The sequence below is a fragment of the Janthinobacterium sp. SUN206 genome, assembly GCF_030587305.1.
Lineage (GTDB): Bacteria > Pseudomonadota > Gammaproteobacteria > Burkholderiales > Burkholderiaceae_D > Janthinobacterium > Janthinobacterium kumbetense.
The window spans coordinates 229,166-286,836 of sequence record NZ_JAPWIB010000001.1 but is presented as its reverse complement, the minus strand read 5'-3'; the positions used below and the strand labels follow the sequence as shown (position 1 = coordinate 286,836).

Sequence of the window (57,671 nt, the reverse complement as noted above, 5' to 3'; positions counted from 1 at the left end):
TTCGTCCATGCCGATGCCCGTATCGCCCACTTCGACCTGCACCTGCCGTACCCCGGCCTGGCCCGGCCCGGCGATGCAGGCCGTGCGCACGGTCAGGGTGCCGCCTTCCGGCATGGCGTCGACGGCGTTGAAGACCAGGTTCGTCAGCGCTTCGCGGATTTCGCCCACGCTGCCGGGCAGCATGGGCAACCCGTCCGCCAGCTCCATGCGCAGGGCGATGACGATGCCGCGCTGCTGCGGCATGTCGCTCCAGCGCGCGCGCGTCAAGTCCAGCACCTGCTGCACCACCAGGTTGACATTGATGGGCGACAGCGCCAGTTGCGGTTCGCGCTGGCGGTAAAATTCGCGCATGCGCGCCACCGTGGCGGCCACGTCGTCGATGGCCCGTTCGATGACTTCCAGGCAATGCCGGCCCTGCGGACTGAGATTGGTTTCCGTCTCCAGCAAGGACTCGGTGTACAGGGCCACGGGGGAAATGGCGTTATTGATATCGTGTGCGATGCCGCTGGCCATCTGCCCCAGCGCGCGCAGGCGCTCCTGCTGCATTACCGACTGCTGGGTCTGGCGCAAATCGTCATACGCGCGCTGCAGCGCGCCATAGAGCTGCGCCTGGTTGGCGGCCAGCGCCACATGCTCGCTCAGCTGGCTGAGGAATTCGCATTCGCCGCTGGTGAAACTGTGCGCGGCACGGCGCGCCACGATCAGGATGCCGAAGACCGTGTTTTCAGCCAGCAGCGGCGCCATGACGAGGGCGCGCAGCCCCCCTTGCGCCAGCCGCTGCGGAAACGGAAACGCCACATCGGCGATGTCGGCTTCATACACGAGCTTGCCGCGCACGCAGCTCGACAGGCCATTTTCATCGATGGGAATGTGCGCGTGTTCGCTCATCATGAAGGACTGCGCCAGCGCCTCGCTGCGCACGCCCACGCACGTCACCTGCAGCGCGTGCTGCGACGGCTCATACAGGCAGATGCAGCTGAAATCGATGGGCAGCTGCTCTTCCAGGCTGCGCACCACCACCTGGAAGATGCTGCGCAAGTCCTGCCGCTCGCCGATCGAGCGCGTGATCTGCTGCAGCAGGTTCAGGCGCTCGAGCTGTTCATGCACCTTACGCTCGGCCAGCTGGCGTTCGGCGATCTGCGTTTCCAGGGCTGCATTCGTGTGCGCCAGCTCGTCGCGCGAGACGGTGGTGCGGCGCAGCTTTTCCGTCATGCCGTCGAAGGCGCGCGCCAGGTCGCCGATTTCATTCTTGGTGTGCACGCCGAGCGCAAAATCGAGCTTACCGGCGCCGACGATCAGGGTACCCTGGCGCAGCTTTTCCAGCGGTCCCGTGACGCTGGTCATGGTGAAGTAGATCAAGCCGGCCACCAGCGCGATGATCATGCCGCCAAACAGCATCACGGCCACGTTGGCTTGCTGCTGCGCCTCCAGCACGCCTTGCCGGCTCAATTCGGACAGCCGCATCGCATCCGAAATCATGCCCTGCACCTTGCCCATGATCTGGCCCGACAGCCGCGCTTCCAGCTCGCCCAGCACCTCGCGCCGCTGCGGGTCCTGCCCCAGCTCGCGGTGATTCGCGACAAACAGCTCGAACAGGCCGCCCACGCCGGCCAGGTCGCCCTGCAATTCGCGCAGCAGCTTGCGCTCTTCGTCGCCGTTGAAGGCGGGCGTGGCCAGCAGCCCCGTGGACAGCGACTCGCTGCGCAGCTGCCACTGGGCGCGCGTGCGCGCACCGTGGTGCAGCGCATACTCGATCGACAGGTAGCGCAGCGACGTGACGGCTTGCAGGATATCGGCCGCCGCCTTGTTCTTCGCCAGTTCGCGCTGCATCGCCATGGTGGTGGAGAACAGCACGGCGACGATGATGGCCACCAGCACCACGCAAAACAATTGGGCCAGCTTGAAGCGCGTGACGATTTTCACGGTGGCCCTCTTAATGAATGACCGTCACGGCCGATGGCGCCACAGCTTCCAGGCCATCCAGGTAGACGGCGTCGAGGAAATTCGGCATGTCGCCGCGCTCGCCCAGGCGGTTCTTGATGGCCCAGCGCGCCTCGTCTTCCAGCGCCAGCAGCAAGCCCTGGTCGAGCACGACGCCAAACTGATAACCGTGCCAGGCCGCCTGCAGGCGTGCCGCCTCGCCGGCCGATGCCCTGGCAAACAGGGCGCGCGCGGCGTCGGGCTCGTCCTGGCAAAAGCGCGCGCCGGCGATCAGCGCGCGCAACACCTTGCGCATCGTCGCCGGGTGCGCACGCACGTAATCGCCCGCGCCGGCCACGTTGAACAGGCCCGCATACACGTCCTCGCCATAGAAGATGGCCGCCTTGCCCGCGATGGCATGCGTCATGGCCGTCAGGAACGGTTCCCAGCCGGCCGCCGCATCGACCTCGCCGCGGGCCAGCGCAGCGGCCAGCTGGTCCGGCGCGTAGTTGTGCAGGGTGACTTCGCCGGGCAGCAGCTTCTGGCGGTTCAGGAAGGCGTCCAGCGCGAACTGGCCGGAGGTGCCCAGGGTCACGCCGATGCGCTTGCCCTTCAGGCTGGCGGGCGTGGACACGCCGCGGTCCAGGCGCCCCACGATGCCGTGGTCGCGTTCGGCCTCGAAGATGCTGGCGATGATGACGACGGACTGATTCTTCAGGCTCGCCAGCACCACGGGAATATCGGACACGGTGCCCAGGTCGGCCTGGCCCTGCAACACGGCTTCCAGCGACGCCTTGCCCGACGAGTAGGATTGCAGCCGCGCGTGGATGCCTTCGCGCGTGAAATAGCCCTGCCCGTGCGCGGCCAGCACGGGGCAGCTGCCCACGTATTCCGCGTTCACGGCCAGGCGCAGCTCTTCCACGGGGCCGGGCGGCGGCGCGGCACGGGCAAACAGCCGCCACAAGGCGATGGCGGCCAGCACCGCCAGCAGCAGTGCGGCCGCCAGCCAGACCGTCCGCCGCGCTGGCGTCGGGCCGCTCATGCGCTGCACTGCGCCGTGGCCAACTCCAGCGCGCTGTTGACGGCCTCGGAAAACGCCACCACGTCGACCGGCTTGGTGAGGTAGCGGTAAAAGCCGGCCGCCAGCCCCTGGCGGACATCGCCGGGCCCCGCCACGGCCGTCAGGGCGATGACGGGAATATGCGCCGTGCGGGCATCGGCGCGCAGCAGCTGCATGACTTGCGTGCCGCTGATGTCGGGCAGGTCGATATCCATCAGTATCAGCTGCGGCAGGTGGCGGCGCGCCATCTCCAGGCCCGTTTGCCCATCGCCGGCCGACAGCAGGTCGAGATCGGGGCGAAAATGGATCAGGCCCGCCACCAGGGTCACGTTCAGGGGATTATCTTCCACATACAGCAGCGTCTTGCGCTCCGGCAACGCTATCGGCTCGGCGGGCCGGGCGATGGCGGGCAGGCGCGGGCTTTCCTGCAGCGGCTGGCGCGCCGGGCAACTGGCGATGTCGAGCCAGAAGGTGCTGCCGCGCCCTGGCGTGCTGGCCACGCCGAGCCTGGCCTGCATGGCTTCGGCCAGGCGCTTGCTGACCACCAGCCCCAGGCCCGTGCCCTCCTCGTCGCGCGCATCGCGTCCAAGGCGGTTGAAGGGCTGGAACAGCGCCTCGAGCTGCGCGGCGCTCAGCCCGGCGCCCGTGTCGCGCACGGACAGGCGCAGCCGCTGTGCATCGACGGGCTGGCAATCGACGTGGATCTCGCCCTGTTCGCGGTTGTACTTGACGGCGTTCGACAGCAGGTTGATCAGCACCTGCTTGAGGCGCGTGCGGTCGGCCAGCACATGCAGGCCGACCGCTTCCACGAACGTCAGGGTGATGCCGCGCTTGTGCGCCAGCGGTTCCATCATTTGCCAGCATTCGTGGTAGATGCCGGCCAGGTCCACGGGCTCCATCGACAGCGACATATTGCCCGACTCGATCCTGGCGATGTCGAGGATATCGTTGATCAAGGTCAACAAATGCCGGCCGGCGCCGAAGATGTGCGAGGCAAAGGTTTTCCTTTCCTGCGCCGTCGAGGGGATGGAATCGGATGTCAGCATCTGCGAAAAGCCCAGGATGGCGTTGAGCGGCGTGCGCAACTCGTGGCTCATGCTGGACAGGAAATTGGTCTTTTCCTGGTTCGCCCGCTCGGCCACTTCGCGGGCCAGCTGCAAATCCTTGTTCATGGCGTCGAGTTCGGCCGTGTGCTGGCGCAGCAGCAGTTCCAGGCGCGCATTGGCGATGCGCAACTGGCGCGTTTCCAGCGCCCGCGCCAGTATCAGCAGGATGCCCGACACCTTGAACGGTTTGACGACGTAATCGAGCGCACCCGCCTGCATGGCCTGCACGGCCGAAGCAATCGTGCCTTCGCCCGTCATGATGATGCAGGCCAGGTCGGGATCGATCTGCCGCGCCGCTTCCACCACGGCGATGCCGTTCATGCCCGGCATCATCAGGTCGACCAGCAGCAGGTCGAACGATTCGACGGCCAGCAGCGACAGCGCCGCCTCGCCCGAGGCGAGCCCCGTCGTGTCGTAGGCCTGGCCGCGCAAGGTGTCGCACAGCGCGCGCACATGCGCCAGCTCGTCATCGACGATCAGTATCCGCGGCGGCATTGGTGAGCTGTTCATGCATTCTCCTGGCGGCATGGCCTTGCGGACCTGAAACCTGCCCCGCAAGATGCGTTCCGAGCATAGCACTTGAAAATTACCAAAAATACACGCTTTGTCACGCGCGCGGCGACGCCAGGACGCCAGACCCCTAGGCCGGCACGGGCAGCCCCCGCAGCAGCTTGTCGAGGGTCAGCGGATAGTCGCGCACGCGTACCCCCGTCGCGTTGTAGACGGCATTCGCGATCGCGGCCGCCACGCCGCAGATGCCCAGTTCGCCCACGCCCTTGGCTTTCATGGGCGAGGACATGGGATCCGTTTCATCGAGGAAGATGACGTCCTGGTGCGGGATGTCGGCGTGCACGGGCACTTCGTAGCCGGCCAGGTCGTGGTTGACGAAGTAGCCGCGCCGCTGGTCGACCACCAGTTCCTCCATCAGGGCCGCGCCCACGCCCATGGTCATGGCGCCGATCACCTGGCTGCGCGCCGCCTTCGGGTTCAAAATGCGGCCGGCCGCGCACACGGCCAGCATGCGGCGCACGCGTACTTCGCCCGTGTCGCTGTCCACGCCCACTTCGACGAAATGCGCGCCGAACGTGGATTGCTGGAATTTTTTATCGAGGTCGCCGTATTCCATGCGGTCTTCCGCGACGACGTCGCCATGGTAGGCGGCGGCAGCGAGCGGCACGCTGCGCTCGCCCTGGCTCACCTGGCCGTCGGAAAAGCGCGCCTCTTTTTCATCGAAACCCAGCTTGGCGGCGATGGCCTGGCGCAGGCGCACGCAGGCCGCGTACACGCCGGCCGTGGAACTGTTGCCGCCCCACTGCCCGCCCGAACCGGCCGAGACGGGGAAATCCGAGTCGCCCAGGCGCACGACGACCCGCGTCAAGGTCACGCCCAGCATTTCCGCCGCCGTCTGCGCGATGATGGTGTAGCTGCCCGTGCCGATGTCCGTCATGTCCGTTTCCACCGTGATCATGCCATTGCCATCGAGGCGCACGCGGGCGGCGGACGGCATGACGAGGTTGTTGCGGAAGGCGGACGCCACGCCCATGCCCACGCGCCAGCGGCCATCGCGCCGCATGCCCGGCTGCGTCGACCTCTCCTTCCAGCCGAATTCCACGGCGCCCGTGCGCAGGCAATCGATCAGGCGGCGCTGGGAAAACGGCCTGCCCGGCTTTTCCGGGTCCACTTTCGTGTCGTTCAGGATGCGAAAGACGATGGGGTCCATTTTCAATTTATCGGCCATCTCGTCCATGGCGACTTCCAGCGCCATCAGCCCCGGCGCCTCGCCCGGCGCGCGCATGGCGTTGCCTTCCGGCAAATCGAGCACGGCCAGGCGCATGGCCGTCATGCGGTTCGGCCCCGCGTACAGCAGCCGCGTCTGCATCACGGCCGTTTCCGGCTGGCCCCCTTTCAAGTCGCCCGACCACGATTCATGGCCGATGGCCGTGATCTTGCCATCGCGCGTGGCGCCGAGGCGCAGGCGCTGGATGGTGGCGGGCCGGTGCGTCGTGTTGTTGAACATCAAGGGCCGCGTCAGGGCCACCTTGACGGGACGCTGCGCCGCGCGCGCCCCCAGGGCTGCCAGCAAGGCTTCCGCGCGCACGAACAGCTTGCCGCCGAAACCGCCGCCGATGTAGGGCGAGACGATGCGTACCTTGTCTTTCGGCACACCCAGGGTGCGGGCCAGGTCGCCACGGCCCCAGTCCACCATCTGGTTCGCCGTCCACACCGTCAATTTATCCCCTTCCCAGGCGGCAATCGAAGCGTGCGGCTCCATCATGGCGTGCGACTGGTCGGGCGTCGTATAAGTGGCGTCCAGGCGCACGGGGGCCTGGGCATAGGCGCCGGCGAAGTTGCCCGTCTTGCTGTCGGGCTGGCCATCCTTCGGCTTGGTGGCCGTATTCTTCGCCTTGGCCAGGTCGAAAACACCCGGCTGTTCGACATATTTAACGTCAAGCAACTGCGCGGCCGAGCGGGCTTGTTCGAAGGTTTCCGCCACCACCAGGGCGATGGCCTGGTGGTAATGTTCGACCTCGGGGCCGCCCAGCAGCCTGGCCGTGTTCATCTTGCCTTTGCCCAATTTCCCAGCCGATTCCGCCGTCACCACGGCCAGCACGCCGGGCGCGCGCCGCGCCGCGCTGCTGTCGATGGAGGCGATGCGGCCCCTGGCGATGGCCGCGCCTACGACATGGCCGTAGGCGGCGTGCGGCGCGGCCTTGTTCTGCTCATACGCGTACGGCGCCGTGCCCGTGGTTTTCAGGGGGCCGTCGATGCGGTCCGTGGGGCGGCCCACGACTTTCAACTGGTCGATGGGATTGGTGGTCGCCGGTGTCGTAAATTTCATGGCCCTAGCCTTTCTGTGCGGATGCGTGCGCCATCACGGCGGCGATCGTGCGCTGCGCCAGGGTCACCTTGAAGGCGTTGTCGGCCGTCGGTGCGGCGCCGGCCAGCAGGCGTTCGCTCACGGCGGCGGCGCCTTGCGGCATCGATTGCTCCGCCGCGGCAATTCTCCACGGCTGCGGCGCGACGCCGCCCAGGGCCAGCCTGCCCGTACCATCGGGCAAGATAATCGCCGCCACGGACACCAGCGCGAACGCATACGAGGCGCGGTCGCGCACCTTGCGGTAGACGTGCATGCCGGCTACGGGCCGGGGCAAGGTGACGCTGGTGATCAGTTCGCCCGGCTGCAGCACGGTTTCCAGCTGCGGCGTGCTGCCCGGCAAGCGGTAAAAGTCGGCGATGGGGATGGTGCGCACGGCGCCGTCTGCCCGCACCGTGTCGATGGAAGCGTCAAGCACGCGCATGGCCACGGCCATGTCGCTGGGATGCGTGGCGATGCAGGCTTCGCTGCCGCCCAAAATCGCCAGCGGCCGGCTGAAGCCGGCGATGGCCGAACAGCCGCTGCCCGGCACGCGCTTGTTGCACGCCTGGTTCGTGTCATAGAAGTACGGGCAGCGCGTGCGCTGCAGCAAGTTGCCGGCCGTCGTCGCCTTGTTGCGCAATTGCGCCGAAGCGCCGGCCAGCAAGGCGCGCGACAGCACGGCATAATCGCGCCGCACCGTGGCATGCGCCGCCAGCGCCGTGTTGCGCACGAGGGCGCCGATGCGCAAGCCGCCGTCCTTTGTAGTTTCCACCTTGTCCAGGGCGAGGCCATTGACGTCGATCAAATGCGCGGGCGTTTCGATGTCCAGTTTCATCAGGTCGAGCAGATTCGTGCCGCCGGCGATGAACCTGGCGCCCGGCGTGTTCACGGCGGCGGCCGCCGCTTCGGCCGGCGTGGCGGGCTTCTGGTAGCTGAACACTCTCATGCGGGCCTCCCCGCCACTTCCGTGATGGCTTCGATGATGTTGGAATACGCGCCGCAGCGGCAGAGATTGCCGCTCATGCGCTCGCGCAATTCTTCCGGCGTCGCCTGCGGCGCCGCATTCAAGTCGGTGCTGACGTGGCTGGGGATGCCCTGGCGGATCTCGCCCAGCGCGGCCACGGCCGAACATATCTGCCCCGGGGTGCAATAGCCGCATTGATAACCGTCATGCGCGATGAAAGCCGCCTGCATCGGGTGCAGCTTGTCGGGCGTGCCCAGCCCCTCGATGGTGGTGACCTTCGCGCCGTCATGCATCACGGCCAGGGTCAGGCAGGCATTGATGCGCTGGCCGTCGAGCAGGACGGTGCAGGCGCCGCATTGCCCGTGGTCGCAGCCCTTCTTGGTGCCCGTCAGGTGCAGATGTTCGCGCAAGGCGTCGAGCAAGGTGGTGCGCGTGTCGAGTTCCAGGCTGTGGCGCTGGCCGTTGACGTCCAGGCTGACTTGCATCAGGACGGGCGGCGCCTGGCCGGACGTGCTCACCGCTTGCGCCGCTCCCGCTACGCCGGGCACGGCCACCGCCGTGGCCGACAGCGCGCCGGCGATCAGCACGCCGCGCCTGCCGGCATTGATGTGATTACACTCGGTCATGTCGCGCTTCCTCCTGGCAGTGGGCTGGGTGGGCGCATGCAGGCCCGGAGTTCCAGTCTGTCAGCGGAATTTCTGCGCGTCTGTACGCGAACGAACGTAAAACAGGGGGGAGCGCCTATCCTTGGCGCAAGCGCAGGCCGCGCCGGGTCGTGCCGACGCCCCCCTGCGCCGCGTAACCCGTGTGGCGCGCGCAATGGTCGAGCGCCTGGCGCAAGGCCGTATCGACGTTGCGCAGCGACATGTCATGCCGTTCGGCCACTTCCTGGCGGGTCAGCTCATCCACGCGCAGCGCTTCGAGCACTTGCCGGTGGCGCCGCGGCAGCAAGTCGACGGCCTGCGCCAGGCGCCGCACGTCCGCCTGCAGCTCGGCCAGGCGTTCCGGCCCGGCCGCCGTATCGGCCAGGAAATCGACCAGGCCGGCGGCGCCATCGTCACCGCCCTCGTCCGCATACAGCCAGGCGCGGTTGCGGCGCAGGCTGTCCATGGCCGCATTGCACGCCACGCGGAAGACATAGGCGACGGGGCTGTGCGCCAGCGCCGCGCCGTCCCCGGCCGCCAGCGCGCCCAGCCGCAGCCAGGCGTCGTGCAGGCTGTCGCTGGCCAGCTCGGCGCAGCCCAGGTGGCGCGCCAGGCGCCGGTGCAGTCCCGCGTAATTGCCTTCCAGCACAGCCTGCAGCCGGGCGCCCTGCGCCGGCGCCGGCATCGGCAGGGGCGCCACGTCGTTGGCCGCCTGCAAACGGGGCCGGATGGCGGGCCGGCACCAGGCCATGCCGGCATGCCCCGCCGCGCGCAAGGGCAAGACCGCGGCCACATTCGCCATGCCGGCCATCATGGCGACAACCTGCTGCGCTCTTGCGCCGTCAGCTGGCGCGTGGCCGATTCCGGCAAGGTGCCCAGTCCCAGCACGCGCACGGCGCTGCGCGGGTTGTAGTCGGCCGCCTCGATGCGCGCGCCCTCCTGCGGCGCCGCTTGCGCGCTGTCGGGCGGTGCTTCGCTGCCAAAGCCCAGCACGCGCACCGTGAACACGGATGGCTGCGCGGAACGGGTGGCGGCGCGCTCGCGCTGCACCACGTCCTGCGCCGCCGCCGTGGCCTGGGAAGCGGCCGCGCTGGCGTTCGTCATGGCCGCCACGTTGACGGACGCCGCCGTCGGCATGCCCTTCGCTTCGCCCTTGACCTGGATATTCGCCGCATTCATCACCTTCAGCGCGGCCAGGTTGACGTTGCCCGAGACGCGGATGCCCGCCTCGCCCGCGTCGATGGTGCCCAGCGGGGCCAGCAAGTCCACGTCGCCGGCCGGCACTTCCGCGATCGGCGCCAGGGTGGCGATGCCGGCGCCCGTGCTCGGCACGTCGGACGACAGGGTCACGTTGCCCCAGTTGTCATATACGCGCTTGGGCGGCGTGTAGACGATGGTCGACTTCGAACCGCGCCCCGCGTTGATGTCGCCTTCCGACGACCAGCCGAGGATATCGCCGCCAAACGTCGTCATGATGCGGCTCTGGCCCAGCAGGATGCTGCCGTGCGAGAACAGCTCGATATTGCCGCCGCCCTTGGTGATGACGCCCGAGGTCGCCGGCGGCGCCTCGCCTTCGATGCCGAACACCTGCCTGCCGCCCGGCGTCAGCAACTGGATATCGCCGCCGAAGTTCGTGTGCACGTAGCCGCTGCGGGGGTAGTAATCCCAGCGCTGCTCGCCGTCATTGCGCACCGCGTACAGGCCGCGGTACATGACGATGTCGCCCGCATAGGCAAGCGCCTTGCCATTGGCGTCCGTGGCCGGCGCCAGGGCCGCGATGGCGTTGCGGCTGCGCAAGAAACTGCCATAGCGCGAGCTGTCCCAGTCGTTGTATTCGCGCCCGCCCGCCTTCAGTTCCGCGAAATACACATTGCGGGCGAACACGCGCTGCTGCGGCTCGGGCAAGGCCAGGTAAAAGGCCAGAACCTCGGCGGCCGTGCCCTTGAAACTGTAGCGTTCGCCCAGCCACGCCGCCAGTTCGCTGTCGTACGCTTTCACTACCTTGCCCGCCTGGTCGGCCAGCGGCACGCCCTTCTGCGCCACGTTCGCCGGGTCGAGATACGGCTTGACGAAGCGCAGGTAGTCGAGGCCGGCCGCGCCCACGCCCGCCTGCATGGCGATGCCGGCGCCCGGACGCTTGTCGCCCGCCACCACGGGACCGAGGCTGACGACGCTACCCTTGTCCTGCATCAATATATTGCGCCCGGCGCTGATGTCCAGCGTGCCGGGGCCGGCCACGTTGAAGGAGCTGTTCAGGATATCGCGCCCGGCCGACACCACCGACACGTCATACACATTGTTATGCACGACCAGGTTGTTGATATTGCGGAAGCTTATGTCTCTGCCGCTGGCAGTGCCGTCGTTGGCTTCCAGCTGCGCAGTGCCGCTGCCGACGATATCGCGGCCCGCCTTCATCCACACGGGCTGGCCGCCCTCGTACCAGGTAATGCCTGCACGCTTGCCATTGGAAAATTCGAGGATGCGGCCGCTGTTCACGCCCACCAGGTCACCCGTGACGGCATAGATGCGGGCCGTCTGCGTGCCGCTGTTGGCGGGACCGGCCGAGGAGTCGGGACCGAAGGCGAACAGCGGGAAGTTCGATTGCGTCGCCGGCGCCCCCGTGCTCGAGACATTCGCGGCCAGAGGATCGGTCACGTAAGGACTGACATCCCAGCCCGTGAAACCCGGCTTGAACGGCGTCGCCATGCTGTCGGCGGCGGCGCCGGACTGGCTGACGGCAAATCCGCCCGCATAGATGGAATCGCTGGCCAGCCATTGCAGCTGTGCATTGGGAGACGGCGCCAGCAGCAACGGCGGGGCATACGCGGATGCACCACCCCAATCCGTGATGGTCTTGCCATAGTACAGGCTACCATTTGCGGCCGCGGCCCGTACGATGGATGGATAGACGATGGCCAGGTCGGTGTCCGTGCCGACGGACGCCGCCAGCGGCGTCATGTTGCCGCCGGCGGAGTACAGGTCGAGCGCCGTGCGCGGCGTCCACAGGCTGAACCAGCTGTAGCCGTAGCCCCGCTCGCCCGCCGCGCCGGTGAACGGCGTGCCATTGAACGGGGTCACGCGGCCGGGGTCGGCCACGTCCTGCAGCACCAGGTCGCCCAGGGTTGCCACGCTGAACGTGGCGTCGCCCGGCACCAGGGTCATGCCGCCCCGGGGCGTGGCGCGCGTGGCGCGGAAGGCGTCGTAGGCGCGCGATTCCAGCGGCACGTGATCGGTCCCCCAGGTGCCGTACTGCAGCGCCACGCTGCCCAGTTGCGTAGCCGACGTTTCCGCGTGGCCGCGCAAATCGACCAGCGCGCCATTCAGGTGTGCGAGGCTTGCCATGCCGGCCGGATTGAGGGCGCCGCCCACGCGCAGCTCCAGGTCGCCGCCGCCCGTCTGCAGCAGGCTGCCGTCGGCCTGCACGCGGCCCGTGCCGCCCACGGCCAGCATCAAGCCCTGCGAACGGGGATTGATACTGCCGTTATACGTGCTGCCGGTCAGCGGCGCCAGCACGCCGGCGGCGCCCGCCACCTCGGCGCGCACATTGCCGCCGCCCAGGGTGCCGAAACCCGTAAAGCCCAGCACCGTGTCGGCCAGGGTGGGGCGGCCCACGTAGCTGCCGAAATTGATCCACCACGCCACCGGCTGGGGTTGGCCACCCGTAGCCACGCCGCCGCTGCCCTGGCGCCACAGCCAGTTGCCTACTGTCACAGAATCGGCCATGCCATCCTTGCTGACCGGACGCTGGCTGATTTCGCTGGACTTATCGACCAGCGAACCGCTCAAGTCGCCCCCCACCTTCAGCAGCAGGTTGCCGCCCTGCTCCGGATACCAGGCGCGGTAGATGCTGTCGGCGCCGCCGTCGACCAGGCGTTCATGGGCGCCGTCGGGGTTGCCAAGCACCTTGCCGTCCGCATTGCGCGAACGCGGCAGGTTGTACGGGTCGCCGGCCGCCGTCGGCGTGGACGACATGCCGGCCGTGTACACGCCATACAGGCTGTCCATGCGCAGGCTGCCGCCGCTGACGAGGTCCAGGTCGCCCGTGCCCGTGCGCAGCACGCTGTAGCGCAGGCTGCTCGCCTTGTAGTCGAACGTCGGGTTCGACGTGCCGCACCAGGTGGGGTTTTCCTCGCAAATGGTGGGCCAGCCCAGCGCCACCGGGTCGAGCACATCGCCCGCCTTGGTCTTGGGGTCGGCAAACTCTTCCGCGCCTTCCCTGGTCCATACATAGGCCACCTTCAGCAGGCACATGGTGGGGTCGTTGGCGCAAAACACCTCGACAGTCTGACCGAACTGGCTGGTGAATTCCTCGGTGATGGGTTCGCCCGCCACGATGCCGGGGAAGCCCTCCCGCTCGCCCAGCTCCTGCGCTTCCTTGGTCCAGTACTGCACGCCCTTCGGCGGGATCAGGATGCCGTACATGCCGTAATGGCTGTCGGCCAGGCGCAGGGTGCCGTGCGCGGGATGCGCCTGCACGGCGCGCGTGTCGGCCCCGTCCAGGTCGGCGCCGGCCACCAGGCGCATGCCCCACGCTTGCGAGCCTTCGGCCAGCATGGGCGCGATGGCCCACAGCTTGCCCTGGCTGCCCGCCACTTCCGGACGCAGGCCGATTGAATCCACATTGGGCAACAGCTTGACGTCGGTGCCGGACGGGATCAGCGAGCCCACGGCCAGTGCCAGCTGGCCATTGAGCGCGAACACCGAGCGCTCGCCGGCCACGCCCGGCAGGGGCACGCCCTTGGGCCAGGTCATGGCGCGCAGCGTCACCGATTGCTTCAGTACGCTGCCCGCATCGAGGCGCATGCCGGCTGTCAAGGTCTGCGCCGTGGCCAGCAGGGTGCCGGCCGCGTGGACGATATTGCCGGCGCCGTCGCGCACGGCGGCCGCCAGCACCGTGCCTGGCGGCAAGGTGATCGCCTGGTCTAGGGTCACTGCCACGGGCAGGCGCGTGTCGGCGAGCAGATTGAAGCCCTTGACGGGCAAGTCGTAATTGAGCGCGATGCCTCCCGGGAACAAGGTGCCGTCGGCCAGGGTCACGCCCTTGCCCGGCACGATGACGTCGCTGCCGTTGATGTCGCGCCCCGGCAACAGTTTCCAGCCGCTGTCGTCCTGGGTGGCGGGCGGCGGCGCGAAGCCGTCATTGATGCTGCCATAGATGCTCAAATCGCCCCCGGCGCGCAGCAGCAGGCTGCCCACCTCGCCCGAACCGCGCAAATTGCTTACTTGAAAGCGCGGATTCAGGCTGGCATAACGCATGCCCGACAGATCCAGGTCGCCCTGCACCACCAGGTCGCCATCTTGGGTCTTGCTGACGATATCGACGCCGGGACGCAAATGCAGCGCGTCGGCATACGCGGCCGTGGCCAGGCCCGCCAGCTTGCCGTTGCGCAAGTTCGTATTGGCCAGCGCCGCATCGATGAAGGCCGTGCTGTCCCCATGCTTGCTGTCGAGGTAAGCCTGGTTGATCACCTGGTAAGGGCGGCCGCTGACCGAAAGGTCCGTGGCGTAGGCCGCGTCGTCGTAGCGCTGCATGGCGTTGACGGCGATGGATTTCGCGCCGCGGATGGTCAAGCCGCCGCCGGCGGCGATGGCGATGTCGCCAAAGGTGGCCGCGTCAAGGTCCGTGCGCGCACCGCCGCTGCCCAGGCGCGGCGCGCTCAGCTCCACCGTGCCGCGCACCGCGCCATCGTATTCGCCCTTGCCCTTGCCGGCCACGGCCGCCGTGCCGTGGCGCACGTCGATCTGCGCGCCGCCGGCCAGGTTCAATACACCCTCGCCCGCATTCAGTTCCACCGTGGCACGGTTCGGGCTGTCGATGATCTTGCCATAGCTGTCGACGCGCAGGACCGTGCCGTGCGCGTCGAGCACGGCGTTGCCGGCCAGAGTGACGCCATGCCGGCCGGCCAGGCGGATGCTGCCCACGCGCTCGCCGCTGGCGTCGATCACGCCGGCGACGGTGAGGCGGCCATTGTCGACGGCCACCAGCACCTCGCCCGCCTTCAACTCGTTGCCGATCGTCAAGTCGCCCTGTTTCAGCTGGAAGCTGCGCGCGCCCGTCACAGCGCCTTCATTCAGGCGCTGGTTCAGCGACGCAAACTGGCTGTCCAGGGTGCCTCCGGCGCCCAGGGTCTGCGCGCGCACGTCCACGCTGCCCTTCTTGTACGGCACCATCGTGCCGCCCGCGTCGTAGCTGCCGCTGGCGCCGCCCAGTATTTTGCCCTGCAAATCGACCATGCCGGCCGCGCCATCGAGCGCCACGGCCTTCAGGCTGCCGGCGCGGTTGTTCTCGGCCGACAGGTCGATCACGGCGCCCGCCCCCTGGCGGATATCGCCGGTCCGGCTGTCCAGGGTCACGTCGCCGCCCCAGCTGTATTTGTCCACGTCAAAGAAGGTGGTCTTGCGGCCCGCCATGTCGATGCGCGCGCCGTCCGCCACGGTGATGTCGTGCAGGGCGTTGACGGCAAGCTTGCCGCTAGGCAACACCACGGCCGTCGCCACGCTGACGCTGTCGCCGTTCAAGGCCAGCTGGGCGCCCAGCGCGGCGCTATTTTTGACGGGAGCCGCTGCCGCCGCGCCGGCCGGCGCCGCCACCGTCAGCGCGCCGCCCGCCGTGTAGCTGTGCGCGGAACCGGCGTCGCCCGTCAGCAGCGGCGTGCCGATGTTCAGGTTGCCGCCGCTGTACTGGTAGCCCTTGCCCGTTTCATACGCGCCCTGCGACTGGTAGACGGACAGGCTGCCCTTGTGGTTGGCCGTGACTTGTCCCGACGCTTTCAGGTTAACCGTGCCAAAACCGAGCGCCAGGCGGTCGAACGAGGCGACGCTGGCCGGCTGCGTGAACGGGCCAAAGCCGAAATCGATGCGTTCCGCTTCCAGGTTCAGGGTGCCGCTGCCCGTACCGGCGCCGTGCGCAATCACATTGCCGGCCGGCGACAGGGCGCCGCCCCAGACCAGGTTGGCCGTGCGGATGGTGGCCACCGTGCCCGCATCGCCCTGGCCATACATGGCGGGCGTGGTCAGCACCAGGCGCTCCAGGGTCGATTTGCCGCTCGCCTTGTCGTAGGTGTCGAGCACCACGTCGCCATAGAAATTGACGCCGTCCGCCGCGCTCAGCACCAGCGCCTGCAGGGCCGGCGCGCCCGCGCTGGTGTCGCCGCGCAACAGGCGGTCCAGCACGCCCTGGTTCATGGCCAGGCCGTTGGCGCGCGTGCCGTTGGCCTGGGCCGCCGCCAGCGCTTCGCTGCTGCCCATGTTGATGGCGCCCACGGCCAGGCTCAGGTTGCGCGTGCCGTAGCGGGCGGAGTCGTCCAGCGCGAAGCTGCCATTGGTCGACAGCAGCAAGGTGCCTTCCGAGTACAGGCTGGCCGTGCCGATGCGGATGCCGCCGCGCGCCGTGCCACTGACCGGCGCCACATTGAGCAAGCCGTTCGACGCGGCCAGCATGTGCACGTCCGCGCGGCCCTTCTTGTAGATGAAGCCGTCGTTGGCGTCATACGCGGCCTTGCCCTTGCCCAGGGTGCTGATGCCGGCGCCGGCCGCGATATCGATCAAGCCGTCGCCCAGCAGATAACTGCTGGGGTCCTGGGCGACGAGGAACACCTCGGGCGCCGACAGCACGGCCCCCGCGCGCAGGTAGATGGAGCGCGCCGAATTGGCGCCGAAACTCACGTAGTTGCCGGCCTGGCCATATTCCACCGACGGCGCATTGCCCACCAGGATACGGGCCGCGCCGATACTGTTCAGGCTCGAGGCGCGCATGCTGACCAGTCCGGCGTCGCGGGTGGCCGTTGCGCCGTCGGCAAGGATTTCAATGTCGCCCTTGGCGCTATTGCTCGGCATCACGATCACGGTGCCGCCATAGCCGCCCTCGGCGGCGCCAAACTTGCCGGTGCCCTTGAACTGGAAGGTGTCCAGGCCGCCGTCCTGGAGCATGGTCAGCTTGAGCGTTTTCGCATCGGACGGCAGCAGCGCGCGGGGAATGCCCCGCCTTTGCGCATCGGCCAGCGCGAATGCGGCATAGCCCGTTTCGTTGTACTGGGAATACGTGCGCAAGACCTTGGCCGGCGTGAGTATCAGCTGGCTGGCCAGCGGCGCGCGGATGTCCGTGCCGGCGATCGACAGGGTGCCGGGCGCGGCCCAGGAACCGTTGCGCAACGGCTGCGCCGGGGCCGCGCCGCTGCCCTGGCCCGCCAGGCCGTTCAGCTCCACGCGGAAGGCGCCTGGCAACAGGGCGTAGGTGGACGGCATCAGCGTGTAGGTGCCGGCGGCCAGGCCCGGCACGCCGCTGCCTATCGTCACCTGCCGGCCCACGGCCGGATCGGACGCCGCCTTTTCTCCGCCCGTGGGCGCTTGCGGCGCCTGCGCGCCCGGCACGATGGCGTACACGGGGTTGGTGGCCAGTCCCGGCAGGACAAAGCCGCCGTTCGCGCCCACCTGCGCCAACGGATGGTAGCGCGCATCGGTGGAGCCGCCGCGGCCCGCGATGAAGCCGGCGCCCGCCAGTTCGCCGCCGCCGGACAGGTCGAGCAGCGCGCCCGGCCGCACGTCCACGGCCACGCCGCCCAATTGCACGCCGTTGAGCAGGCCGCCCTGCGCATTGATGCCGCCCACGCCCATCAAGGTGACCGGCTTGCCGTTGACGTTCCAGGTCTGGCCATCGACGGTGCCGCCATACGGCATGACCAGGCCCGCGCCGCTGACGGAACTGATGCTGTTGGCCAGCAGATTCACGCTCAGGCTCTTGTCATTGTCATAGCGGGCCGCGCCGATCACCAGGCGCCCCAGCGGCGCACGCACGACGCCGCCCTGCTCGATATGCGCCGCTTCCAGCTCCAGCGAGCCGAAGGCGGAAGACGGCATGGCCGGCACGGCGTCGGTCGCGCGGCCGATGGTCAGGCTGCGCGCAGGGTCGTAGCCGAACTTGCCATTGATGACGCCATGGCCGGCACGCACGGCGGCGCCGGCGCCCGATTCCGGATACAGCTGGGCTGCAACGAGGGTCATGTCGCCCGGCGTGGACAACACCGTCGTCGCCTGGTTGCCGTCCCAGCCCAAGGGCGACAGCAGGAAGCGCAAGTCGCCGCGGCTGCTCAGGCGCACGTCGTCAGCCAGCATGTTCACCATGCCGCGCACGTCGATCAGGCCGCCCGCAATACTGATCTGGCTGGCAACCGGCGACGCCCCCGCGCTGCCTGGCGTCGTATAGAAATCGCGGCCGGCCGGCTTGATGCTGGCCAGGCGCACATACGGCGCCGCGATGCCGATGCGCGCGCCAGGCTGGCTGCCGGGCGACAGCAGCGGCGCACCGTACAGCTGGAAGCTTTGCCGCATCGTCAGCGACACGTCGCCGTCGAACGAAGCGGCGCCCAGCAGCGCCAGGTTGGCGAAACCGCCCGCCTCCACCTGCTCCACGGAAAAACGGCCATGGCCGTACTGCAGCGCCTGCGCCCCGTCCCTGGCTGTCACATTGTCAGCCAGGTCGCTGGCGCCCTGGCGCTGCGTCATGGCCAGCTGGCGGCCCTGCAGCACCTTGGGCGTGGCCAGCACTTTCAGGTATTCGGGCGTGCCCGTGGCCACGGACAGGGTGCCGCCCGCCGCGCCCGCGCCGCCGGCCCTGGCCAACAGCTGGCCATCGAGGTACAAGCCATTGTTCGACGCCAGCGCGATGCTGCCGCCCGCGCTGGCCACGTCGATGGCGTCGCCATTGACGTCGAGCACGGCGTGCGCGCCGGACGCGTCGAGCACGGCGCCGTCGCGCACGACGACAAACAGGCTGGCCGCCGAAGTGCTGCCCTGTGCATGGTCGATCTCGCCGCCGACGACGATGCTGCCGCCATCGACCACCTTGCCGTAGCGCCGGCCCTGCGCATCCGTGGCGCTGACGGCGCGCGCGGCCACGTCCAGCACGGCATGCTCGCCGATCCAGATGGAACGGCCATGGCCGGCCGCTTCCACCGCTTCGGAAACCGTCCGGTCGACGCCCACGCCGCCCAGGCTGATCTTGCCGCCCCACGCATTCAGGCGCCCTTCCACAGTCAGCTGGCCCACGCTGGACAGCTTGATGGACTGGCCCGCGTCGACGCTCACCACGGCATTCTTGCCCACCAGCAATTCGGCGATGGCCATGTCGGCCGCGCCGGACTGGATATCGCCCACCTGCACGGCAAGGCTGGCGCCCTTGCGCTGCGTCAAGGTTCCCTTCAGCGGATTTTCCGTGACCTGTTCCGGCATCCACAGGGCCAGTTTTTCATTGTCCGCCACGCGCAATACCGGCATGCGCACATCCACCTGCGTGCCGTCCGCTACCGTGACGCCTTGCTTGCCGACCAGACTGTAGCTGGAAAAACCCTTGTCGAAGAAGCCGCCGTCCAGCTGCAGGGCGCCCGCCTCGGGTTTTTCAATGTGGCCGATCATAATCTTGTTGGCCTGCAATTCCAGCTTGCCGCCGCCCGCCACACCGTGGCCGCGCACTTGCGCGCCCTTGCCCAGCACCAGGTCGGCCTTCGGTCCGTAGCTGGCCAGGGTCAAGTTGCCGCCCTTGCCGCCCTGCTGTTTCGCCTGCGCCAGGATGGCCGCGCCGGAACTGACGTCGACCAGGCTGCCATTGCCGATGCGCACGTCGCCATACGTTCGCAACGATACGCTGCCGCCGTTCATATAAGGCAGGCCGGCGGCGGCCAGCGGATCGCGCAGCACGTTACTGAGCAGGCCGCTGGTATCGAGCGTGACGCCGTCGGCCAGCACCAGCGTGCCCGGAGGCACGCCAGGATTGACGAAGGTATCGAGCATGCCCAGTGAACCGATCTGGTTCAGCACGTTGCCTGCCGCGATGCTGCCGCCGCGGCTGCGCAGGCTGGCATTGATGGCCACGTCCTTGCCGAACAGGGTGATATTGCCGCCATCGGCCACCTGCAGCGCGCTGTCGACGGTGATCGCGCCCTTGGCGGCGATGCGCAGGGCGCCCAATTGCTGATTGTTCAGCAAGGTGGTGTCGAGCAGCAGCCTGCCCTCGCGCTCGGCATCCAGCGCGCCTGTCACGTCGAGGCCGGCGGCGATGCCGTCCTGCACGCGCGTCAGGCGCACCTCGTCCATGACGGCGGACAGCGCATGCTGCAGCACGCCCGTGCGCTTGTCGAACATCGGCACGTACTGGCCCACGATCAGCTGCCCCCGCTGTGCTGCCGCCAGCTGCGACTGCTGGTAGCCGTCGAGCAGCGCTTGCGGCGCCTGCGCCTGGCGCTCGCCCTGGAAGACGTCGCCCGCAATGCCCCCTTCCAGCACGGCCGACCCCGTCGCCACCACCAGCTTGCCCGCGTCGCGGCCCACCGTGTAGCCGTTTTCCAGGCGCTTTTGCGCGGCGATCAATGGATTGGCGTAAAAAGCGCTGGCATCCTTGCCCCAGCGCACATGCACTTCCTCGTAACCCTTGTACACGCCCGCATACGGCAAGTCGGCGGGCGCGCTGCCGGCCTCATACAGCTTGCCGTCCGCGCCTTTCAGCCAGGTCTGGCGCAGCGCGCCCGTCTGCACGTCCAGGGTGCCGCCCGACAGGTTGATGCTGGAGCCAAGCTGCGTAACGACATCCTTGCCGCCGAAGCTGACCGTGCCGCCCTGCGCCATCCATTCGCTGACGGAGTGGCCCTGCGTGCCCAGGTAACCGGCCACTTCCAGCAAGCCGCCCGCCGTGTACCAGCGGTCGCTGTCGTAGCCGTTCGTGCCTTTTGGCACGAACACCAGCTTGCGGCGGTCCACCCAGATATTGTTATTGATCAAAGCCTTGCCGTCGCGGTTGACGGGCGCATCGCGCTGCTCGTTGCCCTGCACGTTGATCTCGACATTGTTCGCTTCCATCGCCACCTTCACACCCACGGCGCCGGAAACGTCGAGCTGGGCGCCGTCGCGCAGCAGGCTGCGGCTGGCCACGTTGACGGCGATCTGGCCGCCCGTGGCCAGGGTCAGGGAGTCGCCCATGAATTCCACCGTGCCGGCGCTGCCGATCTCGATGCGCGACTGGTCGCGGCGGTCGTTGACGGCGAGGATATTTTCCGTGGACGTCACGGCCGGGCCGCGCATGGCGTCGCGCTGGCTGTCGAGCGCCGTCGTCTTGCCGTCATCCTCGACGAGGATGGCCGTGGTGGCGCCCCGTCCCACGGTGACGGCCGCGTCGCTGCCCAGGGCGTTGAGGTGGATGGTGCCGCGCGTGGCCGTGGTGGTGGACGCCAGCAGCACGCCATCCTGCTGCACCGTGCGCCCGGCCAGGGTGACGTCGCCTTCGCGCGCCTGGATCAGGCCCGTGTTGACCACCTTGCCCGCCGTGCTGCCAGCCGCGAACTGCGGCGTGACTTCGCTGCCGCGCGTGGTCGACAGGGGGTTGCCATCCGTGCCTACGCCTTTCTTGATGGCGAAACTGTCGCCGGCGGCCAGCAGGGCCTGGCCTTTCGGCGTGCCGATCTCTCCCCCGTTGTGGACTTCCTTACCCAGCAGCATCACATAGCCGCCGCCTTCCGTGCTGCCCTTGGGCGCATTGCTGGCGATGCGCGCCCCCGCCTGCACCTGCACCTTGCCGGCCGCGTCCGTGAACGTCGTGGCGCCGGCCGTGCCGGGGCTGTAGATGCCGTTTTTCTGGAATTGCGCATCGCTGATGCGGGCCGCGGCCGCCACCAGGCTGCGCGTGTCGACCTGGCTCGCGCCGTTGAAGACGATGCCGTTGCGGTTGACGAGCAGCAGCGTGCCGTCGGCCTTGATCTGGCCCTGGATCTGGCTGGGACGGGCTTGCGGATCGTTGACCCGGTTCAGCACGGCCCAATCCTTTTGTTGCTGGAACGTCAAGGTCGTGTCCTTGCCGACGTTAAACGTTTCCCAGTTCAGGATGGCCTTGTCCGCCGTTTGCTGCACCACCACGGCCGTCTTGCCGTTCGCTACCGTCTGCACGGGCGCCTGGGCGTTGAGCCAGCCGGCCGTCAGGCTGTTGGTGTCGACCTGCAAGCCGCCTTTCACGAGGCCATCGGGTGCGCCGGGCACGCCAGCCGCCGCCTGGCGCGCCTGCGCCTGGGCCGCTTGCTGCGCGGCGATGGCGCGCGCGGCCAGGTTCAGGTTGTTGAGCGAGCGCTGCAACTGCTGATTTGCCTGCTGTTGCTGGCCCTCGGGCCGGCTGCCCAGCGGCAGCGGCTGGCCATTCGGCAGGCGGCCCGAAGTGGCCGCCGTATTCTGCGCCGCGCCCTTGGCCGCGAACCAGCCGCCGCTGAACGCCTGCTGCGCGCGGGCCGGCGTGGCAAAGGCGCCCGCCATCAGCATGGTGGTCAGTGCGTAGGCGAGCGGCGTGAGCCGCAAGCGGCTGCCCAGCGTGGAGGTACGCTGCGCGTCCATGTCGACGTTCGGGACTGGGCGCTGGGCAGTGTGAAGCTTGGTCATGGCAATGGTTTCCTGGCTAGAGAGAAGGGAACGGAGCCTGGCGGTAGCGCAAGCGTCCATGCCTCCATGACGTAGCCGGATGGCGGAAGGGATAATGTTTTTTGAAAAATATTTTTAAATATTTTCAAATAAGCCTGCCAAAGGGAAACCTGGAATCAGCGGAAATCAACTGAGCAGCACGATGCCGCCCGGCAAACTGGTCATTTCCGCGCCGTACAGGTCGCGTATCATCGCCAGCGCGCCATCGGTTTGCCCGATGGAAAAACGCATGCGCACGAGGCGGCGCCCCAGCTCGGCATTGCGCAGCACCACCCGGCCCGGCCGGTAGCGGTTGATTTCATCGACGACTTCGGCCAGCGGCTTGCCGACGAACGACAGCGCGCCCGTGCGCCACGCGCTGGCCTCCTCCGCTGGCGCGGCCGTGGCCGCCTGCACGCCCCGGTCATCGTAGACCAGTTGCTGCCCCGCATCGAGGGTCTGGCGCCGCTGCTGCCAGACCACGTCCACGGCGCCCGCCAGGCAGGTGACGCAGACGGCATCATCCGTATGGCGCACGTTGAAGCGGGCCGACTGCGCCAGCAGGCGCCCCGCGCCCGCCACCACCGTGACGGGCTGGCGCGCGCCGCTGGCGAGGATTTCCGCTTCGCCGCCCAGCAGTTCGATGGCTTCCGGCGCCCGCACATCGATGCGCGTCTGCGTATTCATCTGCACCGTCATCTGCTGCGACACGGCCACCTGCCGCTGCTCGCCCGTGCCCGTGCGGTAATCGGCGCTCCATTCCTGCAGCGACGGCCAGGCGCCCAGCGGCGGGCGCAAGGCCAGCACGGCCACGCCGGCCGCCAGCGCGCCGCCCAGGAAAGCCCGGCGCCCGGGGCGCGCCGGGAACGCCAGCACGTTCGCCCGCTGCGGCGCGGCATCGGCGGCGCGGTCCAACGCGGGGGCCAGCGCCTGCCACACTTGCTGGAGTTCGCGCCAGGCGCGCGCATGCGCGGGGCTGCGCGCGCACCAGGCGCGCAAGGCGTCGGCGTCCGCCTGCGTGAAATCGTCGCCGCGCAGCCGCGCCCACCAGGCAGCGGCTTGCCGGCCGATGTCAGCGTCGCTGTCGGCGGTATGGGAAGGGTCGCGTGGATCGCGGTCAGGAGCAGTCATGAGATTCATCAATATTTACGGCGGCCCGACACATCGCTGCGCTGGGCGGCATCGGCGTCGGCCATGCACGTTTTACAGTGTTGCATGGCGGCCTGCAATTCTTTCTTCACCATCGCCACGGAAATGCCGAAGCGCTCGGCAATGTCCGCATTGAGCAAGCCATCGACCCTGGCGGCCGTCAGGATGGCGCGGCGGCGCGGCGACAGACCCGCCAGCGCCGCGTCGAGCGCCTGCACGTCGAGCCGCGCCGAGACGATGCGCGCCGGGTCGCTGATGTCGTCGCCCACCTCGTCGGCCATGTGCATCAGCTCTTCGCGTTCGCGCTCGGTGACGATGATGCGGTCGCGGCGGTAGGCATCGGTGGCGATATTGGCCGCCATGCGCAGCAGATAGGCGTCCGGATTGTGGACGGGCGCGGCGGCGGGACCGGGCGCCACCATCGCTTCGAGGCGCAGCCACGTTTCCTGCAGCGCATCGGCCGCATGGTGCTTGCAGCCGACCACGCGCTCCAGGCGCCCGCGCAGCACGGCGTAGCGCGAACTGAGGTGGCGTTTCAGCTTGGTGCGCAGGTCGGGCATGCTCATGGCGCGAGCCTTCCCATTGTTCCTGGGGCGCAATCGACTTCGCTGCCCGGCCCCTGCGGCAGCAGCAGGATGGAAACGGGCTGCGGCATCGAGGGCTGCGGCGCCGCGCCCACGCGCATGCCCAGCACCAGGCGCGCGATGGCCGTGTCGCGCGCGCGCAAGCCCGTGCTGTCGAGCAGGTGCACGCGGTCCACCACGCCGGCGCGGTTCAGATACAGCTGCAGCGCCAGGCGGTAGCCGCCGGGACGCGTCTGCGCCGCGCGGCACAGCAAGCCCAGCAGCACGTGCTGCAGGCGGCTGACATAGGCCGCATGGTCGCCGCCGCCCTGCACGGCGCCCGGGATGTCGGCAGCGGCCACGACGGCGGCCTGCGGCAGCTCCGCCGCGGCGACAGCCGCAGCGCCGGCCGGGGCGTACACGATGACGGCTTGCGCGTCGGACAGGCGCGATTGCAGGCCCGTGCCTTCCAGCAAGGCTTGCAGGGCCGCGCCGGCCGCATGGGCGCCGCGCACGGCGCCCGACTGGCGCTGCGCATAGCGCTGGTCCATCAGCACGGCGATGCCCGTGCGGCGGCTGTACAGGTCCAGCGCGTCGCCCAGGTTTTGCGCGGCGATATCGAACTGCAGCACGGGGCCGTCGGCCGGCTGCGCCCGCACGGGCCCCACCGCGGCCAGGAAACCCAGCAAAACCAGGTATCCTGCCAGCGCAAGCACATGGACGGATGCCGGGCTGCCTGTCATATCGCTATCGAGTCGCTATCGTGTGAGGGGGAATTGCGTGGAAGCAAGGCATTGCCAAGTAACAACTCTTGCATCAACTGCAATAGCCTACACAGAAAAAATGACGGCTTCGTGACATCGCCAGCGTGCATAAATTTCGCCATGCGGGACGTCCGGCGCGCCACCTATTTCGGCTACACTGGCTGTCACTTTCCCTTTCAGACGCCTGATGATCGAAAAGAATCTGCCCGAGCTGGTCTTGCTGAAGCGCCTCATCGACGAGGGCGGCAGCCACCTGGAAGTGGCCGCGCCCTGCAGCATCGCCATGGATGGGCGCGAGTTTCCCGTGTACTCCATCGCGCTGGGCAATCCGAGCCCAGACGTGCCCGTGCTGGGCTTTTTCGGCGGCATCCACGGCCTCGAGCGCATCGGCACGCAAGTCATCCTGTCTTTCCTGGAAAGCCTGGTCGCGCGCCTGCGCTGGGATGCCACCCTGCACCAGCAGCTGGAAGGCATGCGCCTCGTGTTCATGCCGCTGGTCAACCCGGGCGGCATGTGGCAAGCCACGCGCTGCAATCCGCGCGGCGTGGACCTGATGCGCAACGCGCCGCTGAGCGCGCGCGAAAAAGTGCCGTTCATGCTGGGTGGACAGCGCTACAGCGCCCGCCTGCCCTGGTACCGGGGCGCGGCTGGGGGGCCGATGGAGCTGGAAAGCGCCGCCGTGTGCGACCTCGTCGAGCGCGAACTGCTGTCGCGCCAGTTCAGCATCGCCCTCGATTGCCATTCCGGTTTCGGCTTGCGCGACCGCATCTGGTTTCCCCACGCGCATACCAAGGTGCCCATCGAACACCTGGCCGAAATCGGCGCGTTGGAAGAGCTGTTCAGCCAGAGCTACCCCAACCACAACTATGTATTCGAGCCGCAAAGCCGGCAATACCGCACGCATGGCGACCTGTGGGATTATCTGTACCTGAACGGCACCAGCTATACCGGGCGCGTGTTCCTGCCGCTGACCCTGGAAATGGGTTCCTGGCTGTGGGTCAAGAAAAATCCGCGCCAGCTGTTCAACCGGGTCAGCATCTTCAACCCCACGGCCGCGCACCGCCTGCAGCGCGTGCTGCGGCGGCACCTGGTGTGGTTCGATTTCCTCATGCGCGCCGCCAGCAGCCACGGCCGCTGGATGCCGGAAGGCTTGCTGCGCAAGGCACAGCGCCGGCGCGCCCTGGCGCAATGGTATGAATCATGACGCAGATCAACACGCACGATAACTGGGTCTTGCTGCGCGGCCTGATGCGCGAACAGCGCCACTGGGGCAGCTTCCCCGCCACCCTCGCGCGCGCCCTGCCCGGCGCCCGCATCGTCACCCCCGACCTGCCCGGCAACGGCACGCGCCATCTGCAAACGAGCGCCACCCGCGTGGCCGACATGGTGGAAGACTGCCGCCGGGAGTTGCAGGCGCGGGGCATCCCGGCGCCCTACCACTTGCTGGCCCTGTCCCTGGGCGGCATGGTGGCCGTCGAATGGGCCAGCCGCTATCCGCAGGAAATCGCTCGCTGCGTGCTCATCAACACCAGCATGCGGCCGTTCAATCCCTTCCATCAACGCCTGCGCTGGCAAAACTACGGCGCCCTGCTGCGCCAGCTGCTGCTGGGCGATGCCGCCAGCCAGGAAGCATTGATCTTGCGCCTGACGAGCCGCCGGCATGCTGGCGGCACTCCCGCGCTGGTGGCCGACTGGTTGACTTATCAGCAGGAATACCCGGTGAGCCGCCGCAACGCCCTGCGCCAGCTGCTGTCGGCCGCCCGCTACCGCGCGCCCCTCGTCCGCCCGACCATGCCCGTGCTGGTGATGGCCGGCGCGCAAGACCGGCTGGTCGACCACCGCTGTTCGCAGCGCCTGGCCCGCGCCTGGCAAGCCGATTGCCTGATCCACGGCGACGCCGGGCACGACTTGCCGCTCGACGAGGGGGAATGGCTGGCGCAATCGGTGGCGCGCTGGTTGGGCGTGGCAGCGGCAGGCCATGAGCAGACCAACACGGCACGATCATCATGCCGATAGCCTATCGCACGGAGCAACTGACGGCGCTGGCAGAGGCCGGCGTGCAGGAACGGATTTTCCCAGGCGCGGCCTGGGCCATCGGCACCGTCGACCACGGCGTGGCGGGCGCGGCCGGGCGGCTCACGCCGGAGCCCGCCAGCGCCGCCATGCAGGTCGACACCCTGTTCGATATCGCTTCGCTGACCAAGATCGTCAGCGTCTGGTCGCTGATCGGCAGGCTGATTGGCCAGCAACGCCTGCGCCTGGACGACCGGCTGGACGACCTGCTGCCCGGCACGGCGGGCTACGCGCTGGCGCCCATCACGATTTTCCAGCTGCTCACCCATACGGCCGGCTTGCCGCTGCGCGCCCGCCTGCGCGCCAGCTATGGCGAGGTGTACGACGATATCGTGCGCGGCGTGCTGCGCGAGCCGCTGGAAGGCACGCCGGGCCAGGCTGTCGCATACACGGACCGCGCCGCCCTGATCCTCGGCTTTGTCATCGAGCGCCTGCTGGGCCTGCCACTGGAACAGGCGCTTGCAGAGCATGTGCTGCAGCCGCTGGGCATGGCCGCCACGGGCTACGGCCCGCTCGCGCCACGCCACGGCCAGTTAGTGGCGCCGACCGAGTATTGCGAACAGGCGGGCGCCCACCTTGCCGGCGTGGTGCATGATTTCTCGGCCCGCCTGCTGGGCGGCGTGTGCGGCATCTCCGGGCTGTTTTCCAATGTGCCCGACTTGCAGCGCTTCCTGCGGGCAATGCTGGCGTCGGGCCTGCATGGCGCAGGCCAGGTGTTTGACGCCGGCTGGGTGCGCGCCTCGCTGACGGTGCAGACGGGTTCGTTAAATCCCTCGCGCGGCCTGTTCTGGCACCCGGCGGCAGGCACCGGGCCGCAAGACGATGTCTGGTGCCACCAGGGGTTCACGGGCACGGCCATGTGGCTCAGCCCACGGCGCGGCCGCTATGCCGTGCTGCTGACGAACAAGCTGTATTACACGCGCGATTCCGCCCGGGTCAACGCGCTGCGGGGCGACTTCATGCGCTGCGCATTCGGCCTCTGAGGTTTACAGGCGCAAGCTCACCGCGATGGCCAGCAGCAGCGCGCCAGCCGCCGCCAATAATGCGCCGTTGAAACTGTGCGACTGCGCATACAGGCTGCCGGCCAGCACGGGGCCGATGATCTGTCCGATGCCATACACCACCGTCATGATGGCCATCATGCTGGCGCCTGCCTTGACAGCCGCCCGCTGCGCGGCCGGCATGGCGATGGTCACCGTGCCGACGAACGTGCCACCGACGAGGATGGCGCTGAGCAGATAGCCGGCGGCCGAGGGCGCCAGCACGGGCAAGGCCACGCCCAGCGCCTGCAGCAGCAAGTTCAGCCGCAGCGCCTGGCGCGTGCCCAGGCGCTCGTGCAGCCGGTGCCACAGGAAACACGAAGGCGCCGCGCCCAGGCCGAACACGGCCCACACGTGGGCGGAATTGAGATTGGGCAAGGCCACGCCCACCAGCACGGGCAGATAGGTGGCCGTGACGATGTAGCCGAGTCCCGCCAGTCCATAGATCAGCACCAGCGGCCAGGGCGACACGGGCGCCAGCGCCGGCGCGGCCGGTGCCGACGGCGCATCCGCGGTCGCCTGGCCGCTCACGGCAAGCGCGGGCGCGGCCGCCAGCCCCGCCAGCACAGTAACACTCGCCAGCAGCAGCCACATGCCGGCGCTGCGCCAGCCCAGGTGCGACGCCAGCACCAGCAATTCAGCCGAGACGGCAATGCCGGCGCCCACGCCCGCGTACAGCAACGGCGCGCCGCGCGCCTGCCCGCGCTGCACCAGCAGCCACAGCGACGCCGCCACCATGGCCAGGGCGCTGAAGACGCCCGCCACGCCGCGCACCGTCACGATGAGCCAGACGGGCATCGGCCAGGCCAGCACGCCCAGGCACAGGGCCGTGCCGGCCACCGACCATAAACACAGCCGGTGCGCGCCATTCGCCCGCGCGCGCATGGCCAGGATGGCGCCCAGCAAGTAACCGGCATAGTTGGCCGAGGCGGCGAGGCTGCCGTCGCGCAAGGTCAAGACGCCTTCCTCGAGCATGTGCGGGTAGATGGCCGTGAAGGCGAAGCGGCCGAAGCCCATGCCGATGGCGAGGATGACGGCCGCGGCGATGGCCGCGCGCAGCCCGGCCGGCCCGCTCACGCCGCCTCGCCGAACTGCGCCAGCAAGTGCTGGAACGCGGGTACGTCGAATCCCGCGCGCCACACCAGCACGGTGTCAATTTGCCCTGCGGAAATAGTCGCCAGGGTGGCCGGCGCGCCGGACAGCGCCAGCACGCTGGCAGGCAGCAGGGTCACGCAGGCGCCGGCCGCCACGCAGGCGATCATGCAGTGATACGAACTCATTTCCTGCACCCGCCACTGCGTGCTGCCGGCCACGCCCAGCACCTCTTCCGCGATGCCGCGGTAGGTGCAGCCCTGCGGAAACGCCGCCAGCGAACGCGTGCGCACGTCCATGGCGCGGTGCGCCTGCGCTTCGCTGGCCGGCAGCAGCAGGCACAGTTCCTCGCGCCACACGGCCTTAGATGCCAGGCCCAGCTCCGCCAATGCGGCGGCGCCGCCGAATGCTGGCGGCAAGGCCACGAAAGCGCAGTCGAGCAAGCCCGTGCGCACTTGCTCGATCAGGGGCCGCGACGGCCCCGTGCCCAGCGCCAGGCGCGTCGCCGGATAGCGCGCGTGATACGCGGCCAGCAGGGCCGGCAAGCGGCTGGCCGCCGTGCTTTCCATACTGCCGACGCGCAAGGTGCCGCCCTCGCGCCCGCCCGTGACGACATGCCGCGCCTCTTCCGCCAGCGCCAGCAGGCGCTGCGCATACTCGAGAAAGCGCTCGCCCGCCGCCGTCAGGGCCATGCGTTTATTGGTGCGCACGAACAGTTCCGCGCCGATATCGGCTTCCAGCTGCTGGATGCGCGTGGTGACGCTGGACGGCGCGCGACCCAGTCGCGTTGCAGCCTGGGTGACGCTCAGTTCACTGGCGACCGAGCAAAAAATCCGCAATGATTCCGAATCCATCGTATTCTCTTTTTGAAAATGATTATGCTATTATATTCTTAAAATACGAATAAAATGCAGCATCCTCAACTTCATGAAGGAATCATCATGACGTCAATCCAGCGTTTCCTCGACCGTCTCGGCTTGCAATTGCCCATCATCCAGGCGCCGATGGCGGGCGTTTCCACGCCGCGCCTGGCCGCCGCCGTCTCGAACGCGGGCGGCCTCGGTTCGCTGGGCATCGGCGCCGGCACCGTGGCGCAGGCGCGCCAGATGATCGCCGACACGCGCGCGCTGACGGACAAGCCCTTCAATATCAATGTGTTCTGCCATGCGCCGGCCGTCAGGGATGCGCGGCGCGAAGCGGCTTGGCTGGCCCATCTGGCGCCCCTGTTTGCGGAGCTGGGTGCAACCGTACCAGAGGCGCTCGACGAGATCTATAAAACGTTCATCGGCGACGAGGCGGCGTTTGCCCTGTTGCTGGAACAGCGTCCCGCCGTCGTCAGCTTCCATTTCGGCTTGCCGACGCAGCAGCAGATCGCCGCCCTGCGCCAGGCCGGCATCTACACGATGGCCACGGCCACCAATGTGCGCGAAGCAGCACTGATCGAACAGGCGGGCGTCGACGCCATCGTGGCGCAAGGCGTGGAAGCGGGCGGGCATCGCGGCGTCTTCGACCCGCAAGCGCCGGACGAGCGCCACAGCACCACCGTGCTGCTGCGCCTGCTGGCGGGCCGCACCGCCCTCCCCCTCATCGCCGCCGGCGGCATCATGGATGGACAAGGCATCCGCGCCGCGCTGGATCTGGGCGCCGCGGCCGCGCAGCTGGGCACGGCATTCGTGCTGTGCCCGGAATCCTCGACCAATGCGGGCTACCGGGCCAACCTGAAAAGCGGACGGGCGGCATCCACCCGGCTGACCAGCGTGCTGTCGGGCCGCCTGGCCCGCGGCATGGTGAACCGCTTCATCGAATACGCAGAAGCGCCGGGCAGCCCGCCGCCGGCCGACTATCCCGTCGCCTACGATGCCGCCAAGCAATTGAACGCGCTAGCCAGCCAGCGCGGCGACAGCGAATTTGCCGCGCAGTGGGCCGGCCAGGGCGCCCCGCTGGCGCGGGAAATGGGGGCGGAGGAATTGGTGGCCACCCTGGCGAGGGAAATGGCGGCCTGACATTTCCGGGGCCATCTGCCTCACGCCGGCTGCTGCTGCGTGGTGCAGTGGATGCCGCCGCCACCGGCCGCGATGGCGTCGATGTTCAGCTGCACGATGTCGCGGCCGGGGAATTGCTCGCGCAGGATGGCCTTGGTATTGCGGTCGGCTGCCGCATCGCCAAATTCCGGGCACAGCACGGCGCCGTTACAGACATAGAAATTGATGTAGCCGGCGGCGAAGTCCTTGTTTTCATAGCGCGGGCGGACTGACCCAGGTCCGGGCAAGACCACCACCTGCAGCGCACGGCCGCGCGCATCCGTGGCCTTGCGCAGGATGTCGAGGTGGCGCTGGGTGACGGCCCGTTCGGGCGACGCCGGGTCGCTGTCGAAACCGGCCGCCACGACGCCGGGGGCGCAGAAGCGCGCATAGAAATCCGTGTGGCCATCGGTGATGTCCTGGCCAGCGATGCCGGGCAGCCAGATGACTTTTTCGATGCCCAGCAGCCGGCGCAATTCACGTTCGCATGCTGCCTTGCCGACGCCGGGATTGCGGTTGGCGTTCAGCACGCAGCTTTCCGTGATGATGGCCGTGCCCTGGCCATCGACTTCGATGCCGCCCCCTTCCAGCACCAGGCTGCTTTCCAGCACGGCCACGCCGGCGCGTCCGGCCACGAAAGGGGCCACCCGCGCATCGTCGTCGTAGTCCTGCTTTTCGCCCCAGCCATTGAAATTGAAATTCACGCCGGCCAGCGCCCCGCCCGCCTTCCTGACGAAGACGGGGCCCGTGTCGCGCATCCACAGGTCGTCGATGGGCTGCACCAGCAGCTTGACCTTGTTGCCGCACAGGCGAGCCGCCACGTCGTAGTCTTCCTCGTTGACGAGCATGTGCACGGGTTCGACGCTGGCGATCGCTTGCGCGATGCGCGCCAGGTCCGCCTGCGCGCCCGCCTTCAGGCGCTTGCCCCACACGTCGTCATTCGCGCCGAAAGCCATCCAGGTGGCGGCGTGGCGCTCACCTTCGTCGGGCATGCGCCAGCCGGCGCCGGCCGCCAGCGCGGACATGGCCGGCAAACCGGCCGCGGCGCTGGCCGCCAGGCCCATGGCGCTGGTCAGAAAATGTCGTCGTTGCATGCTGTTCTCCTGTGCGGCGCGCTTACGCCGGTTCCTGTTGCGTGGTGCAATGGATGCCGCCGCCACCGGCCGCGATGGGGTCGATATTGATCTGGATCACGGCGCGTCCCGGATACAGCTGCGCATACTGCACCCTAGCGCTGGCGTCCGCTTGCGCATCGCCGAATTCTGGCAGGAAAATGGCGCTGCTGGTGGCATAGTAATTGATGTAGCCGGCGGCGAAGGTGTTCGGGTTGTTTCCGGGACGAATTTTTTCGGGGCCGTCGATGACGACGATCTGCAGCGGCCGGTTGTCGGCATCCGTGGCGCCGCGCAGGATCTCCAGGTGGCGCCGGGTCAGCGCGTAATCGTACGATGCCGTGTCCATCTCGCGGTGCGCCGCCACCACACCGGGGCGCACGAAGCGGGCGTAAAAGTCCGTGTGGGCATCCGTGATGTCCTGGTTCTTGATGCCTGGCAGCCAGATCACCTTGCGGATGCCCAGCAACCGGCCCAATTCCGCTTCGCAATCGGCCTTGCTCCAGCCCGGATTGCGGTTGCTGTTGAGCACGCAGCTTTCCGTGATGATGGCCGTACCCTTGCCATCGACTTCCAGCGCGCCCCCTTCCAGCACCAGGCGCGTGGCCAGCAGCGGCACCTTGGCTTGGGCGGCGACCACGTCGGCCACCTGGCCATCCTTGCCGGACTGCTGCTTGTTGCCCCAGCCATTGAAATTGAACTTCACGCCGGCCCGCTCGCCATTCGGCTTGCGCACGAAGACAGGGCCCGTGTCGCGCATCCAGACATCATCCATCTCGGCGGGAATCAGGTTCACGCGGGCGTCGAGCAACTGCCGCGCAGTGGCCAGCTCGGCAGGACGCACCAGCATGTTGACGGGTTCGTAGGCGGTGATCGCGTTGGCGATGCGCACCAGCGCCAGCTGCACTTGTGGCACTTGCGCGCGCGTCCAGACGGCGTTCGAGGCGCCATACGCCATCCACGTCGCCTTGTGGGCTTCGGCCTCGTCGGGCATGCGCCAGCCGTCGGTCTGGTTGACGCCACCGCCGCTGATGATGGGCGGCACTGGCGCCACCGGGCTCGTTTCCGGCGTGCCGCCGCCGCAGCCGGCCAGCATGCCGCCCATGGCCAGCGCGCTGCCGCCCAGCATGCAATGACGCAAGAAATATCGACGTGTGTTCATATCCATCCTTGATTAGTTAGTCAGAGTGCCGCGCAGTCGATGCGCTGGCATGGACGGCATTGTGGAGCGATCAAGATATGAAAACAAATGATATGATTTACGCCAATTCATTAGGTTTTCTCATATGTCAGAACATCGCATTCCTTCGCTGAAGTTATTGATGGGCTTTGAAGCGGCCGCCCGCCACGGCAATTTCTCGCGCGCGGCCGACGAGCTGCACGTGACGCAGTCGGCCATCAGCCACCAGGTGCAATTACTGGAAGAACAAGTCAAGCAGCCGCTGTTCCGCCGCGCGGGACGGGGCGTGGAACTGACGGTGGCGGGCGAAGTGCTGCTGCGCAGCGTGCAGCGCTCGATGACCGTGCTGCGCAGCGGCCTGGGGCGCATCGCCACCTATCTCGATCCGGGATTGGTCGTGCTGGTGTGTCCGGCGCCCCTGCTGCACGGCTGGCTGCAGCCCCGGCTGCGAGAACTGGAAGCGCGGCTGCCCGAACTATGCCTGCTGCTGTCGGTGGACGAGAGCGCCCGCTTCGTCGATGAAATCGACGTCGATATCGCCATCGGCGACCGTCCCATCCTGCAGCCGGACTTGCAGGAAATCCCCCTGCTGCGCGATGAATGGGTGATGGTCGCCAACAGCGAGCTGGCGGCGAGGCTGGCCGGCGTGCCGCAGGATGCGCATCACCTGCACGTGGATCTGGTTTGCCTGGAAGAAAGCTTGACGGGCGACACTACGGCGCCCCTGTTCCTGGGCCCGCTGGCGCGCTTTCGCAAGCGGGCCATCTACGACGATGCGCGCCTGTTGCTGGACGCCACCTTGGACGGGCGCGGCATCGCCTGCCTGCCGCGCCTGCTGGTCGATGCCAGCCTGGCGCGCGGCCTGCTGCACATCCTGCCCGCTTATCCGCGCGTGCCCGGCGCCACGTGGTGGCTGTCGGGCGTGGCGGTACATCCGCGTTCGCCCATCGTCGGGCAAGTATTCGACTGGCTGCGCGCGCAGGGTGCAGCTGAGGGGCAGTGATTACGGCAGCGGTGCAGGCGCAGGCGCGCGCGCATAGTCGACGCCGCTGGCCCAGCGGTTTTCCCAGTGCGCCAGGTACGATTGCGCCAGGCGCTCGCTGTGCCACACGACGAGCACGTTTTCGCTGTTGACGGTGGCCGCATCGGCCGTGTAATTGAAGCTGCCGTTCTGCACGGTCACGCCATCGGCCACGATGTACTTGTCGTGATGCAAGGCATAGCGGGAAATCAGGCGCGTGGGAATGCCAGCGCCGACAAGCCGGTCCAGCGTAGCCCGGCTGTTCTTGCGCGCGTTGCGCCGCGTATCGGCCAGCACCCGGACATCCACGCCCCGTTGCCGCGCCCGCAGCAGGGCCTCGACCACATGGGGCGAGCTGAACGAATAAGCGGCCAGCCGGATCGTCGACGCCGCGCTATCGATGACCTTGAGCACCAGCGCCTCCGCCCCGCCATCGGGGGAAAACGCGTTCTCGATGGTCACCACGGGCGCGGTGTCGGCGGCAAGCGCCGCTGGCGAAACGCCGTTAGCCAGGCACAGCGCAACGGCAAGTACGAGATTCTTCATCGCTGGCATTTCCCTGTTTCAATAATCGGGGGTGGACGAACAAAAAATGTGGACACAGCCTGCAGGCAGACTCGTCGCTTGGGCGAGCGTCCGCTGTCGCCCCGAAGCAGACATAGATCTGACGCATTCGACATATACCACCGCAGCCGATTAAGCGTCGTGATAAACAACGCCGTATGTGTCGAACATAGCTCCAGCTAGCTCGACCATGCTTAAGCCGCTGCGCTCCCAAAAAAACAGAAAGTATTCCAACTTGTCGTAAGGTGCTTCAGCGTCCATGCCGTGCAGCGCACAAATCGTGGTTCTGATACGCAACACCTCAGGGTCATCCGACATATCACGTCCTCGGATGGTCTCCCAAAGCCTCACCCGGACAGCTATGGCCTCGCTATCCGTTGCCGCGCCCTCAAGATATCGTTTAGCAGCCAAAACAGAAGACTGCGCGGTAACGGGTAGACATTCGATCACCCGAGCCAGGGCGTTAACCATAAAGCGTTGAGCATCACCGTGCTCTACCGGATCATCCAGATCAACGGTGGATGAAATAACATCAAAAGGATCACGGTGAGACATGCTGACTTTCTGAGTAAAGCTTTATTGGTCAATTGCCGACTGTCCGCTTCTGGCCGATTTCAGCCAACCACTCCACCTTCAAAACGAACCGGAACCCCACGACGTCGTGCATCACTGCTACGTCTCTCTACATACTCTGGGAGCCTGGCACACCGCAGCAGTTCATTTTTTCGACTTCTGACCATTTGAATACACCAGCACACCTTGCTCGTTGAACTGCTGGGTACTCAGCAGCACGCCCTTATCACTGTAAACCTGAAGAATGCTTACCTTACCGTTGAGATGGTAACTATTTTGCACACCCACGGGCTGGCCATCGCGCCATTGCCCTCGGGACTCCAGCTTGCCATCACTAAAATGGGTAGTTGCTACGCCGTGTTGGCGGCCATGCTCATCTAGCTCTACCTGCGATTTGATATTGCCATCTCGATCATAATAGCGGTAACCGCCAACCATCTTGCCAGAAACAAAATCGGCTGCATTGGTCTGTCCGGAGATTCGTACCAGATCGCTCTTGATGGTATCGAAAATCTCCACCTTCCAAGTGCCGGGCAACGCTGCTTTTGGTAAGGGCAGCACCAGCACATAAGGCGAGCGATGCTTGACCTGCGGCATCAGCTGTTCGTCCAGGTAGAGGCGCGCCTTGCCGTCGGGACAGGAGTCCGGGCCACAGTCGGTCATCATGCGCGCAAACGGAATGGCCTCATCGCCAGCTTTCCCGACAGGGCAGCCAAACAAGGTCACGACCATTGCTGTCTTGTCACGGATGCGCTCGGCGAGTGCGGGTCTGAGGCTCGCATACTCATCTTTGTTTTCCAGCATCCCCTCTTTTATGCGCAGCTGATTGCCGCCGCAGGCCGTAGATTCCGCCACGGTCAGCACATCGGCGCCTTTGCTATCTTTCTCGTTAGAAATAGCCGTAAACACGTGTCGCTGAATAATATCGGCCTGCGCCACTACTGGCCACAACAGCATCGCACCTAGCGCCACGCATATCATTTTCTGATGTTTTTTCAAGTACATCTCTAATCAAGTGCATCTGTAATATTGACTGGGTTAGCGGAAAAGTGCTTTCCCATGGCCGCTTGTGGCTGCTGTCATTGGCAGGTTCCGCCCCATTGTGCCGCTCGAAATCACATTCAACGTCAAAGTGATCGCCGCGCTTCAGCGCGTCAAATGCGCCATGGTGTTATCCATTTGCTTCAACTTTGCTTCGATCTGATCCAAAGCATGTAGCTTTTCTTCGCGATGAGACCAGTCCCCCGCGGCCAGCGCCTGGGCTCTTTGCTGCCCGATAGCGTCCAATGCCAATTGTCGCGCCTGTTGGTTGCATGCCGCCCTTAACTTGATATCTGCAAATGCGAGAGCAATCGACGCTTCGCAGCGCACATCATCGTCCATGGCGTGTATGTTGGCGTATCCCCACTGCTTTGCCAGTTTCTCGAGGAATCGAATTGGCGTGACATCCTTGTGCGTCTTGTGCCAATCGCGATAGCTCTCCAGAAGATCAGCGCCAGTATCATTGCCGTTCGGCGAGAAATCATCCGTGCAATTCCAAAAAAATGGATCATCCAATATCTCGCGTGCATTGGGATGAAAGTCTTCCCAGTCGATTCCCAACTGCTCCCAGGCCGACATTCCATCACGCTTGGCTTGTGCCGCTGCCTCCAGCCTGGATGCCAGGAGTTGCAGGGCTTCCTCGGAATCCGGGACGCGTTTTCTGGCAGCTTCACAGTGATCCAGAAATTTCTCCAGGCTAAAATCATCAGTGCGCTTCAATCGCTTGCTCAATAGCCCTAATGCATGGATGACTTCATCCACACCTGCTTTAAAAAGTGGCAAAGACAATGTTGAAGAACGCGTCCAGTCCCGGCCTTCCATCAATTCGCTGGCGATGTCGATCTCGACCTGGCCCTTTGCTCTTCGATAAGTGATCTTCGGTAGCGTTGCGCGGAAATTGTTGTGCCTCTCCAACAGAGATTCCAGTGTCTTCTTTGCCGGACCAGAGTCCCTGAAGTGAAGCGTGACCGCAATTTCCTGGATCGCGTCGCCAAAACTGCCGCTGCCCGCGAGAAGAAAATCCCCGATCGGAGACAACGTTGTGTGACCACCGTAACAATTATAGGAATTTGCGACTACATGGAAATCCATTGAATACTGCCTTTCATCCGAAATTTCAATTGTTCTGAATGTCGATATATATTGCTTGTTCACCTCAGGCCAGCCATGCCGTGGCTACGGCAGCCGGTGCCGGAAGGTCGGTTCGATGTTGCGCGCATGCAGCCAGCGCACGATGTCTTCCAGGGTGGCGTCCTGCAACAGCAAGCCTGGCGCGGTGGCGGAAGATGCAACAGGCGATGCGGCCACGGGAACAGGCGCTGGCGAAGACTCCGAAAGGCCCGCATGTCCCTGCAATTTCGCCAGCGCCTGCGCGAACTGGGCCGGGTTGATGCTGCGCAAGCTTTCCAGAAAACCCAGTTGGGCGGCGGGCGGCGGCGGCATGTCCAGGCCCGGCTCGTCGACGAAGGCGGCGCCCATGCTGGGGTGGATGAAGGCGGCCCACTTGCCCGACGGCTGCAGGCTTGGCGGCAGCGCCACCTGTTCCACGTCGGCGGGCGGCGCGGCGGCGAGGATGTCGGTCGAGGCAGGCAAAAAGGTCGAGCGCAGCAGTTGCACGAACTGGCGCGCCTGGGCGACGGGCACGGGCGTGGCCAAGGATAACCACAGCTGGAACGCCGTGCCGGAAATGCTGACGGCGGGCGCGGGCAAGTCCAGCTCGTGCTGCACGGCATTGGCGATCGCGCACAGTGCGCTCCAGTGCGCCTCGCCGCCGCCCTTGCCGCCAAACTCCAGCACCAGCGCGCGCGTCAGGCCGCTCCCGGTCACGAGTCGCACCGCTACCGTCTGCTCGCCCGACAGATGGCGCGCCAGCACGGCCGGCGTCAGCGGCTGCGCGCCGCCCTCGCCATCGACATAGTGCTGCTGTTCATCGAACAGGTACAGGCGGGTGAGTTCGGAAATCAGTTTATGCATGGACGGCCTCGTAATGACGTTGAGCAACACTTGTCAACGTGCCCAGATTATAGCCTCCCAAGCCTTGGCGCACCCGCACGTCCGACGCCAAACACGAGCCAGCTGGCCACGGCGAACAGGCAGGCGGCAACGCCGCCGTACAGCATCACGGCGCCAAAGCCTTGTGCCAGCGCAAGCTTCGCCACGCCGGCCGGCAGCGCACCGCCCTTGCCCGCCGACACTTCCTCCGCCAACGCCCGCAATGCCGCCCCGTCAATCCCGGCAGGCATATGCCGGCGCAAGGCGGACTGGATGGCTGCAACGAGGATAAAACCCATCAGCGCGATATTGATGGACAGGCTGACCATGCGCGCGCTGATGTCGATGCTGGACGCCATGCCCGCCCGTTCGCCGGGCACGGCAGCCGTCGTCGTGTTGGTGACGGGCGTGTTGGTCAAGCCCAGGCCCGCGCCCGCCAGCAGGCAGCCGGGCAAGATCGTCAGCCAGCTGGCGGCGTCCGCGCGGCTGCCCCAGCACATCAGCAGCAAACCCGTGCCGATGGCCAGCAAGCCGGCGGGAATCACGGCATCGGCCTGGTAGCGCAGCGCCAGCCGCTCGGCCAGGGGCGGCACGAGCAAGGTAGGCAAGGTGTAGGCCAGCAAGGTCAGGCCCGTGTCCAGGCTGCTGTAGCCCAGGCCATATTGCACGTACAGGGGCAGATAGATCATGAACGGCCAGAAACTGCAATTCATGCCCGCCGAACCGAGCAGCGCGCCCGAGAAGCGGCGGATGCGAAATACGGAAAAGTCGATCATCGGTTCCGCCTGACGCTTCTCGATCACGACAAACAGCATCAGGCTAACCAGCGCCACGGCCAGGCTGGCCAGCGTACGGGGATCACTGAAACCCAGCGCCGGCCCCTGCGTGAGGCACCACGCCAAGCTGAACACGGCCAGCGACAGGGTGACGATGCCGGCCACGTCCAGCCTGCGCCGCTGCGGGTCGCGCGATTCGCTCACGCCCAGCGCCACCAGCAGCAGGGCCGCCAGCGCCAGCGGCCCGTGCACGAGAAATACCCACTGCCAATTCGACAGCGCGACGATGGCCGCGCCGATGATGGGGCCGAAGCCCAGGCCCAGGCCAAACACGATGCCCCAGGCGCCGAACGCCCTGCCCCGCGCCGCGCCGGCCGGGAACTGCTGCGACAGCACGGCCACCTGGCAAATCAGCATGGCGCCGCCGGCCATGCCTTGCAGCGCGCGCGCCGCGATCAGCACGCCCGTGCCGCCGGCCCAGCCGCATGCCAGCGAACTGAGGCCGAACAGCGCCAGGCTGGCCAGCAGCAGGCGCTTGCGGCCATAGCGGTCGGCCAGGGTGCCCGTGGCCATCAGCACGGTGGTGCACGCCAGGGTGTAGGCGTTCATGATCCACTGCAAGTCCTTGAAGTCGCCATGCAGCACGGTTTCCAGGGCGGGCAGGATGACGGGCACGCTGGAAATTTCCAGGCCGAACATGAGCGAGGCCAGGCACACGGCGGCCAGGGTCAGCGAGTTTTGTTGTGAAGTAGTCAGGTGCATCGAAGCCTTGATGTCGGTAGTCATGGAGGGGCGCGTGGAGACGGCGCACTGCGAGCCGCTATTCTAGAAAGCCTGAACTCATGAGGGAAATGATAAAATTTTGTACAATTCATTCATTTTCATCATGAATCACGGGAGCGTCACGCCATGGACTTCGATACCGCCCTGCTGCGCGCCTTTGTCGCCATACAGGACACGGGCGGCTTTACGCGCGCCGCCGAACGGCTGCACCTGAGCCAGTCCGCCATCAGCCACCAGATCCGCCGCCTGGAAGAGCAAGCGGGCACGACGCTGCTGGTGCGCACGACGCGCAGCCTGCGCCTGACGGAAGACGGCGAGGATTTCCTGCGCCACGCGCGGCAGGTGCTGGCGGCCCAGGAGGCGCTGTCGCGCCGCTTCCAGCGTTCCTCGCTTGCCGGCGCCGTGCGCTTCGGCGTGCCGGAAAATTTCATGGGCGCGCGCCTGCCCGCCCTGCTGGCGCAGTTCGCCCACCTGTTTCCCGCCGTACGCCTGGATGTGACGGTCGGCACCTATCTTGACTTGCAAAAACTGGTCGCCGCCGATGCGCTGGACCTGGCCGTCGTCATGACCCTGGCGGACGGGCAGGATGAAGCGGCCGTGCTGCGCCGCACGCGCTTCGTCTGGGCTGCGGCGCAGGATTTCCGGCACGACGGCGCGCTGCCCCTGCCGCTGGCGTTTTCACCGGCGCCCTGCATGCACCGGCAAGTGGGCGTCGACGCCCTCGAGGGCGCCGGAATCGACTGGCGCGTGGCATTTACTTCGCCCAGCCAGCAGGGCTTGCGCGCCGCCGTGCTGGCGGGCCTCGCCGTCACGGCCCTGCCGCAAGGCGACCTGGAGTCCGGCATGCTGGTCATCGATGGCCAGCATGGCTTGCCCGCCCTGCCCGCCGCCCAGTTCCAGCTGCTGTGGCGCGCCGCCGGCAGCACGGCGGCGGCCGAAGCGTTTGGACAGTTGCTGCGCGAATGGTCAGCCGCCGCGGCGGCTTGACAACACCAGCAGCAAGGCCAGCGCCAGCATGGCGCTCGCGCCGCCCAGGGCCACCGTCACGCGGTGCGCCAGCAGCGCCGCGCCGACGCGCTGGTGCGCGCCAAAGGACGAGATCGCCACCAGCGCCGCCAGCCCCAGCGAATTGCCCAGCTGGTGCGCCACGTTGACGACGCCCGCAGCGGCGCCCGCATCCTGCGCGGGCACGCCCGCCACGCCGGCCGCCGTCAGTGGACTCAAGGCCATGCCCTGCCCCGCGCCGATCAGCACCATGGGCAAGGCCACGCCCAGCCAGTACGCCGTGCCCGCATCGATACGGCTCAGCCATGCCATGCCCAGCAGGGTTATCGACAATCCCATGGCCAGCAGGCGCGCATTGCCCAGGCGACGCGTCAAACGCGGCACGCACAGGGCCACGCCGAAGTTGACCAGGGTCATGGGCAGGAAAGCCAGGCCCGTCAGCGATGGCGGATAGCGCAGCACCACTTGCAAAAATTGCGTGGTGAAAAAGAAGAAACCGATCATGGCGCCCAGGAACAGCACCCTGGCCCCGTACGCCGCATTGCGCTGCGCATCGGCGAACAGGCGCAGCGGCAGGATGGGCTGCGCGGCGCGCCGTTCGATGGCAATGAAAGCGGCCAGCAGCAGCACGCCCGCCGCCAGCGCACCTTGCGTCAAGGAATCACCCCAGCCGGCGCCGGCCGAGCGGATCAAGCCATACACGAGGGCCGACATGCCGAGGGTGGAACTGGCCGCGCCGGCCACGTCAAAGCGGCCCCGGCTGCGCGGGCTTTCCGCGATGAAACGGCGCGCGGCCAGCAGCATGGCGGCGCCGATGGGCAGGTTGATGAAGAAGCCCACGCGCCACGACAGCCACTCGGCCAGCACGCCGCCCAGCACCAGCCCCACGCTGGCGGCAATGCCCGCCACGGCGCTGTACAGGGCGATGGCCCGCGTGCGTTCGCGTCCCTCCGCAAATGTGGTTTGCAGCAAGGCCAGGGTGGATGGCGCCAAAATGGCCGCGCCTACGCCCTGGACGGCGCGCGCGGCGATCAGCATGGCTGGCGACTGCGCCAGGCCGATGGCCAGCGACGCCAGCGTGAACAGCGCCAGGCCCAGCTGCAGCAGGCGGCGCCGGCCAAGCACGTCGCCGGCGCGCGCGGCCAGCAGCAGCAAGCCGCCAAACGTCAGCGTGTAGGCGCTTTGCACCCAGGCCAGGCCCGTATCCGTAAAGCCCAGTTCCTGGTGGATGTTCGGCAAACCCGTCAGCACGATGGACGTGTCGAGCACGATCATCACGTAGCTGACGAGAATGATGGCGAGGATGGCCGCCTTGTGCGGCGCGGCGGAGGGAGTAGCAACTGGCGGATTGTTCATGCCATCACTGTAAGCCGTATGCATTACCATGAATAGATGGTAAAGTCTGCATGAACTTATTAGCACAACTAATGAATTGAAAAGACATCCGCCATGGCACAAACCAACTTCAACGACATCCTCGCCTTCGTGGCCGTGGCCCGCGAAGGCAGTTTTACCCGGGCGGCGGCCAAGCTGGGCGTGTCGCAGTCGGCGCTGAGCCAGACCGTGCGCGCGCTGGAAGAGCGGCTCGACTTGCGCCTGCTGGTGCGCACCACGCGCAGCGTCTCGCCCACGGAGGCGGGCGAACAGCTGCTGCGCACGGTGGCGCCCCGCTTCGACGAGATCGAGGCGGAACTGGCCCTGCTCAGCGCACGGCGCGACAAGCCGGCCGGCAACATCCGCATCAGCGCGGGCGAACATTCGGCACTGACGGTGCTGCAGCCGGCCATCGCCCGTTTGCTGCCCCACTACCCGGACATCAACATCGAAGTCATCGTCGACAACGGCATGACCGACATCGTGGCCGCGCGCTGCGACGCGGGCGTGCGCCTGGGCGAGCAAGTGGCCAAGGACATGATCGCCATGCCCATCGGTCCCGATTTCCGCATGGCCATCGTTGCCGCGCCAGCCTATTTCAGCCGGAATCCGCCGCCCGTCACGCCGCAGGACTTGATGGCGCACAACTGCATCAACATGCGCCTGCCCACCCTGGGCGGCCTGTTTGCCTGGGAATTTGCCAAGGATGGGCAGGAACTGAAGGTGCGCGTGGAAGGTCAAATGATCTACAACAACATGGCCATGCGCTTGCATTCGGCGCTCGATGGCCTGGGCCTGGCCTGCATGCCGGAAGATGTGGTGCTGCCCTACGTGGCCGATGGCCGCCTGGTCCGCGTGCTGGACGACTGGTGCCCCGCGTACGAGGGCTACAAGCTGTATTACCCGAGCCGGCGCCACCCGTCGCCCGCGTTTACCTTGCTGCTCGACACCTTGCGCTATCCCCGCGTTTGAGCCAGCGCAATCGTCCACCGGGCGTGGACAGTCGCCAAACGAACATGCGTTTACCGTGCGGCGGCGCAGGACTATAGTGGCTACTTTCCCACCTGTTCAAGGATCGCCATGAAACTCTTTTATTCGCCGGGCGCCTGCTCGCAGGCGCCGCACATCCTCCTGCGCGAAACGGGCACGCCATTCACCCTGGTCAAGGTCGACCTGGGGCAGCACCGGACGCAGGAAGGCGGCAATTACTACGAACTCAACCCGAAAGGCCAGGTGCCGCTGCTGGCGCTCGCCGATGGAACGACCTTGAGCGAAGGCCCCGTCATCGCCCAGTACATCGCGGAACAGGCTGGCCGACAGGACTTGCTGCCGTCCGTGGGCAGTTTTGCCCGCTACAAGGTGCTGGAATGGCAAAACTACATCACGTCCGAGCTGCATAAATCGTTCAGCCCCCTGTTCGATCCGCGCATCGACGCGGCCGCCAAGGCCTTGTTCGTCCAGCAACTGGGCAAGAAATACAAATGGGTGGACAGCCGCCTGGAAGGCCGGGCCTACCTGACGGGCGACACGTTCACGGTCGCCGACGCCTATCTGTTCGTCATCACGGGCTGGGCGCCAGGCGTGGGCGTGGACTTGTCCGCGCTGGCGCATGTGCAAGCCTTCCTGGCCCGCGTAGCCCAGCGCGACAGCGTCAAGGCGGCTTTGGAAGCGGAAGGACTGGCCAAGGCGGCTTGAGCGCCATCGCCCGGTGCACGGCTCACGTCTTTTCCGACTTGCCGTGCATCACCATGATGGTTTGCTGCATCAGCGCGCACAGGGTTTCCTTGCCATCGCGCACGGCGAACACTTCGGCTTGCGTGACGATCAGGGTGCGCCCCGGGCGCACCACCTTGCCGCGCGCGATCAGTTTCTCGCCATCGGCGGGCGCCAGCAAATTCATCTTGTATTCCACCGTCAGCACGGACGCGCCGTCGGCCACCATGGTCATGGCCGCGTAGCCGGCGGCCGAGTCCGCAATCATGCCCACCACGCCGCCATGCACGAAACCGTGCTGCTGCTCGATGCCGCGCCAGTGCGGCACGTGGATTTCCGTGCTGCCGTGACTGACCACGGGCAGGCTGGCCTGGATCAGGGTCATGGCGTTTTGCAGATCGAAACTGGCGCGGACTTTCTCGGCGAAGTGCGGGTCGGGCAGACGGGACGTGCTCATGGGCTGTGCGCTTTCAAGGGAAGAACGCCTTACTGTACCCGCTTATGCCCGTTCGCACCATGTCACGGCGCCCGCCAGCCTGCACGGCGGATGCGGTAGTATCGCCATGTCGACACATGATCCCTCCTCCTGCCCCCGCGAAAGGTCCGCCATGGAAGAAGAATACGAAGTACCCAGCCCCCATGAGCACGCCGTGGAAGAGGCAACGGAGAAGGAGCGCGATGGCCTGACGCAGAAAATCGCCCTGATGACGGCCATCCTCGCCACCATCGGCGCCCTGATCAGCTACCAGAGCGGCAACGCGCAGAACGAGGCCATGTTCCTGAAGAACGAGAGCATCCTGAAACAGGCGCAGGCGAGCGACCAGTGGGCCTTGTACCAGGCGAAGTCGACGAAGGGACATATCGCCGAAGCGACGGCCGCGCTGGCCAGCGTACCCGAGGTGCGGGCCCGCTTCCTGGCGGAACAGGCGCGGCAGGAACGGGAAAAGCCCCTGGTGCAGGCGCAGGCGCGCCAGCTGGAAGAGCAGTCGAGGAAGCTGGGCGAGGCGTCGGAAGCCAAGCTGCGCCCGCACGAACGGCTGGCCATGGCCCTGACCTTCATCCAGATCGCCGTGGCGCTGGCCGCCATCACCGTGCTGACGCGGCGCCGCTGGCTGCTGTGGGGCTCGGTGGGCGCGGCGGCGGCCGGTATACTGGCGGCCGGCAGCGCCTTCCTGCTGTAGCGGCAGGCGGTTCAGGCGGGGTCAGGCGGGCGGCACGATGCCGCTCCAGCCCGGCAAATAGCGCGCCTGCTGGCTGCGCGCCAGCTTCATGGCCTGCGCCAGTGCCTTGGGGAAATTTTTCTGCAGGCTGGCGGGCGCGATGCGGCTGCGCAAGAAATCGGCCCACAGGAATTCACTGAACGGCGTCACGTCCTTGGCGTAGCCGCCCGCGCTGCGCAATTCGCCGGCCAGGCTGCGGTAGGGATCGTCGTGCAAGCCGCTCAGGTGCCGGGGGATGGCGGAAAAATCGCGGCGCAAACCTTCGCTGTCGTACGGGTGCACCCACTGATGGTGGTCCATCACATGCCAGAAGTGCAGCGGCTCCAGCCAGGACAAATCCTTGAGGATCATCAAACTGACGCTTTTCACGCCTTCCTGGTGCAGCGCCAGGCCGAAATGGTGGTGGTCGACGATGTAGTGGCGCCCTTCCGGACCGATAATGCTGGGAAACCAGTGGTCGGCCAGCGCCGCCGCCCGCGCCTTCCGGCCCAGGCTGGCCCAATGCGCGCGCTTGAGCGCCACCTCGGCCATGCCCACCGTGATTTGCGTGGGCAGCAGCTTGTTCAGCCGTCCCTTGACCAGTTGCGGTTTCGCGCTTGTCATACCGTCTCCCAGATGCATGGCCTGGCCGCCAGCGTAGCATAGTCGCCGCTACTTTTCAGGCGCGGCGCCGCCCAGCAGGCGCACGGCCTCGGCCACGCTCAACTCACTGAGCAGCAGCGCCGGCCCCGCCTCGGCAGCCAGCATGTCGCGCAGCGCCAGTTGCAGCACGGCGCACGCCGGCTCCTTCAGCCGCGCCAGCGCCAGGGCCAGCCCCCGCTGGCGCGCAAACGCGGCAAAGTCGCGCAAGGCTTCGACGCTGCTGCCATCGAGGTCGGGCGACTCTTCCAGGCTGAGGATCACCTTGCGCAGCGGACCGGCCCGCTCCTCCAGCAGGGTGCGCGCCAGGTGCAGGCTGCGCTCGGCATTGACGAAGAACAAGGGTTCATCGAGGCGCAGGATCAACGTGTCGGGCTGCGCGCGGGCCGCTGGGTACAACGCCAGTTTCACGTAATCGTGGCTGTCGCCCAGCCGGCCCAGCACGGACAGGCCCGGCCGCGACAGGCGGCGCAGCATCAGTAGCAGGCTCATGGCGATGGCTGCCAGCAAGCCGTCGAGTACGCCGAACAGCAGCACGCCGGCAATGGCCGCCAGCACCAGCAGGCGGTCGCGGCGCCAGGTGAAATAAGGCCGCAAGGAAACAGGGTTCAGCGTATGACTGACGGCATGGATGACCACGGCGGCCAGCACGGGCACGGGGATCAGGGCCACCAGCGGCAGCAGGGTCAGCACGATGACGCCCACGACGGCGGCCGCCACCAGCCCCGCCAGGCGCGAGGTGGCGCCGGCCGCCTCGTTGGCGGAAGTGGCCGAATAGCCGGCGCCCACCGGCATGGCCTGGAACAGGCCCGCCACCACGTTCGCCGCGCCCAGCGCCAGCAAGTCGCGCTCGGGCGCCACGGCGTCGCCATGCTTCAAGGCAAAACTGCGGATGGCGCCATACGATTCCGCATACAGGATCAGCGCCAGCGCAAACGCCAGCTCGGCCAGGCGCGTCCATTCCTCCTGCGTCAGGCGCGGCAGGACAGGCATGGCCAGGCGCACATCGATGGCGCCCACCAGGGCCACGCCATGGCGCGGCAAGTCCAGCCATTGCCCGGCGGCGATGCCCAGCGCGATGACGATCAGGCCGGCAGGCCAGCGCTGCAGCCGCCGCAGCAGGAACAGCGACAGCAGCGCCGCCGCGCACAGGCCGGCGCCGCTCCCGTTCCACTGCCCTGCGCCTGCCAGCAGGCCCGCCAGCAGATGCGGCACGTCGCCGTGCGCCGGCTGCACGCCCAGCACGCCGGGCAACTGTTTCACGATGATCACGATGGCCAGGCCGAAGGAAAAGCCCCGCAGCACGGGCTTGGCGATGAATTCCGTGATGCTGCCCAGCCTGGCCAGCCAGGCCAGCAGGAAAAATGCCCCCGTCAATATCACCAGTCCCGCCATCAGCATCAGCCGGTGCCCCGCCGTGCCGCCCAGCATGGATGCCATGGCGGCGGCCAGCACGGCGGCCGAGGACGACGTGGCCGAGACGATGGCAAAGCGGCTCGTGCCCAGCACGCCGTAGCACAGCAAGCCCGCAAACAGGGCCAGGATGCCCGCTTGCGGCGCCAGGTTGCCGATGCTGGCATACGCCACCGCTTCCGGCAGCAGCAGGCCGGCGATCGACAGGCCAGCGCTGGCATCTTGCCAGCGGTTCATTTGCGTCGCAGCCGATGCGCTCATGGAAGCTCCTGGTGGGTGGCGCCGGTCCGCGCCATGATGCGGCAAAACGGCGGCATGCAGGCTTACGGCGCTGCGGCGCCGTCCACTTCCGACACTTTCCTGCCGGCGCGGAAGATGGAATAGATCACGGCACCGACGCGCTCATACGGCACGTCCGGCTGCGTGCGCAAGGCAACGCTGGCAATATGCTCCTCGGACAGGACGGCCAGCATCTCGTCCACCGTGTGGACGCGCCGGCCCGCCACGGTGATGTCTTCCTTGCCCAGCATGACCACGGGCGGCGGTGGCGGCACGCTGGCGCAAGCCGCCAGGCACAGCAGTAATGCCGCCGCGCTTCCCGCATGGACGAATCTGCACATGTTTTTCCCCTTTTCCTGCAGCTTACAGGCGCGAGACTGGCGCCGCAACAGGCGCCGACTACCGCCGGCACCCCGCGCCGTGCGAAAATGCCCGCCTTCGCCATTGCCGGATTCTACCCATGCCGCACGCTGCCCTCGCTACCCCTGCTACCCTTTCCGGGCGTGACGCGCGCCGCATCGCGCGCCATGCGCCGGCCGCCGACGCCGCCCGCTTCCTGCATCCGGCCCAGCAAGCCTTGCTGCACCGGCGCGGCTGGCTGACGATGCTGGCGCCGCGCGGCGCGGGCGGAGCCGAGCTGCCCTTGCCGCAAGTGGTGCGCCTGGAGGAAGCCGTGGCCGCCGTCGACGGCAGCATGGGCTGGGTGCTGACCCTGTGCGCGGGCGCGGGATGGTTTGCGGGCTTCCTGGCGCCCGACATGGCGCGGGCCGTCATCGGCACGCCCCGCGTCTGCCTGGGCGGCAGCGGCGCGGCCACCGGTGATGCGGAAGAGGAAGGCGACGGCTACCGCATCACGGGCAGCTGGGACTACGCCAGCGGCGCGCCGATGGCGACCCACTTCACGCTGAACGCCCGGCTGCGGCGCGATGGCCAGCCCCTGCTCGATGCAGATGGCAAGCCGCGCATCCGCGCCTTCCTCGTGCCCGCCGCCCTGGTGCAGCTGGTGCCCTCGTGGAACAGCATCGGCATGCGCGCCAGCGCCTCGCACAGCTACCGCATCGACGGTCAATGGGTTGCCAAGGAGCACGGTTTCACCATCGATCCTTCGGCCGCGACGGCCGGCGGCCCCCTGTACCGCTACCCGTTCTATTCGCTGGCCTACGTGACCCTGGCCGCCAACGTGGCCGGCATGGCCAGCCATTTCATGCAACTGGCCGAAGAAGGCATGCGCCACCGCCGCCATGCGCGCGCCGGCTTGCCGCTGCTGGACGTGCCGGAAGTGGCCGCCATGCTGCAAGCCAGGAAACAAGCGTTCACATCCGCCCGCACCCGCTTCTATGCCGTGCTGGACGACAGCTGGGCGCAGGTGGCGGGCGGCGCGGCGCTCGACGCGTCCGCCATGCAAACCGTGCAGGACCGTTCGCTGGACCTGGTCGCCGCATGCCGCGCGGCCGTCGGTGATGTGTATCCGTACTGCGGCCTGTACGCGGCCCGCGAAGACAGCACCATCAACCGCGTGTGGCGCGATTTCCACACGGCCAGCCAGCATGCGCTGCTGCTGCCGTAATCTGCCTGAACGCCCGGCGCGGCATCGTCATTGAGCGCCTTGGCGGGGATAGCTATCGTCCGCCACCTGTTCCAGCCAGCTGACGGCCGTGCCATCTTGCGCCTCGGCAATAGCGACGTGCTGCATGGCGGACGTGGCCGTCGCGCCATGCCAGTGCTTGACGCCGGGCGGTATCCACGCCACGTCGCCCACGGCCAGCGCCTGTAGCGGGCCCTGCCAGTGCTGCACCCAACCCTGGCCTTGCGTGACGATCAGGGTCTGGCCCAGCGGATGCGTATGCCACGCCGTGCGGGCGCCGGGCGCGAAGGTGACGATGGCGCCGCCCACGCGGGCCGGCGCCAGGCGCTGGAACCTGGCGTCGACTGCGACCTTGCCCGTGAAATAGGCGGCATCGCCCATGCTGCTGGGCATGGCGGCGGCGCGCGTGACGGTGACGGCCGCTGGCGCGGCAGCCGGCTCGGCGGACGCGGCCCCGGCGGGTAGGCAAAGCGGCAAGAGTGCCGCGGCGTATCGGTGCATGTAGATATCCTTTCTTGCCGCGCGGGGCGGCGGTCGTTATTTGCGGAAGACTTCTTTCGCCACGGCCAGCGCCGAGACGGCATTCGGCCAGCCCGCATAGAAGGCCAGGTGGGTGATCGCCTCGACCAGCTCGTCCTCCGTCAAGCCATTCTGGCGCGCCAGCAACAGGTGCGATTTCAGCTGCTCGGGACGGTGCATGGCCACCAGCGCGCTGACGGTCACCAGGCTGCGGTCGCGTTTGGACAGCTGGGGACGCTCCCAGATGTCGCCGTACAGCACCTTGTCCGTGAGGTCGGCCATCTTCGGCGCGAAGTCTCCCATCAATTGCTGCGCGCGCGAGGGCGGCTGGCTCTGCGCATCCAGCGTTTGCGCTGGCGCAAAGACGGGCAGCGCCAGGCAGGCCGCCAGGAAGCCCGCTTTCATGCTGTTCGAGAAAACGCCCATCACGCCCCCAGGTGCTGGCGAAAGAAGGCGTCCAGCCTGGCCAGCGACTGCGCGATGTAAGGCGGCCGGTCGTACAGGTCCACATGCGAGGCGCCGGGCACGACGAACAGTTCCTTCGGCTGCGCCGCCCTGGCGTACGCATCCTCGCTGAAATATGCCGAGACGGCGCGCTCGCCGACGATCATCAGCAACGGGCGCGGCGCGATCGCCTCGATCTGCGCGAACGGGAAGAAATTCATCATCGGCGCCAGGCTCGTCAAGGCGTACAAGCTGGTCGAGTGCGGGTGCTGGCCCCGGGGCGTGGCGTAATAGTCGAGGAATTCGCGCACGATTTCCGGCGCGTCCGGCCCGGCCGACTCGGGCAGCGCGCGGATGTCGCGCCGTGGCTCGCCGCGCGCCTCGCGCGTGCGCTGCTCGCCGACCTCGTCCAAGGTCTTCATGCGCTGCTCGTAGGTGAGCGTGTCGCCCAGCCCCTGGCGGCGCGCGCGGCCCATGTCGTACATGCTGACGGTGGCGATGGCCTGGATGCGGTGGTCGACCTGCGCCGCGCTGACGGCATAGCCACCGCCACCGCAAATGCCCAGCACGCCGATGCGCGCCGGGTCCACGGCCGGATGATTGCTGAAGAAATCCACGCAGGCGCTGTAATCGCCCACGCGCGTGCCCGGCACTTCCGTGTAGCGGGGCAAGCCGCTGCTGTCGCCGTAATGCGAAGCGTCGAACGCCAGGGTCACATAGCCCAGTTCCGCCAGTTTTTGCGCATGCAAGCCGGCCGTCTGTTCCTTCACGCCGCCGAACGGGTGGCCGATGACGATGGCGGGATATTTTTTGGCCGCATCGAAGCGGGCCGGCATGAACAGGTTCGCCGCGATGACCGTCTGCGCGCTGGTGTTGGGGAACGTGACGCGTTCGATAGCGACGCCGTTGCGCCGGGGATGGCCCACGACCATGGGCCGGGTGGGCGCGGACGCCGGCGCTTGCGCCTGGGCCGTGCCTGCCAGGGCCATGCCGGCGCCGCCGGCCACCATGGCCAGCGAGGTGTTCAGGAATGTGCGCCGCTGCGGCTGGGGAACTTCATCACGCATCTGTATTTTCCTTGTAAACATTGATATGGAACAAGCCGCGTACGAGGCACGCTTGTGGCAGATCAAGCGTACCCGCCCTCGCCCACCGTGAATAGACAGGCAAATCCACTAAAGTCTATAAGTACAGCTTATGAATGGCGCGACCGGCCAGCCGTGCCTGACAGGAAAGGCAGCCGGGCGCCATGCGGCCTGGATTGCCTGATAAGATGGGGACATTGCTACTTCCCGCTCCCCTATCCATGCACGTCAACACGCTCAGCAGCCTGGCGCAACTTTTGGCCAGCGCCGAAACGGAAACCCTGGCTTTTCCCACCAGCATCAATACGGCCCTGCTCCTGCAAAAGGAACTGGCCAATCCGGATTGCCACTCGGCCGACATCAGCCGCTTGCTGCTGTGCGAACCGACCTTGTCGGCGCGCGCCGTGGCGCTGGCCAATTCGGCCCTGTTCTCGCCCGGCCAGGCGCCCGCCATCACCAGCGTGCGCGCCGCCGTCGAGCGACTGGGCCACCGCAACCTGTATGCGCTGGCGACGGCGGCCGTCATCCGCCAGCTGAACGCAGGCATCCGCGACGAAGCCTTGCGCGCCCGCGCCACCCAGCTGTGGGCGCACACCGTGCACGTGGCGGCGCTGGCGCACGGGCTGGCCACCACCGTCACGCAGACGGACGCCGATACGGCGCTGTTCGCCGGCATCGTGCATGAAGTGGCCGGCTTTTATTTGCTGGCCCAGGCCGACAAGACTCCGGGCCTGTACGCCCAGCTGGAAACGCAGATGGCGTCCACGCTGGAAGTGATCGGCCGCGCGCTGATGCGCCAGCTGGGCGTGCCGCTGCCGGTAGCCGACGCCGTCAACGCCTTGCCCGGCTCCACCATCATGCTGCCGCCCGAGGGCTTGCGCGACACCCTGCTGCTGGCCAAGGCGCTCTCTCCCGTCCCTTCGCCGCTGCCGCAGGCCGGCGTCACCGTCAGCGAGGCGCTGCAAGCCTATCTGGAACACGATCCCGTGCTGCAGGCGCTGCGCACGCAGCCGTCGGCCGAAGCGAAGGGCCTGATCGAGGTACTGCTCAGCTGATGGCCGATCTGCTATGATGGCGCGAGCCGGGATGGACCCGGTCCGCTTTCATTGATGCTCACTGGAAAACTGCCTTGACTACCTCCTTACGCATGCTCGGCCTGGCCGCAGCTCTGACCATGGCGTGCAACGCCAACGCCGACAGCTTCGTTTCCTCGGCCTCCAGCGCCGGTTCCCAGTCGAGCGGCAGCATTTCCGATTCGCTCAACGGTTCGAGCAACAGCTCTTCGCGCGACAACAAGGTGGCCAATGGCCCCTACCGCATCATCGACGTGGCCGCCGTGCCGGGCCGCGCCGGCATGACGCGTTTGACCATGCAGGCCGACGCCACGGCAACGCCGCTGGTGCTGGACTTGCCGCAAGCGGCGCTCGACAAGCAGCAGTTGGCGCAGGGCGACGTGGTGCATGCGCAAAACCGCGCCTACGGCATCGAATTCTCGCGCAACGACACGCGCGCCGCCTTCTTCCTCGTGCTGGCCGACGACTGGTACGGCGAAATGGCCACGCGTCCCGTCAGCCTTTGATCTTGCGCAAACTGGCGCCGCTGCTGGCCGGCTGCGCCGCGCTCGTCCTGGCTGGCGCGGCCCAGGCGGGCACCTCCATGTCCTCCTCGCGCTTTTGCGACCGCGCCCAGGAACTCACGGCCACGGAACAGGACCGGCTCTTGCGCTTTGCCGCCGTCGTGCGCGAAGAACTGGCCGCCAGCGAAGGCAGCGTGGCCCTGATCAGCCGCTCCGGCCTGGACCTGGCCCGCTTCGGCATCCGCTATTCGCACGCCGCGCTGGCCTGGCGCCACGACAATGACAGCGGCTGGTCCGCGCGCCAGCTGTACTACGCCTGCGACGAAGGCCGCCCGCGTATCTTCGACCAGGGCACGGCCGGTTTCGCCATGGGCACGGAAAACCCGGCGCTGGGCTACATCTCGCTCGTGAAATTGCCGGCCGAAACCGTGCCGCCCCTGCGCCGCGCCCTGCTCGACCCCGTGCGCGTGCAGCAGTTGCTGGCGGGCCGCTACAGCGCCAACGCGTATGCTTTCAATTTGACATACCAGAATTGCAATCAGTGGGTGGTGGAAATGCTGGCCTCGGCCTGGGGCGAACTGGCGGCAGGCGGCGACTTGCGCGCCCGCGCCCAGGACTGGCTGCGCGCCGCCCAATATGCGCCCGCCCCCGTCGACGTGGGTGCGCGCTGGCTGATGCTCGGCTCCATCTTCGTGCCCCTCGTGCACATGGATGACCACCCGCCTGAGGCAATTCGCTCGATGCAGCTGGCGGTGAGCTTGCCGGCCAGCCTGGAAGCGTTCGCGCGCCAGCGCCTGCCCGCCAGCGAACGCGTGGAAATCTGCCACGACGGCAAGCAGGTGGTGGTGCACCGGGGCTGGGAACCGATCGCCGACGGCTGCGTGCCCGGCGCAAACGACCGGGTCATCGCCCTCGACGATACCTGGCGTCCCCAGGCAGACTAAGCGGCCAGGACCGCTTCGACGTGATCCAGCAGGCGCGCTGATTCGAGCCCCTGCCCCATCCGGCGGGCCACCTCGCCGCACGCCAGCTTGACTTCGGGCGCGTCCAGCAGGCGCGCCAGCTGCCGCTGCATGCGCCCGGCAGACAAGCGCTTGGCCAGCAAGACTTCCCCCACACCGAGCCGTTTGGCGCGCCAGCCATTGTCGAACTGGTCGTACGCGAACGGCACGATCAGTTGCGGGATGCCCGCGCGGAAAGCGTCCGCGCTGGTGCCGATGCCGCCGTGGTGCACCACGGCCGCCACGCGCGGCAACAGCGCCGCGAACGGCGCGTGCGCCTGCCACAGCACGCCAGCCGGCAAGTGCTGCGGCACTTGCGCCGCATGGGGCGTGAGGAACAGGCCGCGCCGCCCCAGCCGCCGCAAGACGTCCAGCGCGATGCTGAAATAGCGTTGCGCGTGCTGGTGGCCGGTACCGGGCGTAAACACGATGGGCGGCTCGCCCTCGCCCAGAAAACGTTCGAGTTCCGGCGGCAGCGCTGCGGCGCCAGGCATGGCGGCGGCGGTGAAATCGGCTTGCGCGAAGTGCGGCGGCCAATCCGCCTGCGGCGCGGCGAACCAGGCGGGAAACAGTCCCAGCGAGGCGTCCGGCGCGGCCAGCATGTGTCCAAAAAAATGCGCTTCCGGCGGCAAGCCGTGCTGCGCGCGCGCGCCGTTCAGTCCAGGCAGCAGCACCGGGTCGATCATGGCGCGGTGGATCATGCGCCACAGGGCCTGGCGCCAGGCCAGCGGCACCCACGCGGGAATGCGCAGCGAACCGGCCGTCAGGAAATCATGGCTGCTGCACAGGTTCGATGGCGCCAGATACGCCGCGACGATGCGCAAGTCCGGGCGCACGGAACGCGCCAGGGCCGCCATCGGCACGAGGATGGGATGGCACAGCACCACGCAAGCCTCATCGGCCGGCAAGCCTTGCACGATGTCGCGCACGGCGCCCAGGTGCGGCACGAGGCCGTTCCACACCACGCCCCAGCCCTTGCGTTCATCCCACAGGCCGGGGTTGCCCAGCATGGCCTGCCCCTCTTCCGCGCTGCCGAAGGTACGATACGGCAACTTTGACGCCTGCGCGGCCGCTTCCTGCCAGCCCGGCACCAGCAGCAGCACGCGCCGGCCCCGTTGCTGCAAGCCCTGCGCCAGCGCGATAAACGGCTGCATGTCGCCGCCGGTGCCGCTGCTGGCGATGATGACGAGCGGGGATGGATCAGCCATGCAGCCATCCGTGCCTGGCGGCAATTTTCAGCGGGAAATCAAGCAAGAACGAGGGGTGCATGGGCATCTTTCCTAGTTGAAACAACCAACGATAGTAAGCGATTAACGTTAGCATTTCAATCAATTATTGAGCGCGACACGGCGCCATGCCTGCCGCCGCTACACCGGCAGTTGCAGCACCATGTCCCATCGATCGATGCCCGGCCCGAAGCCGTCCTGCGTCACGTTGACCGTCACGAAACCGTAGCCCGCATAAAAGCCTTGCGTGTGCTGGCTGGTATTCATGCGCACGCTGGCGATGCCCGGCACGGCGCGGATGGCGTCCAGGCGCGCCTGCGTCAGCGCCCGGCCCAGTCCCTGGCCATGCGCATCCTGCGCCACCATGCCCCAGCACAGGCTGGCGACGCTGCCGCCCGCCTCGATGGCATGGCCGCCGCAGGCGACGATGCGGCCGTCGCGCAGAATGACCAGGTAGGGATGCGTCGAGGTATCGAGCCAGGCGGCAAAGTCCGCGCGCTCGGACGGGTCGAAAAAGCGCGGCGTATTGCCGTCGAACAGGGCCAGGCAGGCGTCGCGGTCGCCGGCCTGGTAAGGGCGTACAGTCTGCATTGCTATCCTTTTCAGAAACAGGAAGGGAGATTACACGGGCGCGCACTCACAGCAGCTGCTCCGACGTCACCGCATGCACGCCCGGCGCGGCGGCCAGCGCCGCTTCCAGCAAGGCGCTGGCGATGCGCGGCGCGGGATTGATGCGCCAGCGGCGCGGCAGCACGGGACCGAGCACGCGCAGGATGCGCAAGGCGGCGCCCTCGCCCGCCCGCGCCACGGCGCGCTCGCCGCCGATCAGGCCCGGCCGCACGTACGTGAGCGAACGAAAACCCAGCGCTTGCAGGTCGCGTTCCAGCTCGCCCTTGACGCGGTTATAGAAGATGCGCGAAGCGGCGTTGGCGCCGGCCGCGGAATTGAGCACATAGACTGGCGTGCCGCCCGCCAGCGCCAGCCGCGCCACGGCCAGCGGATAGTCGTGGTCCACGCGAGAGAATATTTGCCGGGTGCCGGCCACCTTCATCGTCGTGCCCAGGGTGCAGATGACGGCGTCCGCCTGCCACCACGATGCGTCAGGCGGCAATTGATCGAAATCAATGAGCGGCGCGGCCAGCTTGGGATGCGACGGCAAGGGCTTGCGCACGGGCGCCACGATGGCCGTGATCCGCGCATCCATCAGCGCCAGGCGCAGCACTTCGCTGCCGACGAGACCGGTAGCGCCTACGAGCAGTAATTTCATTGCATCCCAATATAAAGTTGCTCACAGCCACCACCATACACGGAACTCAGGACAGGCGCAGCGCCAGCGCGGCCAGGGTCACCAGCAGCACGGGCACGGTCAGCACGATGCCGACGCGGAAATAGTATCCCCAGGAAATGTGGATGTTCTTGCTATCGAGCACGTGCAGCCACAGCAAGGTGGCCAGGCTGCCGATCGGCGTGATCTTCGGCCCCAGGTCGCTGCCGATGACGTTCGCGTAAATCATCGCTTCGCGCACGGCCCCCTGCGCCGTCGTCGGGTCGATGGCCAGGGCGCCCACCAGCACCGTCGGCAAGTTGTTCATCACGGACGACAATAACGCCGTCAGCACGCCCGTGCCCATGGCCGCGCCCCACACGCCGTACTGCGCAAAGTGGTTCAGCATGCCCGTCAGGTAAGCCGTCAAGCCCGCATTGCGCAAGCCGTACACGACCAGGTACATGCCCAGCGAAAAGACAACGATGTGCCATGGCGCGTGGCGCAGCACGTAGCGCGTGGAAATCACGTGGCCCTTGCCGGCCACGCCCAGCAGCAGCGCGGCGCCCACGGCGGCGATCAGGCTGATGGGTACGCCCAGGGATTCCTGCGAGAAAAAGCCCACCAGCAGCAGCGCCAGCACCAGCCAGCCGGCGCGGAAGGTGGCCAGGTCGCGGATGGCGGCGTCCGGACGTTTCAGCTGCGCCACTGCATAATCACGGGGAATATCCTGGCGGAAAAAGAGCAGCAAGGCCGCCAGGGTGGCCAGCACGGCGACGACGTTGACGGGCACCATCACGGCCGCGTACTCGGCAAAGCCGATCTTGAAGAAATCGGCCGAGACGATATTCACCAGGTTCGACACCACCAGCGGCAGGCTGGCCGTGTCGGCGATGAAGCCGGCCGCCATCACGTAGGCCAGGGTGGCCTTGGCGGAAAACTTCAGCGCCCGCAGCATGGCGATGACGATGGGCGTGAGGATCAGCGCGGCGCCGTCGTTGGCGAACACGGCGGAAACCAGGGCGCCCAGCAAGACCAGCAGCACGAACAGTTTTCTGCCGCTGCCGCCGCCCCAGCGCGCCACGTGCAAGGCGGCCCATTCGAAGAAGCCGGCCGCGTCCAGCAGCAGGCTGATGATGATCACGGCGATGAACGTGCCGGTGGCGTTCCACACGATGTGCCAGACGACGGGGATGTCGCCCCAGTGGATGACGCCCGCCAGCAAGGCGACGCAGGCGCCGATGACGGCGCTCCAGCCGATGCCCAGGCCACGCGGCTGCCAGATGACGAGGATGAGGGTGGCGAGGAAGATCAGGAAAGCGGTCAGCATGCGGTAATGGTCCCGTGCAATGCGGCGTCGCGGGCACCATGCGCCGCAGCCTGTGAAATAAAACAATACTTCTATATTACTGGAATTATTGAATCAATGCAAAACCGCAGTGCTTGGGCCTCACTGTAGCGCCATGCCAGCCGGGAGGCCGGCGGCGCAAAAAAAAGTGGGCGCCACCATTTATGATTGTCTTTAAGCAATTTAATCGGTGTATAGTCGCAGCACCGTTGACACCAGGATCGAACAAGGAAGCATACATGGCGCGCATTTACCAGACC

The 57,671-nt window shown here is 67.2% G+C and carries 47 protein-coding genes (2 of these 47 running past the window's edge); 14 read left to right on the top strand and 33 right to left on the bottom strand.

The features are described 5' to 3' along the window. The 11 genes from O3300_RS01195 to O3300_RS01145 form a co-directional block, all read right to left on the bottom strand. Positions 1-1,923, bottom strand: partial view of an ATP-binding protein gene (locus O3300_RS01195; RefSeq protein WP_305051721.1) — the 5' portion only. The gene continues 597 nt to the left of window position 1, outside the view; the window shows 1,923 of its 2,520 coding nt (coding positions 1-1,923); the start codon lies at positions 1,921-1,923; its stop codon lies beyond the left edge, outside the window. Positions 1,924-1,933: 10 nt separating this feature from the next. Further along, positions 1,934-2,962 (bottom strand): ABC transporter substrate-binding protein, encoded by a 1,029-nt coding sequence (locus tag O3300_RS01190; protein WP_305051720.1) that lies wholly within the window; start codon positions 2,960-2,962, stop codon positions 1,934-1,936. Next, a complete protein-coding gene (locus tag O3300_RS01185; RefSeq protein ID WP_305051719.1) occupies positions 2,959-4,596 on the bottom strand; it encodes a response regulator in 1,638 nt (545 codons plus the stop codon). Before O3300_RS01185 ends, O3300_RS01190 begins: the two co-directional genes overlap by 4 nt. A gap of 130 nt (positions 4,597-4,726) precedes the next feature. Beyond that, on the bottom strand, positions 4,727-6,925 hold the full coding sequence (paoC, locus tag O3300_RS01180) for an aldehyde oxidoreductase molybdenum-binding subunit PaoC (protein WP_305051718.1): 2,199 nt from the start codon (positions 6,923-6,925) through the stop codon (positions 4,727-4,729). A 4-nt stretch (positions 6,926-6,929) separates the two neighbouring features. Then, on the bottom strand, positions 6,930-7,889 hold the full coding sequence (locus O3300_RS01175) for a xanthine dehydrogenase family protein subunit M (protein WP_305051717.1): 960 nt from the start codon (positions 7,887-7,889) through the stop codon (positions 6,930-6,932). After that, the gene (paoA, locus tag O3300_RS01170; RefSeq protein ID WP_289909605.1) at positions 7,886-8,533 is read right to left on the bottom strand and encodes an aldehyde dehydrogenase iron-sulfur subunit PaoA; all 648 of its coding nucleotides are present in this window, start codon (positions 8,531-8,533) and stop codon (positions 7,886-7,888) included. The genes O3300_RS01175 and paoA overlap by 4 nt, the downstream gene beginning before the upstream one ends. 115 nt (positions 8,534-8,648) lie before the next feature. Beyond that, complete coding sequence (locus O3300_RS01165) at positions 8,649-9,365, bottom strand: sigma-70 family RNA polymerase sigma factor (RefSeq protein ID WP_305051716.1); 717 nt, start codon at positions 9,363-9,365, stop codon at positions 8,649-8,651. Further along, positions 9,362-21,958, bottom strand: coding sequence for a filamentous haemagglutinin family protein (locus tag O3300_RS01160; RefSeq protein ID WP_305051715.1), 12,597 nt, complete (start codon positions 21,956-21,958; stop codon positions 9,362-9,364). Before O3300_RS01160 ends, O3300_RS01165 begins: the two co-directional genes overlap by 4 nt. Positions 21,959-22,123: 165 nt before the next feature. After that, positions 22,124-23,107 (bottom strand): DUF4880 domain-containing protein, encoded by a 984-nt coding sequence (locus O3300_RS01155; RefSeq protein ID WP_305051714.1) that lies wholly within the window; start codon positions 23,105-23,107, stop codon positions 22,124-22,126. An 8-nt stretch (positions 23,108-23,115) separates the two neighbouring features. Beyond that, positions 23,116-23,691 carry an RNA polymerase sigma factor gene (locus O3300_RS01150; protein WP_099664261.1) on the bottom strand — a complete coding sequence of 192 codons (576 nt, stop codon included), beginning with the start codon at positions 23,689-23,691 and terminating at the stop codon, positions 23,116-23,118. After that, the gene (locus O3300_RS01145; RefSeq protein WP_305051713.1) at positions 23,688-24,431 is read right to left on the bottom strand and encodes a hypothetical protein; all 744 of its coding nucleotides are present in this window, start codon (positions 24,429-24,431) and stop codon (positions 23,688-23,690) included. Before O3300_RS01145 ends, O3300_RS01150 begins: the two co-directional genes overlap by 4 nt. A 208-nt stretch (positions 24,432-24,639) precedes the next feature. Between O3300_RS01145 and O3300_RS01140 the strand changes: the two genes are divergently transcribed. From O3300_RS01140 to O3300_RS01130, 3 genes are read left to right on the top strand one after another with little or no spacing between them, the layout of a single operon-like run. Then, the gene (locus O3300_RS01140; RefSeq protein ID WP_305051712.1) at positions 24,640-25,656 is read left to right on the top strand and encodes a M14 family zinc carboxypeptidase; all 1,017 of its coding nucleotides are present in this window, start codon (positions 24,640-24,642) and stop codon (positions 25,654-25,656) included. Next, entirely contained in the window at positions 25,653-26,468 is an 816-nt protein-coding gene (locus O3300_RS01135) for an alpha/beta fold hydrolase (RefSeq protein ID WP_305051711.1), read from the top strand. Before O3300_RS01140 ends, O3300_RS01135 begins: the two co-directional genes overlap by 4 nt. Continuing rightward, on the top strand, positions 26,459-27,508 hold the full coding sequence (locus O3300_RS01130) for a serine hydrolase (RefSeq protein WP_305051710.1): 1,050 nt from the start codon (positions 26,459-26,461) through the stop codon (positions 27,506-27,508). Before O3300_RS01135 ends, O3300_RS01130 begins: the two co-directional genes overlap by 10 nt. Before the next feature lie 3 nt (positions 27,509-27,511). Here O3300_RS01130 and O3300_RS01125 read toward each other — a convergent pair whose 3' ends face one another. Together O3300_RS01125 and O3300_RS01120 are read right to left on the bottom strand one after the other, a co-directional pair. Then, positions 27,512-28,642: a YbfB/YjiJ family MFS transporter gene (locus O3300_RS01125; RefSeq protein WP_305051709.1), complete on the bottom strand. Its 1,131-nt coding sequence runs from the start codon at positions 28,640-28,642 to the stop codon at positions 27,512-27,514. Next, on the bottom strand, positions 28,639-29,511 hold the full coding sequence (locus O3300_RS01120) for a LysR substrate-binding domain-containing protein (RefSeq protein WP_305051708.1): 873 nt from the start codon (positions 29,509-29,511) through the stop codon (positions 28,639-28,641). The genes O3300_RS01125 and O3300_RS01120 overlap by 4 nt, the downstream gene beginning before the upstream one ends. Positions 29,512-29,598: 87 nt before the next feature. On the opposite strand from O3300_RS01120, the gene O3300_RS01115 reads away from it, so the two are divergent. Continuing rightward, positions 29,599-30,660 (top strand): nitronate monooxygenase family protein, encoded by a 1,062-nt coding sequence (locus tag O3300_RS01115; protein ID WP_305051707.1) that lies wholly within the window; start codon positions 29,599-29,601, stop codon positions 30,658-30,660. 20 nt (positions 30,661-30,680) lie between these two features. On the opposite strand, the gene O3300_RS01110 is transcribed toward O3300_RS01115, so the two are convergent. Together O3300_RS01110 and O3300_RS01105 are read right to left on the bottom strand one after the other, a co-directional pair. After that, positions 30,681-31,772 carry an agmatine/peptidylarginine deiminase gene (locus tag O3300_RS01110; RefSeq protein ID WP_305051706.1) on the bottom strand — a complete coding sequence of 364 codons (1,092 nt, stop codon included), beginning with the start codon at positions 31,770-31,772 and terminating at the stop codon, positions 30,681-30,683. A 22-nt stretch (positions 31,773-31,794) separates the two neighbouring features. Beyond that, entirely contained in the window at positions 31,795-32,952 is a 1,158-nt protein-coding gene (locus O3300_RS01105; RefSeq protein ID WP_305051705.1) for an agmatine/peptidylarginine deiminase, read from the bottom strand. A gap of 124 nt (positions 32,953-33,076) precedes the next feature. Between O3300_RS01105 and O3300_RS01100 the strand changes: the two genes are divergently transcribed. Beyond that, positions 33,077-33,973 (top strand): LysR family transcriptional regulator, encoded by an 897-nt coding sequence (locus tag O3300_RS01100; RefSeq protein ID WP_305051704.1) that lies wholly within the window; start codon positions 33,077-33,079, stop codon positions 33,971-33,973. On the opposite strand, the gene O3300_RS01095 is transcribed toward O3300_RS01100, so the two are convergent. The 6 genes from O3300_RS01095 to O3300_RS01070 form a co-directional block, all read right to left on the bottom strand. Further along, positions 33,974-34,537, bottom strand: coding sequence for a phospholipase D family protein (locus O3300_RS01095; RefSeq protein ID WP_305051703.1), 564 nt, complete (start codon positions 34,535-34,537; stop codon positions 33,974-33,976). It lies immediately after the preceding gene. A gap of 150 nt (positions 34,538-34,687) precedes the next feature. After that, positions 34,688-35,110 (bottom strand): hypothetical protein, encoded by a 423-nt coding sequence (locus tag O3300_RS01090; RefSeq protein ID WP_099667459.1) that lies wholly within the window; start codon positions 35,108-35,110, stop codon positions 34,688-34,690. Positions 35,111-35,272: 162 nt separating this feature from the next. After that, positions 35,273-36,127 (bottom strand): toxin-antitoxin system YwqK family antitoxin, encoded by an 855-nt coding sequence (locus O3300_RS01085; RefSeq protein WP_305051702.1) that lies wholly within the window; start codon positions 36,125-36,127, stop codon positions 35,273-35,275. Positions 36,128-36,274: 147 nt separating this feature from the next. Next, a complete protein-coding gene (locus O3300_RS01080; RefSeq protein WP_305051701.1) occupies positions 36,275-37,324 on the bottom strand; it encodes a hypothetical protein in 1,050 nt (349 codons plus the stop codon). Positions 37,325-37,345: 21 nt separating this feature from the next. Beyond that, positions 37,346-38,143, bottom strand: coding sequence for a hypothetical protein (locus O3300_RS01075; protein WP_305051700.1), 798 nt, complete (start codon positions 38,141-38,143; stop codon positions 37,346-37,348). Between the two features lie 47 nt (positions 38,144-38,190). Beyond that, complete coding sequence (locus O3300_RS01070) at positions 38,191-39,723, bottom strand: MFS transporter (RefSeq protein WP_305051699.1); 1,533 nt, start codon at positions 39,721-39,723, stop codon at positions 38,191-38,193. Between the two features lie 123 nt (positions 39,724-39,846). Here O3300_RS01070 and O3300_RS01065 point away from each other — a divergent pair, with 123 nt between their 5' ends. After that, complete coding sequence (locus tag O3300_RS01065; protein WP_305051698.1) at positions 39,847-40,707, top strand: LysR substrate-binding domain-containing protein; 861 nt, start codon at positions 39,847-39,849, stop codon at positions 40,705-40,707. On the opposite strand, the gene O3300_RS01060 is transcribed toward O3300_RS01065, so the two are convergent. Then, positions 40,687-42,081, bottom strand: a complete 1,395-nt coding sequence (locus tag O3300_RS01060) for an MFS transporter (RefSeq protein WP_305051697.1) — start codon at positions 42,079-42,081, stop codon at positions 40,687-40,689. The two genes, O3300_RS01065 and O3300_RS01060, sit on opposite strands and share 21 nt — an antisense overlap. Positions 42,082-42,174: 93 nt before the next feature. Between O3300_RS01060 and O3300_RS01055 the strand changes: the two genes are divergently transcribed. Together O3300_RS01055 and gstA are read left to right on the top strand one after the other, a co-directional pair. Next, positions 42,175-43,071 carry a LysR family transcriptional regulator gene (locus O3300_RS01055; RefSeq protein WP_305051696.1) on the top strand — a complete coding sequence of 299 codons (897 nt, stop codon included), beginning with the start codon at positions 42,175-42,177 and terminating at the stop codon, positions 43,069-43,071. Between the two features lie 108 nt (positions 43,072-43,179). Continuing rightward, positions 43,180-43,794 (top strand): glutathione transferase GstA, encoded by a 615-nt coding sequence (gstA, locus tag O3300_RS01050; protein ID WP_305051695.1) that lies wholly within the window; start codon positions 43,180-43,182, stop codon positions 43,792-43,794. Positions 43,795-43,816: 22 nt separating this feature from the next. Here the strand turns inward: gstA and O3300_RS01045 are convergent, their stop codons facing one another. After that, complete coding sequence (locus O3300_RS01045) at positions 43,817-44,269, bottom strand: PaaI family thioesterase (protein ID WP_099664278.1); 453 nt, start codon at positions 44,267-44,269, stop codon at positions 43,817-43,819. Positions 44,270-44,420: 151 nt separating this feature from the next. Here O3300_RS01045 and O3300_RS01040 point away from each other — a divergent pair, with 151 nt between their 5' ends. After that, complete coding sequence (locus O3300_RS01040) at positions 44,421-44,993, top strand: DUF4337 domain-containing protein (RefSeq protein ID WP_251349074.1); 573 nt, start codon at positions 44,421-44,423, stop codon at positions 44,991-44,993. A gap of 21 nt (positions 44,994-45,014) precedes the next feature. Here O3300_RS01040 and O3300_RS01035 read toward each other — a convergent pair whose 3' ends face one another. The 3 genes from O3300_RS01035 to O3300_RS01025 form a co-directional block, all read right to left on the bottom strand. Continuing rightward, a complete protein-coding gene (locus O3300_RS01035; RefSeq protein ID WP_251349075.1) occupies positions 45,015-45,635 on the bottom strand; it encodes a ParB-like protein in 621 nt (206 codons plus the stop codon). 48 nt (positions 45,636-45,683) lie between these two features. After that, positions 45,684-47,345: a SulP family inorganic anion transporter gene (locus O3300_RS01030; RefSeq protein ID WP_305051694.1), complete on the bottom strand. Its 1,662-nt coding sequence runs from the start codon at positions 47,343-47,345 to the stop codon at positions 45,684-45,686. A gap of 62 nt (positions 47,346-47,407) precedes the next feature. Further along, positions 47,408-47,704 carry a hypothetical protein gene (locus tag O3300_RS01025; RefSeq protein ID WP_305051693.1) on the bottom strand — a complete coding sequence of 99 codons (297 nt, stop codon included), beginning with the start codon at positions 47,702-47,704 and terminating at the stop codon, positions 47,408-47,410. 119 nt (positions 47,705-47,823) lie between these two features. Here O3300_RS01025 and O3300_RS01020 point away from each other — a divergent pair, with 119 nt between their 5' ends. Then, positions 47,824-48,930, top strand: a complete 1,107-nt coding sequence (locus tag O3300_RS01020; RefSeq protein ID WP_305051692.1) for an acyl-CoA dehydrogenase — start codon at positions 47,824-47,826, stop codon at positions 48,928-48,930. A 27-nt stretch (positions 48,931-48,957) separates the two neighbouring features. Here O3300_RS01020 and O3300_RS01015 read toward each other — a convergent pair whose 3' ends face one another. The 3 genes from O3300_RS01015 to O3300_RS01005 are packed head-to-tail and all read right to left on the bottom strand — an operon-like array spanning position 48,958 to position 50,978. Beyond that, entirely contained in the window at positions 48,958-49,449 is a 492-nt protein-coding gene (locus tag O3300_RS01015) for a cupin domain-containing protein (protein WP_305051691.1), read from the bottom strand. A gap of 36 nt (positions 49,450-49,485) precedes the next feature. Next, positions 49,486-49,872, bottom strand: coding sequence for a carboxymuconolactone decarboxylase family protein (locus O3300_RS01010; RefSeq protein ID WP_305051690.1), 387 nt, complete (start codon positions 49,870-49,872; stop codon positions 49,486-49,488). A gap of 20 nt (positions 49,873-49,892) precedes the next feature. Continuing rightward, a complete protein-coding gene (locus O3300_RS01005; RefSeq protein WP_305051689.1) occupies positions 49,893-50,978 on the bottom strand; it encodes an alpha/beta hydrolase in 1,086 nt (361 codons plus the stop codon). Between the two features lie 239 nt (positions 50,979-51,217). Between O3300_RS01005 and O3300_RS01000 the strand changes: the two genes are divergently transcribed. From O3300_RS01000 to O3300_RS00990, 3 genes are all read left to right on the top strand, one after another. Next, positions 51,218-52,051: an HDOD domain-containing protein gene (locus tag O3300_RS01000; RefSeq protein ID WP_305051688.1), complete on the top strand. Its 834-nt coding sequence runs from the start codon at positions 51,218-51,220 to the stop codon at positions 52,049-52,051. 92 nt (positions 52,052-52,143) lie between these two features. Then, positions 52,144-52,575: a hypothetical protein gene (locus O3300_RS00995; RefSeq protein WP_099664287.1), complete on the top strand. Its 432-nt coding sequence runs from the start codon at positions 52,144-52,146 to the stop codon at positions 52,573-52,575. Further along, on the top strand, positions 52,572-53,516 hold the full coding sequence (locus O3300_RS00990; RefSeq protein WP_305051687.1) for a DUF2145 domain-containing protein: 945 nt from the start codon (positions 52,572-52,574) through the stop codon (positions 53,514-53,516). Before O3300_RS00995 ends, O3300_RS00990 begins: the two co-directional genes overlap by 4 nt. Here O3300_RS00990 and O3300_RS00985 read toward each other — a convergent pair. The 4 genes from O3300_RS00985 to O3300_RS00970 all read right to left on the bottom strand — a co-directional run bounded on the left by O3300_RS00985 (position 53,513) and on the right by O3300_RS00970 (position 57,393). Then, the gene (locus O3300_RS00985; protein ID WP_305051686.1) at positions 53,513-54,781 is read right to left on the bottom strand and encodes a nucleotide disphospho-sugar-binding domain-containing protein; all 1,269 of its coding nucleotides are present in this window, start codon (positions 54,779-54,781) and stop codon (positions 53,513-53,515) included. The two genes, O3300_RS00990 and O3300_RS00985, sit on opposite strands and share 4 nt — an antisense overlap. Before the next feature lie 159 nt (positions 54,782-54,940). After that, the gene (locus O3300_RS00980) at positions 54,941-55,390 is read right to left on the bottom strand and encodes a GNAT family N-acetyltransferase (protein ID WP_305051685.1); all 450 of its coding nucleotides are present in this window, start codon (positions 55,388-55,390) and stop codon (positions 54,941-54,943) included. A gap of 46 nt (positions 55,391-55,436) precedes the next feature. Continuing rightward, entirely contained in the window at positions 55,437-56,066 is a 630-nt protein-coding gene (locus O3300_RS00975) for an NAD-dependent dehydratase (protein WP_305051684.1), read from the bottom strand. 46 nt (positions 56,067-56,112) lie between these two features. Continuing rightward, positions 56,113-57,393, bottom strand: coding sequence for an arsenic transporter (locus tag O3300_RS00970; protein WP_251349086.1), 1,281 nt, complete (start codon positions 57,391-57,393; stop codon positions 56,113-56,115). A 257-nt stretch (positions 57,394-57,650) separates the two neighbouring features. Between O3300_RS00970 and O3300_RS00965 the strand changes: the two genes are divergently transcribed. Beyond that, positions 57,651-57,671 carry the beginning of a DUF6150 family protein gene (locus tag O3300_RS00965; protein ID WP_251349087.1) on the top strand. 267 nt of this gene lie beyond the right edge of the window, so 21 of the gene's 288 nt are visible here — the first part of the coding sequence; it begins with the start codon at positions 57,651-57,653; the stop codon falls past the right edge of the window.

Coding starts and splice junctions, on each gene's coding strand:
- O3300_RS01160 (WP_305051715.1), bottom strand. CDS start 21,958: ATGACCAAGCTTCACACTGCCCAGCGCCCAGTCCCGAACGTCGACATG.
- O3300_RS01070 (WP_305051699.1), bottom strand. CDS start 39,723: ATGACTACCGACATCAAGGCTTCGATGCACCTGACTACTTCACAACAA.
- O3300_RS01010 (WP_305051690.1), bottom strand. CDS start 49,872: ATGAAAGCGGGCTTCCTGGCGGCCTGCCTGGCGCTGCCCGTCTTTGCG.
- O3300_RS01005 (WP_305051689.1), bottom strand. CDS start 50,978: ATGCGTGATGAAGTTCCCCAGCCGCAGCGGCGCACATTCCTGAACACC.
- O3300_RS01135 (WP_305051711.1), top strand. CDS start 25,653: ATGACGCAGATCAACACGCACGATAACTGGGTCTTGCTGCGCGGCCTG.
- O3300_RS01175 (WP_305051717.1), bottom strand. CDS start 7,889: ATGAGAGTGTTCAGCTACCAGAAGCCCGCCACGCCGGCCGAAGCGGCG.
- O3300_RS01040 (WP_251349074.1), top strand. CDS start 44,421: ATGGAAGAAGAATACGAAGTACCCAGCCCCCATGAGCACGCCGTGGAA.
- O3300_RS01025 (WP_305051693.1), bottom strand. CDS start 47,704: ATGTGCAGATTCGTCCATGCGGGAAGCGCGGCGGCATTACTGCTGTGC.
- O3300_RS01030 (WP_305051694.1), bottom strand. CDS start 47,345: ATGAGCGCATCGGCTGCGACGCAAATGAACCGCTGGCAAGATGCCAGC.
- O3300_RS01115 (WP_305051707.1), top strand. CDS start 29,599: ATGACGTCAATCCAGCGTTTCCTCGACCGTCTCGGCTTGCAATTGCCC.
- O3300_RS01075 (WP_305051700.1), bottom strand. CDS start 38,143: ATGCATAAACTGATTTCCGAACTCACCCGCCTGTACCTGTTCGATGAA.
- O3300_RS00980 (WP_305051685.1), bottom strand. CDS start 55,390: ATGCAGACTGTACGCCCTTACCAGGCCGGCGACCGCGACGCCTGCCTG.
- O3300_RS01165 (WP_305051716.1), bottom strand. CDS start 9,365: ATGATGGCCGGCATGGCGAATGTGGCCGCGGTCTTGCCCTTGCGCGCG.
- gstA (WP_305051695.1), top strand. CDS start 43,180: ATGAAACTCTTTTATTCGCCGGGCGCCTGCTCGCAGGCGCCGCACATC.
- O3300_RS01045 (WP_099664278.1), bottom strand. CDS start 44,269: ATGAGCACGTCCCGTCTGCCCGACCCGCACTTCGCCGAGAAAGTCCGC.
- O3300_RS01090 (WP_099667459.1), bottom strand. CDS start 35,110: ATGTCTCACCGTGATCCTTTTGATGTTATTTCATCCACCGTTGATCTG.
- paoA (WP_289909605.1), bottom strand. CDS start 8,533: ATGACCGAGTGTAATCACATCAATGCCGGCAGGCGCGGCGTGCTGATC.
- O3300_RS01060 (WP_305051697.1), bottom strand. CDS start 42,081: ATGAACAATCCGCCAGTTGCTACTCCCTCCGCCGCGCCGCACAAGGCG.
- O3300_RS01130 (WP_305051710.1), top strand. CDS start 26,459: ATGCCGATAGCCTATCGCACGGAGCAACTGACGGCGCTGGCAGAGGCC.
- O3300_RS01055 (WP_305051696.1), top strand. CDS start 42,175: ATGGCACAAACCAACTTCAACGACATCCTCGCCTTCGTGGCCGTGGCC.
- O3300_RS01035 (WP_251349075.1), bottom strand. CDS start 45,635: ATGACAAGCGCGAAACCGCAACTGGTCAAGGGACGGCTGAACAAGCTG.
- O3300_RS01145 (WP_305051713.1), bottom strand. CDS start 24,431: ATGACAGGCAGCCCGGCATCCGTCCATGTGCTTGCGCTGGCAGGATAC.
- O3300_RS01015 (WP_305051691.1), bottom strand. CDS start 49,449: ATGCACCGATACGCCGCGGCACTCTTGCCGCTTTGCCTACCCGCCGGG.
- O3300_RS01150 (WP_099664261.1), bottom strand. CDS start 23,691: ATGAGCATGCCCGACCTGCGCACCAAGCTGAAACGCCACCTCAGTTCG.
- O3300_RS00970 (WP_251349086.1), bottom strand. CDS start 57,393: ATGCTGACCGCTTTCCTGATCTTCCTCGCCACCCTCATCCTCGTCATC.
- paoC (WP_305051718.1), bottom strand. CDS start 6,925: ATGAAATTTACGACACCGGCGACCACCAATCCCATCGACCAGTTGAAA.
- O3300_RS01020 (WP_305051692.1), top strand. CDS start 47,824: ATGCCGCACGCTGCCCTCGCTACCCCTGCTACCCTTTCCGGGCGTGAC.
- O3300_RS00995 (WP_099664287.1), top strand. CDS start 52,144: ATGCTCGGCCTGGCCGCAGCTCTGACCATGGCGTGCAACGCCAACGCC.
- O3300_RS01095 (WP_305051703.1), bottom strand. CDS start 34,537: ATGAAGAATCTCGTACTTGCCGTTGCGCTGTGCCTGGCTAACGGCGTT.
- O3300_RS00975 (WP_305051684.1), bottom strand. CDS start 56,066: ATGAAATTACTGCTCGTAGGCGCTACCGGTCTCGTCGGCAGCGAAGTG.
- O3300_RS01000 (WP_305051688.1), top strand. CDS start 51,218: ATGCACGTCAACACGCTCAGCAGCCTGGCGCAACTTTTGGCCAGCGCC.
- O3300_RS01190 (WP_305051720.1), bottom strand. CDS start 2,962: ATGAGCGGCCCGACGCCAGCGCGGCGGACGGTCTGGCTGGCGGCCGCA.
- O3300_RS01155 (WP_305051714.1), bottom strand. CDS start 23,107: ATGACTGCTCCTGACCGCGATCCACGCGACCCTTCCCATACCGCCGAC.
- O3300_RS01105 (WP_305051705.1), bottom strand. CDS start 32,952: ATGAACACACGTCGATATTTCTTGCGTCATTGCATGCTGGGCGGCAGC.
- O3300_RS00985 (WP_305051686.1), bottom strand. CDS start 54,781: ATGGCTGATCCATCCCCGCTCGTCATCATCGCCAGCAGCGGCACCGGC.
- O3300_RS01185 (WP_305051719.1), bottom strand. CDS start 4,596: ATGAACAGCTCACCAATGCCGCCGCGGATACTGATCGTCGATGACGAG.
- O3300_RS01140 (WP_305051712.1), top strand. CDS start 24,640: ATGATCGAAAAGAATCTGCCCGAGCTGGTCTTGCTGAAGCGCCTCATC.
- O3300_RS01120 (WP_305051708.1), bottom strand. CDS start 29,511: ATGGATTCGGAATCATTGCGGATTTTTTGCTCGGTCGCCAGTGAACTG.
- O3300_RS01065 (WP_305051698.1), top strand. CDS start 39,847: ATGGACTTCGATACCGCCCTGCTGCGCGCCTTTGTCGCCATACAGGAC.
- O3300_RS01100 (WP_305051704.1), top strand. CDS start 33,077: ATGTCAGAACATCGCATTCCTTCGCTGAAGTTATTGATGGGCTTTGAA.
- O3300_RS01110 (WP_305051706.1), bottom strand. CDS start 31,772: ATGCAACGACGACATTTTCTGACCAGCGCCATGGGCCTGGCGGCCAGC.